The following is a 51,747-nucleotide window of genomic DNA, read 5'->3' on the forward strand; positions in this document are numbered from 1 at the left end:
CCTTTTATAAAGAAATAACGGGGAGTTTCATATGCAGGAGACTTTATAAAAAATGAACTATTCACTCCTTCTACTCGCACTTCATAATCAGGATACCACAATTTATTGATATCAGGTTTAGCATCTTCACCATATTTCAAAAAATAACGGGGCGTTATTTTATTGCCTGAAACGGTATTTATCGTATCTGCCAAACCTCCCTCTACCATTAACATAACATCTTTACAACGAGTTATACCTAAACCAAATAGTGGCTGATTATACTTTACAGTAGCAATATCTTTTAGACGATGATAAAGATGCGGTGTTGTATCTATGAAATGTCCCATAGTATCACACAAACTATATCCATATAGTTTATCTTGCATTTTATGTTCGTAAAAACGATAAATATAAATATCGCTCATAGTAACAAAATTATCATCATAATAAAACAAGGATACTATAAAAGGGATTTTACATTTTAAAATATTCCCTTCAAAAATGCCATCATATCCATATCTTTTTAAATAGCGTGTCTTTCCATCATATATATAAACTTTCTGACGAGAAGGATCTGTAGAAATTTCTGAAAGATAAATATACTCTGACGGCCCCTGTCCTACTGAACCTATACGGTTAAGAAAATCACCCTTTTTATTGACGACGACCGCTTTCTCATAATCCGAAATGATTATTTTCTCCGCTTTTTCATCATAATAGCAAGTTTGAAAATTATTCCTTAAATAATTGTTCTGAAGCTTTAACGGTATATACTCGATACTTTCTATAAATGTACTCAAACTGACATTCTCATCTACATCCTGTAATGCTGTAGACAAATCGACTGTTACAGGGTAAGTTACCACCTTATCGAGTGGAGTGGACGGTGACTCTTTTTTGGAAGAAGCAGTATGACCGCTACAACACTGAAAGAATAAACAGATTGGCAATAATAATAGTGTTTTCATATTTGATTATTTTTATTTTGCATTATCCCTCACCTTCATCAACATCAAAACCGGATCATCTTCATCATTCAGGTTCTTCACCAAAGCCTTCAACTTTTCCTGCGCAGCCTTATCCAAAACATCCTTACGGGAAGCAAAATGCTTGTCCGTCAACAATGTCTTCATCGCATAGGCATCTACATAAGCCACCCAATAATTGCCCAAGGAACTGACACTTCCGATATAGGCATCAAAACCTCCATCTATATCATTCCGGAAACCGATATTTACATGTAATTCATTCTCTTTTATTTCAGGAGTATCATCCCTGTATTTTACCGAAAAACTGCGATTCTTATATTTGTCATGGCAGATGATATATTTCTCTCTTTTCCATTCTCCTTTTATAAAGAAATAACGGGGAGTTTCATATGCAGGAGAGTTTATAAAAAATGAACTATTCATTCCTTCTACTCGCACCTTATTATCCGGATGCCACAATTTATTGATATCAGGCATGGTTCCTTCACCATATTTCAAAAAATAACGGGGCGTTATTTTATTGCCTGAAACGGTATTTATCGTATCTGCCAAACCTCCCTCTACCATTAGCATAACATCTTTACAACGAGTTATGTTGTCGGCTATTGGCTGAATATAATTGACAGCAGCAATATCTTTTAGGCGATGATAAAGGTGTGGTGTTGTATCGATTAAATGCCCCAAAGTATCACACAAACTGTATCCATACAATTTATCCTGCATCTTACGTTGGTAATATTCATAAAAATAAGTATTGCTCTTGGTAATAAAGTTATCATCATAATAGAACAAGAAGTGAATAAAAGGAACTTCGCTTTTAAAAACAATCCTTTCAAAAACGCCATCATATCCATATCTTTTTAAACTGCGTGTCCTTCCATCATATATATAGACTTTCTGACGAGAAGGATCCGTAGAAATTGCTGCAAGATAAATATACTCTGACGGCCCTTGTCCTACTGAACCTATACGGTTAAGAAAATCACCCTTTTTATTGACGACGACCGCTTTCTCATAATCCGAAATGATTATTTTCTCCGCTTTTTCATCATAATAGCAAGCCTGAAAATTATTTCTTAAATAATTATCCTTAAGCTTTAATGGTATATACTCGATACTTTCTACAAATGTACTCAAACTGACCTTCTCATCCACGTCCTGTAATGCTGTAGGCAAATCGACTGTTACAGGGTAAGTTACCACCTTATCGAGTGGACCGAGAGCAGATTCATCCTTAGAAGAATCTGAAGATGAACGGCTGTTGCAGCTCAATACGCTGACAAACAACAAAAAAAAGATTGTGAATATTCTCATAACCGAATGCCTTTCTATTTTTTAGTTTAACAAATAAGACCTTCCATGTATCAGTTCAAAAACAATAGACACCCGAAATATACTCTTTTTTCGTAACAATACGAATAAAACGTACCATTTTTTTTCAAAAAACACTCGTGCTTTCGTACAAACCCCTCTTTTCTATCGTATATTTGCATACGAGCAAATTTAGTTTCAACAATTGTTGTTTTCAATTTATACAATTATGTTTTTTCATTTCAATAATTGTATATTTTACTTTCTACAATATGGAACATAAATTTGCACGGTTGCTTTTTGGGAAAAGAACAGTATGAATTAAAAAAAGAATAGTATGAGTTTGAAATTCGGTTGGTACAAAACTCCGGTCCCTTCAGGCCGGGAAGACAAGGAGATACCGCACGCACGCGTTATCCCGCAGGGAACAATCCACACAAATCAGTTATGCAAGATTATTTCGGAGGCCAGTTCGCTCTCGTCGGCCGATGTAAAAGGGGTGTTGGAAGCATTGAACTACTGGATGGGCTTCTACCTGTCGGAAGGAAACAGCATCGAACTGGATGGGCTGGGACATTTTTCACCTACACTGAAAAGCCGGACGACAACGGATGATAACGGAAAACAAAAAGTAACCGTACAGGCTGATAGCGTAGGTTTCAGGTGTGCCGTTTCACTGAAAGAGCAAATCCGGAACACTGATTTGGAAAAGGTTACGCAGAATAAAGAAAAACCGCTATCGCCGGAGGAACGTAAAAAGAATATCCTGAACTTCATCGACAAAAACGTCAGTATCAACAGTACGAAATGCATGGAGATAAACCGCTGTAACCGGCATGTCGCCCTGCAAGACCTGAACGAACTGGAGAATGAGGGCAAAGTGCTGAAAACGGGTAGCGGGAAGCTGATTATTTTCATCAAACCTTACGAACAGGCGTAAATTTCCATCGGCTCACATTCATTTCAAACCAGAAGTATCAGGGATGAAATGAACAGTTGTTCCCATATTTGCGTTATATTTGCAGACCGTAATTGAACCGTAATTTTTTTATAATGAATAAAGCATTACACAGATTTGGTGAATATGTCCTGCTGATGGGAAAATGTATCTCGGTGCCGAACCGATGGAGCATGTTCTTTAAGCAACTGATAAAAGAAATATATAAACTGGGAGTGGATTCACTTTGGATTGTGATTATCATCTCCGTTTTTATCGGAACGGTTATCGCCATCCAGATTTCGTTGAACATCAGTTCGCCGTTGATTCCCAAATTTACAATCGGATATACGACACGTGAAATTATCCTACTGGAATTTTCCTCCTCCATCATGTGTTTGATTTTGGCGGGTAAGGTCGGAAGTAATATCGCTTCGGAAATCGGGACGATGCGCGTGACCGAACAGATAGATGCCATGGAAATCATGGGGGTAAACTCGGCCAATTTCCTGATTTTGCCCAAAATGGTCGGGTTAATGATTTTCATTCCGGTACTTGTGATTTTCAGTATGTTTACCGGGATATTAGGAGGTATTGCCGCCAGTTATTCCACAAGCACGGGGATGACGCCGTCGTCGTTCGAATATGGGTTACAGTTCTATTTCAACGAGTTTTATATCTGGTACTCCATCATCAAATCCGTTGTTTACGCGTTTATCATCTCATCCATAGCCGCCTATTTCGGTTACAATGTAAAAGGAGGCGCGCTGGAAGTGGGTAAAGCGAGCACGAATGCTGTCGTAATGAGCAGTATCATGATTTTGCTCGCGGACGTAATCTTAACTCATTTAATGCTTACTTAAAAAGATGGTTGAAGTCAAACATATTATCAAATCTTTCGAAGGCAGGGTTGTGCTGAATGACATCAGTGCCGTATTCGAATCGGGGAAAACGAACCTGATAATCGGGCGAAGCGGCTCCGGTAAAACCGTTTTGATTAAAAATATCATCGGCTTGATACGACCGGATTCGGGAGAAATCCTATACGACGGGCGCGACCTTATTTCGATGGACAAGCATGATTTGAATATGCTTCGCCGGGAAATGGGTATGTTGTTCCAGGGTTCCGCCCTGTTCGACAGCATGACGGTCCTGGAAAATGTGATGTTCCCGCTGGATATGTTTTCCAACGACACCTTCAAAGACCGTCAGAAACGGGCACAGTTCTGTCTGGACCGTGTAAATCTGTCGGAAGCCGGGCATCTGTTTCCGTCCGAAATAAGCGGAGGTATGATGAAGCGTGCTGCGATTGCCCGCGCGATTGCCTTAAACCCGAAATACCTGTTTTGTGACGAGCCGAATTCCGGCCTGGACCCAAAGACATCGTTGATTATCGATGATTTGATTCACGACATCACCACGGAATACAACATGACCACCATAATCAACACCCACGACATGAATTCCGTGATGAACATCGGTGAAAATATTATTTTCATCAAAGAGGGGGTAAAGGAATGGCAGGGAACAAAAGAGGAAGTTATCACTTCCAGCAACAAAGCGCTCAACGACTTTATTTTTGCATCCGACCTGTTCCGTAAAGTAAAGGAGGTGGAAGAAATTGAGTTGAAAACTGAGCATAAGATACTTTAATCAACTTTAATATCGTATTTATGAAACGTCTACCATGGATTCTACTTTGCTTGCTTATAGTCGGTATTTTACCTGTTGTCGCACAAAAGTTTGATGTGTCAGTAAAAAAAATATGGGACAACGGTTCCCATTGCGCATTTACTTCTTTAATCAAATATGACGGCAAGTTTTATTGTTCCTTCAGGGAAGGAGAAACACACATCTTCGATAAACAAGGGAAGGCAGAAGGAAAGGTCAGGATTTTGGTTTCCGATGACGGTGAAGAATGGACACCGGTAGCATTCATACATAAAGCCGGATATGACTTGCGCGACCCTAAGCTATCCGTTATGCCTGGCGGACGAATGATGGTTATCATAGGCGGTTCCATTTATAAAGACAAGAAACTGGTTGGCCGTGTTCCAATGGTCTCTTTCAGTAAAGATGGAAAATCTTTCACCGAGCCCGTTCCGATTAAGATAGAAGAGAAAGCCAAAAATGGAAACGATTGGCTTTGGAGAGTAACTTGGGAGGGCCCGACCGGTTACGGGGTAAACTATTCATTAGACAAAAACGACGAAGAAGCCCGGATTAGTTTGTTAAAAACGACTGACGGACTAAACTACCAACTGGTCGCCAACCTGGATGTGCCTAATTATCCGAACGAAACAACCGTCCGTATTTTACCGGACAAGAGAATGCTGATGATGGTACGATGTGAAAAAGGAGACCGGAACGGATATTGGGGAGTCAGTATGCCCCCTTATAAAGAATGGAACTGGAAAAAGATGGAGATACGCCTGGGAGGGCCGGATTTTATTTCTTTAGGAAAGGGGGTACTGATTGCAGGTTCACGCTCCCACTACATCCCTTCTTCTCCTAAAACAGCTTTGTTTACAGGTAACGAAGAAGGTAAATTCCAAGAAGTTTTCGTTTTGCCTTCCGGGGGAGACACCAGTTATCCCGGATTACTGGTAGAGGGGGAAGAAGTATGGGTCAGTTACTATTCTTCCCACGAGACTCCAAATGCCTCTATTTATTTTGCCAAGCTGCCTTTATCACTATTTATGAAGAAATAAAAAGCCCGTTGTCCGGGGAAATAAAAAAAGCAGTTAAGGGCGGACCTTAACTGCTTTTTTATTTTACCGGCTTACATATCTGCAAACCGGTTGTACTTTTAGTAACCGAAAATATCCTCCTGGGTCAGTTTCGTAATCGGGCCGAATTTTTCCAGTCCTTTCAGGTCGAGGTCTTTCTCATCACCCAAGACGCAATACGTATATTTACGCCCTTTCACCCATTTTTCCTGGAATGCTTTGATTTCAGCCAAAGTCATCGCCGGCGTTTTCTCGAAAAGCTCTTTACGGCTATCCGTATTCAATCCCAAATCCTGTGCGTCCAAGTAAGACCATAACACACCGTCCTTCGTGATACGTTCCGTCCGCAAACGAGTTATCAAAGCATCTTTAGCCAAAGCGAAAGCTTTTTCAGATTCCGGCATATTGTTGATGATTTCGTCGAAAGCATTCAAAGCATCAATCATCTTATCGTTTTGAGTCGCGATAAACGTACGGTAGACATACGGATATTTCAGCTTGGAAGGTGTAATCAGATACGCTCCGGCAGAATAAGCCAGACCACGTGATTCACGCATTTCCTGGAAGACAATCGCATTCATGCCACCCCCAAAATATTCGTTATACATATTCAACGTAGGCTCGATTGCCGGGTCGAACTTTTCACCCCGGTTGGATACGGCAGAAAAATAAATTTGCTTGGCATCATATTGGGCAAACAGCACTTTATTTTCGGTAGTCTCCAGTTGATTGAAATCGGCAGGAGCCGGAACAGGATTCAATTTATCCGGAACGTTATGATATTTCTTGAGAATATCCAACAAAGCTTTCGACTCTTCGGGACCATAATACAAAATCTTATGTTCGTATGAATTGATTTTGTGGATACGGTCTACCAATTCTTCCGGATTCATACCCTGCAATTCGGCTGTCGTCAATACATTGGTTGCAGCCGATTTCGGTCCCCAGATAGCATATTGTATCAATCTGCTGAAATTTTGTCCCTGGTTCAGTTTCGCATCAACACGTCTTTTCAGGATATCGCCTGCCAGATTTGCATACGCATCTTTGTTGACTTGTGCATCCGCCAGCAATTCTTCGAAGAGCGCCATCGCCTGCGGCATATTTTCGCTCAAACCGCTCAAGGTCACATAAGTACGTTCGGAACCCGGATAAACGCTGAAATCACAAGCCAACTTATAAAATTCTTCATTGATTTCCTGCAAGCTCTTCTTGGAGGTTCCGAGGTATTTCATATATTCGAATGCAGTCCCCATAGCACGGTCATTGTTGTTACCCATATCGAATACATACATCAGGTTGAAAATATCATTCGTCTCATTCTTCTTGTAAAGAACATCGATACCGGACTGCGCTTCCAATTTCTGCATATCCTTGTTAAAATCGAGGAATACAGGCTCGATAGGAGCTACTTGGGAAGCCTGTATTTCTTTCAGGAACAGGCTCGAGCTGTCGCGGTTCATCACAATCGGAGTGATTGCAGGCTTTTCAATTTTCTTTTCGTCCGGGTCTTTTCCTTCTCTCTTATAGATGAGTGCATAATTATCACCAAAATACTTATTGGCAAAATCGACAATCTGTTGTTTGGTAATCTTGCTCATCCGGTCCAGGGAAGCCACTTCGTCTTTCCAATCCACACCATCGATAAAAGAAGAAACAAACATATCCGCACGGCTGCTATTATTGTCCAAACGATACATTTGCGACAATTTATAATTATTGATGGCAGCTTCCAGCAGACCTTCATCGAATTCCCCTTTTTTCAATTTTTCTATTTCAGCGAGGAACAAATCTTTCACATCATCCAAAGTCTGTCCCTGCTTAGGACGTCCACCCATCACAAAAGCATTGTAATCCGACATGCCATAAGTTCCGGCATAACAGCTCAATACTTTCTGTTGTTGCACCAAATCCACATCCAGCAAACCGGCTTTTCCGTTATTGACAATTTCGCCTGTCAGGTTCAATAAATCCTGTTCGGGAGAGGCAGCTCCCGGGAAACGCCAACCAATTGTCACATTTTCGGCATCCAGACCTAAAACTTCCTTCACAACAGGAGCTTTTATCGGCGACTCATGCGTAACCGGCATCTTCGGAAGATTGGGGTTCGGTTTTAAATGTCCGAAATATTTGTTGATTGTGGCAATCATCTGGTCCGGGTCAAAATCACCGGAGAGACAAATCGCAATGTTGTTCGGCACATACCAAGTCTGATGATAATTCTTGATATTTGTGATGGAAGGATTTTTCAGATTATCCTGTGTTCCAAGAACCGTCTGCGTACCATAAGGATGGTCCGGGAAAAGAGCACTCAAGACAGCTTCGTAAACCTTGCGTCCATCGCTGGTCAGTGACATATTCTTCTCTTCGTACACCGTTTCAAGCTCGGTATGGAAACCGCGGATGACGCTGTTTTCGAAACGGTCGGCCTGTATTTTAGCCCAGTTATCCACCTGGTTGGAAGGTATATCCTCCACAAAGACAGTCTGGTCGAAACCGGTATAAGCATTTGTTCCGGTAGCCCCGATAGCAGCCATCAATTTATCGTATTCATTAGGAATAGACAGTTTGGAAGCCTCGTAGGAAACACTGTCTATCTGATGATAAATAGCTTTCCGCTGCGCTTCGTCCGTTGTTTTACGATAAACTTCGAACAGTTGTTCTATCTGGTCGAGCATCGGTTTTTCCAGCTCGTAATTCTGAGTGCCGAACTGCTTGGTTCCCTTGAACATCAAGTGTTCGAAATAGTGAGCCAAACCGGTTGTTTCGGCCGGGTCGTTTTTACCGCCCACACGGACTGCAATATAAGTCTGAATACGTGGAGTTTCCTTATTCACAGTCATATAGACCTTCAATCCGTTATCCAGAGTATAGATACGGGATTTCATTGGATCGTTAGGGACCGACTCGTATTTAAACGGGGAAGTCTCCGTACAAGCAACAGCCAACAAAAAAATAACGGCTAACTGAAGAAACTGAATCGTTTTACGCATAAAAGTTATATTTATTGATTACAAGTTTCAAATATAGAGATTTTAAGTCTAATTGCATTCTCCAAGTTAAAATTTCATTGAAAATAAAAAGGGTACCACCATTTCAGTAGCACCCTTTATTCGCAAAGTTTATAAAAAATCAAATATTAAACGCTTTCTTTACCTTATCAACATAATCCAGCTTTTCCCAGGTGAAGAGTTCGACTTCACAGATAGTAGGTTTCTGATTATAGCGGGAAGTGAAAGTTTTCGTCACCATTTCCGGCTTCCGGCCCATGTGTCCGTAGGAAGCCGTTTCCAGATAGATAGGATTACGCAATTTCAGGCGCTCTTCGATGGCTTTCGGACGCATATCGAACAAATCCCAAATCTTTGCGGCAATTTCGCCATCGGTCATTTTCACATTGGAACGTCCGAAAGTATTTACGAAAATATTCATCGGTTTTGCCACCCCGATTGCATAAGACACCTGTACCAACATTTCGTCGGCAACTCCGGCTGCAACCAGGTTCTTGGCGATATGCCGGGCGGCATAAGCTGCGGAACGGTCTACTTTGGAAGGGTCTTTTCCGGAGAAAGCTCCACCACCGTGAGCACCTTTACCACCATAAGTATCGACAATAATCTTACGGCCGGTCAGACCCGTATCACCGTGAGGACCTCCAATCACGAATTTACCGGTCGGATTTACATGATAAATGATGTCGTCGTTGAATAATGCCTGTACATAAGCCGGATACTGGGCTTTCACACGCGGTATCAGGATACTTTTCACATCTTCGGCAATTTTGCTCTGCATGGCGGTATCGGCTTCCTCCTGGGTGATACCCTTCGGAGCGATAAATTCGTCATGCTGTGTAGAAACGACGATTGTATCGATACGCAACGGTTTGCCGTTATCATCATATTCAATCGTAACCTGGCTCTTGGCATCCGGACGGAGGTAAGGCATCAGGTCGTTTTCATTCTTACGTATTTCAGCCAGTTCCCACAAGAGGCTGTGTGAAAGGTCCAGAGCCAAAGGCATATAGTTTTCTGTTTCGTTCGTTGCATAACCGAACATCATTCCCTGGTCGCCAGCTCCCTGATTGTAAGGGTCTTCGCGTTCCACACCACGGTTGATGTCGCCGCTCTGTTCATGGATAGCGGAAAAGACACCACATGATTTCGCTTCAAACTGGTACTCGCTTTTCGTGTACCCGATTTTTTCGATTACAGCGCGTGCAACTTCCTGCACATCTACATACGCACTTGATTTAACTTCTCCAGCCAAGACAACCTGTCCGGTTGTAACAAGGGTTTCGCAAGCAACTTTCGAGTTCTTGTCGTAAGCAAGGAACTCATCCAGCAAAGCATCCGAGATTTGGTCGGCTACTTTATCGGGGTGCCCTTCGGACACCGATTCGGAGGTGAATAAATAACTCATCGTTTTTTAAAAATTGAAAATCGAATATTGCCGACAGACAATACACAATTGACGGTTAATAAATTAAAAATGGATTGACGAGGGGAATTTGCTTGCCGAACGGCATAAAAAAGAGAGGCTTGTTTTTAGCATTTTTTCCTGTGGTTGCAAGCAATACAAATCTATCCACATCAATTCGTGCACAAAGATAGAAAGAATTGATAATTCGCAAATACTAATTGCGAATTATTTTTTCCTTTTTGTGTTGCGCAGGGCCTTTTTATATTTATACTCCGCTTTCATCTTGGCGGAACCGGACTTATGCGTGCCGCGCAGGAAATCGGCATATTTGATTTTCTTTTCATCCGCACCTTCCTCTTTGGCTTTCTTCTTGAAAACCATCCCGCCTCCGGTTATTATCTTTTCTATATCGTTCATACTATTTTCTTTTTACAATTTACAAATCTCGCCCAACGGCTCCATGACGAACTTTCGTTGGTGCATCAGCGGATGCGGCAGAGTCAGCTCCGGAGTCTGCATCACCACATCGTCATACATCAGGATATCGATGTCGATAATACGGTCGTGATACGCGCCGTTACTTTTCTCCGTGCGCCCCATCTCCTTTTCTATCTGTTGGGTAGCATGAAGCAGTTCCAACGGGGGAAAAGAGGTTTGTAGTTTAACAGCAGCATTCAGGAAATTGTTTTCCGATTCAAAGCCCCAAGGCTCCGTTTCATAGAAACCGGAAAGGGCGAGAACATCTCCCACCCTTTCGGCCAACAACGCTGCGGCTGTCACCATATTCTGTCGTTTATTGCCCATATTCGTACCTAAGCCCAGGTATGCGATAGCCATACTATTTCCTCTTTTACCTTAGATGATGAGCATGGCATCACCATAGGCTCCGAAACGATATTTTTCTTTCAGGGCAACTTCGTAAGCATCCATAATCAAGTCGTAACCACCGAATGAAGCAGTCATCATCAACAAAGTGGAAAGCGGCAGATGGAAGTTGGTAATCATACTGGTAGCAACACTGAAATCGTAAGGCGGGAAAATGAACTTATTGGTCCAACCTTCAAACTCTTTCAAATGTCCGTCCGTACTTACAGCCGTTTCGATAGCCCGCATCACAGAAGTTCCGACCGCACAAATCTGACGGTTGTTATCTTTTGCCGTATTGACAATATCTACCACACCGGCATTGACAACCATCTGTTCGGAATCCATTTTATGCTTCGTCAGGTCTTCCACATCGATTTCGCGGAAATTGCCCAAACCGGAATGAACAGTCAGGAATGCAAACTGACAATCCTTGATTTCCAGACGCTTCATCAACTCCCGACTAAAATGAAGGCCGGCAGCGGGCGCCACTACAGCCCCTTCTTCCGTTGCGAATATATTCTGATAACGAAGTTCATCTTCCGGTTCCACAGGACGGTCGATATATTTGGGAAGCGGAGTCTCGCCCAGGGCATACAGTGCTTTCTTAAATTCATCGTGATTACCATCATACAGGAAACGAAGTGTACGGCCACGCGAAGTCGTATTATCGATAACTTCGGCAACCATCGAGTCGTCCTCTCCGAAATACAATTTATTGCCTATACGGATTTTACGGGCCGGGTCGACCAGTACGTCCCACAAACGCAAATCTTCGTTGAGTTCGCGCAACAGAAAAACCTCTATGCGTGCACCTGTTTTTTCCTTATTTCCGTACAGACGGGCAGGAAACACTTTGGTATTATTGAAGATAAATACATCTTTCTCACCAAAATACTGTAAAAGGTCCTTAAACGTTTTATGTTCCATTTCACCGGTTTTACGGTTAATAACCATCAAACGGGATTCATCCCTGTTTTTTGTCGGATGGAGAGCTATCAACTCTTGCGGTAAATTAAATTTGAATTTCGAAAGCTTCATAATGCAAATTCTATTTTATTTCTATTTTTATCTTTTATCATTCAGTCTTTACAACTTCCGCATTTTCATCCAGAAATGCGTCTATATCATCCGGTGACATGCACTTATCCAATGTGACGTTGCCGATACGGGTACGTTCCAAGGCTATCAGGTGAGCACCGGAATGCAAAGCTACCCCTATATCGCGTGCCAAGGCACGAATATAAGTTCCTTTACTGCACACCACCCGTATTTTGATAACCGGCAGGTTGCATTCGAGCAATTCCATCTCATCGATAACCAAGGTTTTCGACTTCAGTTCAACTTCTTCACCCTTGCGAGCCAGCTCATAAGCACGTTTGCCGTCCACCTTGCAAGCGGAAAACACCGGCGGTATCTGTTGTATCGTCCCCACAAACGACTGCAAGACTTTCTCTACCTCCTCACGGGTAATATGTTCGGTCGGATAAACCCCGTCCACCTCTTTTTCCAAATCAAAAGAAGGAGTTGTTTCCCCCAGTTTCAGGGTAGCAACATACTCTTTTGTCTGGTACTGAAATTCATCTATTCTTTTCGTCGCCTTACCGGTACAAACAATCATGACACCTGTGGCCAACGGGTCGAGTGTTCCGGCATGTCCGACTTTTATCTTTTTCACTTTCAGTTTGCGCGTCAACTTATAACGAAACTTGTTTACAAGGTCAAAAGACGTCCACTTCAAGGGTTTATTAAAAAAAAGTACTTCTCCTGCTATAAAATCCATTCCTGTTACAATTAGGATAAATGCTTTCGCTTTTAATTAAGTAAGGTACAAGCGATTGTTACGGCTCCGACAATCGCACAATAAATCGCGAAATAAATCAACTTCCCATTTTTCACGACATTAATCATCCATTTACATGCGATACAGCCGGAAACAAACGCAGCCAGAAAACCGACAGCCAGCGAAAGTGCAGGAATATCACCCCCGATATTCTCCCCCTTAAAAACTTTCAATATATCCAACAAGGCTTCTCCCAAAATAGGAGGTATCACCATCAGGAAAGAGAACTGGGCCAGTTTGGCTTTATTATCACCTAACAATAGACCCGTAGCGATTGTTGTCCCCGAACGGGATAAGCCCGGCATCACGGCACACGCCTGTGCCAGGCCGATAATAAAAGCATCCTTTAGCGAGATATTTTCTTTCCGGCGGGGCTTCGCGTAGTACGAGAAACCGAGCAAAGCCGCTGTAAGCAACAACATGCACCCCACAATCAACAATCCCGAACCAAAAATATCTTCGACGTAATCCTTAAAAAATACGCCCACGACACCAATCGGTATCATCGATACCAGGATATTCGCCACATAGCGCGTTTCCGCGTTCATCCGGAACTTGAACAGGCCGCGGAAAATCCATTCTATTTCTTTCCACAAGACGACCAGCGTACTCAATACGGTCGCCACGTGGACAACGATTGTGAACGCCAGATTTTCTTCCCCCTCAATACCGAATAAAGCAGACCCGATTGCCAGATGTCCGCTACTGCTGACCGGCAGATATTCCGTTAGTCCTTGTACAATGCCAAGCACCAAGGATTCAAACCAATTCATTCTGCCAGTTCTCTGCTTTTACTGTTTTTCAAAATACCGAAAATCATCAGGATAAAGCCGACCACTGTCACTACCGGAGCAACAACGATGCGACGAGTACTGAATATTTCAGGATTGAAACCCGTCGGTTCCTGCGAACCGCCACCACTCATCAATACAAAACCTATTGCTATCACTGCTATCGATGCAATAATCAGAATAAAATTCTCTTTTCCAAATGCGAAATCTTTCTTAGCCATACTTTTATATATAATATAATTTATCAACACCCATGCGCAAATACTTGTTTACAGCCAACACCGTAGCCGCCACCGACAACAAGATACCCATTATCAAAACGCCGGCATACACAACCAGCAATGCATTCAAGTCCAGAAGCTGAATAAAGCCCGACAACTCGTTCTGCAAATAATATAACGCACCGGTAAGCAATAATATTGCCAAGATAGATGCAAAAATACCACTTACCACATTATAACGTACAAAAGGCCGCCGGATAAAAGCAGGCGTAGCCCCCACCAGCTTCATGGTGTGTATCAAGAAACGCTTGGAATAAATCAGCAAACGTATCGTATTACTTATCAATACAAACGAAATTGCCATCAACACAACGGCCAGCGTAAGCAATATCAGGCTGACGCGCCTCATATTATCATTCACCATCTGCATCATATCCTTCCGGTAGAGAAGGTCGGATACGGAGGTATAGTTTTTTATCTTTTTCTCTATCAATTGCAGGCTGTCGGGATTGGCATAATCCGAATACAGCTTCACCTCGATAGAAGCCTGCAAGGGATTGAAGCCCAAGAATGTTTCGGGATTTTCGCCCAATTCCTCTTCCAGTTCCTTCGCCGCCTGTTCCTTTGAGATATATTCGGTAGATTTGATAAAGGGCAACGCGTTCAACGACTTCTGCATCGTCTTGATATCCGCCTCTTTTTGATTATCTTTCAACACAATGGAAAAGGAGATGTTCTCTTTCACATAAACGGAAAGCTTATTTCCCAGCAATCCCATCAAAAAAATCAGCCCCAACAGAAATAGTACCAGCGCGATACTAACAATGGAGGTCAAGCGGGAATGAAAGAAAGAAACAGAACTAACCTTTTTATTTTCAGCCATTAGACGTTACCTTATCGTTGTTGAATAAAGTGAGGAGATGCGTCCGGACAACACATCTCCTAATTTTTCTGCAAAAGAACGAATAATTTATGGAATAGCAGTTACTTTACAATTCTTTAACTACATTTACAAAAACACAATTCCCTTACAGACAGCCGGAAGCTACTCCAAAGGTTCCCCGAAAAGGGTAGCGGAAGAGGCCCGGTTGATACGCACCTTGATGAACTGCCCCACATGATAATTCCTTTTGTCGAAAATAACGACCTTATTCTGGCTGGTACGCCCGAATAATTGCTCGCGCGAACGCTTGGAGAAGCCTTCAATCAAGACTTCAAACACCTTCCCGATATCCCGTCGGTTGCTGGCCTCCGAAAGCTGGTTCTGCAAATCAATCATACCTTGCAGACGGCGTACCTTCTCCTCTTCGGAAACCGTGTCGGGAAGATGTTTTGCAGCATACGTGCCCGGACGTTCGGAATATTTGAAAAGAAAAGCACTGTCGTAGCCCACTTCGCGCATCAAGGAGAGCGTTTCCTGATAGTCCTCTTCCGTCTCGGAATGGAAACCGCAGAAAAGGTCGGTCGAGATGGCACAATCAGGAATAATCCGGCGAATGGCGGCAATCCGGTCCAGATACCATTCGCGGGTATATTTGCGGTTCATCACTTTCAGGATACGGGAACTGCCCGACTGAGCCGGAAGATGGATGTACTTGCAGATATTATCGTGGGCGGCAATCACGCGCAAGGTATCATCACTCATATCTTTCGGATGGGAAGTTGTGAAACGGACACACATTTCCGGGACTTCCCGCGCCACACGTTCCAGCAACACCGGGAAGGTGATTGCCTCTCCCTCCTTCTCAAAAAGGTAAGAGTTGACATTCTGCCCCAACAGCGTCACTTCTTTAAAACCTTTTTCGCGCATATCACGTATTTCGTTCAAAATACTTTCGATGTCGCGACTCCGTTCGCGTCCCCTCGTATAAGGCACGATACAATAGGTACAGAAGTTATTACACCCGCGCATGATGGAAACAAAGCCGGAAATATTCACCCCCGCCAATTTCAGAGGAATGACGTCTTTATACGTTTCCTGCGTGGAAAGCTCCACATTGATTGCCTTCTCCCCATGCTCGACCGCTCCTACCAGATTCGGCAAATCCATGTAAGAGTCCGGCCCGACCACCAAATCGGCATGATGCACTTGGATAAGTTCCTCTTTTACCCGCTCGGCCATACAGCCCAACACACCGACAATCAGCGACTTCTTTTTCCGTTTCAACGACTGGAAATACTGAAGACGCCCGTAGATTTTCTGTTCGGCATTGTCGCGCACCGAACAAGTATTGACGAAGATGGCATCCGCCTCTTCAATCTTTTCCGTCAGGGTGTACCCGTCCATCTGCATGATGGAGGCTACGACTTCGCTGTCGGCCACGTTCATCTGACATCCATACGTTTCGATGAACAATTTCTTTTCACCCACTAAGGATGAGGATTTTAAGTCCTCTCCGTTGTTTTGCTTACTCATCATGTAATATTAATAAAAGTTAAATAACAGCTTTTTTGAAAAATAAAAGCAGAAACACTTGCACAGTTCAAATCCCGGCTTTATATTTGCATTCGAAAAACGTAAATTTTTTCATAGTTAAGGTTTTGGTTAAATCGAATAAGGGTGGCTGCGAAGTTACCCTTATTTACTTTTATACCGTTTGTATTTTTTCTTTCTCCCATTGCTTCCCAATTTTTCATCCGAAAATAAATCCCCGTTCTTATACTATCAGTTTTATAAAAATCTCGCAAAGATAACTTCAAACTTCCACTTCTCAAAATGCCACCTTGCAAAAAGGATGGAGGATTATTCGATACAACTTAAAATCAAACACCCCCGGTTCTCGCAAAGGAAAACCGAGGGTGCCAAATTTACAAATTAAATCAGCCTATTTCACTTCTTCACCTTTCTCGTTGAAAACGACACTACTTTCAGTTCCTTCTTTTGAAGTAATAACTAATTTATAGGTTTTCGCTCCATCTTTCTCTGCAACAGAAGCTTCTTTTATAGTCTGATCAGGATAAGCTTTTTCCACACCAGTCTTTACAACTTCGGGAATTTCAGAGATCTCAATCTTCGTATACTTATCCTGGGTTGCTTGTGAGCAACATGTTTTCACTGAATCTTCACTCGTTTCTAATGCACTTGCACTAACGCAACCTACACCCAACATCACTGCCATTACTACTAATACCTTTTTCATGACTTTCAAATTTTTAATTAAACAATCTTTTTGTATAGCTATACCATCATAAGTATTACAACACACGTACCAAAAGCACACGATTCCGCCCAACATTCTATATATTAACAAATTAGCAATACTAAGCAAGAAATCGAATTGTAGAATTGAGGAAACAGATTGTAGATTATTGATGAAATATTCCACGAATATGAATACTACTCCTTTTTTATGAAAGAGAAGAAAGAGCCATCCACCCGGAATACGATCTGAACATTCCCGGCAAATTTCCAGTGCCACAGGCATGGCACTGGAGTGTCAAGCTGATGGCACTGGAATGCCACACGAGTGGCACTACGATGCCAAGCGGATGACATTGTAAGTTAACAATTTTAGTTGACCACTATCAGTCTTATATATAAGGCAGGTTGACTGGGTTAAAACTAAATAATAATAATGGTTGACTTTTTTCTTGCTTATCCCTGAATGAGGTTCCTCCGAGCAATCAGACTGTGTCAGGGTAAAAGAAAGTGGGCAAGATAACTTTTCATTTATTTTAGACAAACATTTTTTTCTTCAAAAATTTATTCGTTATTTCGAAGAGCAAAACAAATAGAATTATGGGAAACGAGAACATCGGCGATTGGCTACAAATCCTCTTTCTGGCAGTTATGGGAATTGGCAGCCTATTAAGTGTGAAAAAGAAAAAGAAACGTCCGCGCAAAATCCCGAACCAACCGGACTGGGACATCATCGTAGAGGAGACAGAGCCGGTAATCACCCCTCCCGTCCCATCGGTTCCACCCGTCAAGACTCGTACCCCAATCCAGGTAACCGAACGGAAACAATACAAGCCGCCAATGCCCGCAAAGGCAGAAACGACCTCTTTTGCGGAAGAAGAGAACGGTGCGGCTGCCATCGAACTGAAAAACGCAGCGGACCTCAGGAAAGCAGTTATTTATGCTGAAATACTGAACCGTAAGTATTAATCTATCTTCTTTTTTAATACCTTTGCCCCCGTTAAGCTGAATGACAGGCAATAAACTTAATATAACAACAAATAATATCATGGCATTAAAATTTATCACAGCTGAAGAAGCTGCCTCATTCGTACATCATAATGACAATGTGGGTTTTAGCGGATTTACGCCTGCCGGATGCCCCAAAGTAGTATCCGGAGCCATCGCAAAAAAAGCAATGGAAGAGCACGCGAAAGGCAATCCTTTCCAAATCGGTATGTTTACCGGAGCCTCTACCGGCGACAAGCTGGACGGTGAACTGGCCCGCGCAAACGCTATCAAATTCCGTACCCCGTATCAGTCGAACAAGGATTTACGCGCTTTGCTGAACGCTCACGGCGCCCAGTATTTCGACATGCACCTTTCCGAATTGGCTCAGGACTTACGTTATGGTTTCTTAGGCAAGGTTGATGTTGCCATAGTAGAAGCCGCCGACGTAACGGAAGACGGCGAAATCGTTCCGACCAGCGGGGTAGGTATCCTGCCGACTATCTGCCGCATGGCCGACCGTATCATCGTGGAACTGAACTGCCGCCACCCGAAAGAAATCCGTGGCATGCACGATATTTACGAACCCGCCGACCCTCCTTATCGCCGCGAAATTCCTATCTATACACCGTCAGACCGTATCGGAAGCAACTGTGTAAAGGTTGACCCGGCTAAAATTGTCGGTATCGTCAAAACCGACGAGCCGAACGAAGGGGGTAAATTTGCTCCGCTGGATGATGTAACAATGGCTATCGGCCACAATGTAGCAAACTTCCTGGTGAGTGAAATCAAAGCCGGTCGTCTGCCGAAAGAATTTGTTCCGTTGCAAAGCGGTGTGGGCAATGTAGCCAATGCCGTACTGGGTTGTATGGGCGAAAACAAAGATATTCCGGCATTCAATGTCTACACGGAAGTTATTCAGGATGCGGTTATTGCATTGATGAAACAAGGGCGTGTTAAATTTGCCAGCGGTTGCTCCCTGTCTGTAAGTAATGAAGTAATTCGTGAAATCTATGCAAACCTGGATTTCTTTAAAGATAAAATTCTGCTTCGTCCGCAGGAAATTTCCAACAATCCGGAAGTGGCCCGCCGCCTGGGGTTGATTGCCATCAATACGGCCTTGGAAGCTGACATCTTCGGAAACATCAACTCTACCCATGTGTCGGGTACACGTATGATGAACGGTATCGGAGGTTCGGGTGATTTTACCCGTTCGGCTATGTTGTCCATCTTCACCACTCCTTCTACAGCGAAGGAAGGCAAGATTAGCGCATTCGTTCCGATGGTTTCCCACTTGGACCACAGCGAACATTCCGTAAAGATTATCATCACCGAATATGGCGTTGCCGACTTGCGCGGAAAATCACCTATCGAACGTGCACATTGTATTATCGACAATTGCGTTCATCCGGACTACAAACCGTTGCTGGAAGAATATCTGGCAATGGGCGTCAAAGGACATACGCCGCAAAACCTGAAATGTTGTTTCGCATTCCACGAAGAGCTGGCCGCCAGCGGGGATATGCACAATGTTGATTGGAGCAAGTATAATAAATAATAGGGGGTAACTACCCGAAAAAACGGGTCCTGAGCCATATTTTTTCGCTCAGGACCCGTTTGCTTTTTATTGCAGGGTGGTTAATACCAAGAGGGGATTGTCATCTTCTTTCATTGTTTCGACGATTGTTTTCAGCTCTCCGGAAAGTTTATTGTCTTCAAGCTGTTCCTTCAACTCTTTCGTCGTGTACAAGTCCATGATAACATTGTCCTTATTCGTTCCGAAATCCATGACAAACTCCTGATTATTCCTATCAGCCAGACGAGTTCTCAAAATCGTTCCGTTTTCCTTATTTATCAAATAGCGGAAAGGGGGGAAAGGAATATCACTTATCAGAATACTTGCATACTTATCGGTTTCAAATTGCAGATAGGGAACTGTTTTTACTGCATCTTCCGACAATTCCGCATTCAAAGGTTGCTGAACATAGCGGGGCTCCAATTCGCATGTTTGAGTGTTCAAGGCAAATATAGTATCCGAAGTTGCAGAACATAAAACAATCCTGTCTTTACTACGTTCCACACGGGCAAACAAACCTATATTTACCATCAAATTATGGCTATCTACTTTCCGTTCCGGGAGCAAATCCTTCAATTTTTTCCCGTTCTTCAGAGAACTGAGAAATATGCGCGGGCCAACAGTCGGTTCATTCGTACAACAGACAGCCAGACTATCATTCACAACAGCAAAACGGTCACAGTATTGCTCGTTTCGGAGGCTACGTTTATATTTCCCGTCGTAGTCGTAGACCATTATCCGTTTTTATGCAAAATCCAGTAGGAAAACCTCCTGGCTTGTTTCCAGCACATCAAAAAAGCTACCGGATGCAAATTCAGCTGGTCCACCACCTCTACGCCCTATAGTGTTTAAGAATTTTCCCGATGAAGAGAAATGGAAAACGGCTTCCCCGAATGAAAGGAAAATATCGTTATCCGTCAGATGTATGCCGCCAAAAGAACGCTTTGCAGGAAGCAGAGAGGCTTCCGTTGTCTCCAACTGCAAATATCTCACTGTGCCTATATCTTGCAGAAAGAGTTTGTCGGGAGAATCATAATTCTCCTTTTTATCTATCCGGATAGGATAAGAGATTTGCACAACCTGAACTTCCTCTTTTTCAGAAGCTACTTCCACGTCTTCATTTACATTCTTTTTGTTCTGACATTGCGTAAACAAAAAAGCGACGGATAAAAGAAATAATAAAGGATAAACCGAATGTTTTTCCATAATCCATTCATATTAAATTATTTAATCCAAACCACAAAAAAAGGACAAAAGTAATTTACCATTCGTCAGGACCGTGGTCATGCCCGCGAGCTCTGACAGGCCGCTCACTATAAGGAGCCTCTTTGCCTGCGTGTATGGCATACAACTGCCGGGCAGAAGCCATCATAGCTTCGGTTTGTTCCCGATAAGGACGGTTGGTGACATCGATACAACCGCAGTTATAATTTTCCCCATCCATACGTCCCAATATATCCTGGTCGTTCCACGTAAAATAAGCAGTCCCTATCAATGCAGGATGGGAATAACCATTCTCCACATAATAACGATAAGCCACACCCCGTTCGCGCTGGGAATCAACTTGCCAGAGAGATTGGCCTTGCCCCCTGTCGACCGAACCGAAATGAAATTCCCCGATAATCATCGGCAAACCAGATTCTTTAAAAACTCTATCCATCATAGCCTTATCCGGGGCAAGTGCATAACAATTGAAACTAATTACATCGAATACTTGGCTGCAAATAGATAATAATTCACCTTTCACGGCATGAATATCGCCAAAACGGTATCCCAAATTCAAATGGTTCGGGTCCAATTTCAGTTGCATCTCTTTCACGGCCTCAATATAGCGGCGAAACGAATCATAGACAAAGTCTTTACGGACTTCCGGCGTATCACCATTTGCTGTCAGATACTGCTGCAATGCCGTCTTTATCGCCCGGTCGCGTCCATCAAGAATCAACTGGCATACACGCTGTTCCTGTCCAACCCACACCGGTTCATTTCCGACAAAGTAGCCTATCAACCAAGGATTATCACGGTTAGGTTCGACAGAACGACGCAAAGATTGTTCCAGTTCCTGCATGAAGTTGGCTTCATACACATCGCCAAGTCCCATCAAATCAGCAGCTATCCCGGCAGGATGCATCGTACATGTAAAAGCCTTGCGATTCATTTGCTCCAAACGTCTGTCCGACCAGTTTCCTATAGTATTTACGCCCCATTTATCCATCCGTTTAAAAGTCATTTCAGCCGCCGCCTTAAAAGAATCTTCTCCGTAACGACGTTCCAAATTCCATTGGTCGTAGTTTGCAACCATCCCATCACGCGAATCAGTATGCCTGATGAATTTTTCCGGCGGCAATTGTTTCAACATTCCGTCACGCCGTTCGACATTACGAACGCTCCCCCCTCCTGAATTATATACACAATCCACTCCGACCGACAAAAAGAGATAGCCTTCCGGGTCAACAAACCACCAACGCCCATCGATACATTCCGTACGGAAAAAGCCGGTAGCCTTGACCTGATGCGCCTTATAACCTCCGTATTTGGAATAGCCGTAAAGTTCTTCTTCCGATACCTTTTCCTGTTCTTCAGCCTGCCAAGCGGCTTGTAAATCTTTCAAAGTATGGACCTTCCCGTCGTAATCAACAAGATTAGACTGCCCGAACTCATCCAATGCCGGTTTGTCACCCAAATACGCATCCCCCGGGTCCTCAACCGCGAGTTCTATATTCCGTATTTCTATCGATTGATTTCCTATGGGAGCACGCATCCTTGCCCCAATGGAGTCTACACCGGTCATAGGCCCTGTATTTCCCCCGATATTTATCCATCCTGTGTAACGAGGCTGATTGTAAGTCGCCGCCATATCAACGGCCGAAGCGGGAGGTTGGCTAAAGAAACGGACAGGAATGGCCAATCGGTTCCATTGCCCCGGGACATAAGAATGTATACGTACTTCATCATACCCGTGCGATGTATTAAAACCTAAAAAGAAACGTTGTGAAGTAGAAACCTTCATTTCCACCACGACATAATTATAACCTTCCCAATCCTCCGGCATAGAAGGGTTCAAATCACAAATTGCAATCTTACCACCCGACATTTCGCGCGAAGAATCGAAATGAATTACTTTCGTATCTGTAGTACATGCAACAACAGATACACCAATCGATAACGACAAGAATAAGTTAAATAAGGAAGATTTCATAATGTATAATTTTAACTGGGTTGTTTACCGATATAAGCCAATATTCCGCCATCCACATAGAGAATATGCCCGTTCACAAAGTTGGAAGCGTCGGAGGCAAGAAAGACGACAGGTCCCATCAAATCCTCCGGAACTCCCCAACGGGCAGCCGGTGTTTTCGAGATAATAAACGAGTCGAACGGATGGCGGGAACCATTTGCCTGCGGTTCACGCAAAGGAGCGGTCTGCGGGGTGGCTATATAGCCCGGCCCGATGCCATTGCACTGGATATTATATTCGCCGTATTCGGAAGCGATATTCCGGGTAAGCATCTTCAAACCACCTTTAGCAGCGGCATAAGCGGAAACTGTTTCGCGTCCCAGTTCACTCATCATGGAGCATATATTGATAATCTTTCCATGTCCTTTCTTTATCATGGAGGGAATAACGGCTTTCGATACGATGAAGGGAGCATTCAGGTCAATATCCACCACCTGACGAAAATCTTCCACGCTCATCTCAATCATCGGGATACGCTTGATAATACCGGCATTGTTCACTAATATATCGATGATACCCAATTCTTTTTCAATATCGGCAATCATCGCCTTCACCTTATCTTCACGGGTCACATCGCAGATATATCCTTTTGCCTGAATACCCAAAGCGGCATAGTCCGCCAATGCTTTTTCAAGATGCTCCTTACTCCGGCAATTAAAAGCTATTCTTGCCCCCGCTTCCGCAAGTGCCTGAGCCATAGCGAAGCCGATACCATAAGCCGCACCTGTCACCAATGCAACTTTTCCTTCCAACGAGAAATTAATCATAACCGTATCTTATTTCAAATCTGTAATCAAAGAGAAATCCTGGTCGCCATAGTCCAGATTTTCACCCCCCATTCCCCAGATAAAGGTGTAATTATGAGTGGCAGCCGCACTATGGATAGACCATTCGGGAGATAAAACAGCCTGCTCACTCTTCATCCAGATATGACGTGTTTCATCCACCTCACCCATAAAATGACAAATAGCCTGCTCTTCAGGAATATCAAAATAGAAATAAGCTTCCATACGACGGCTATGAACATGTGCCGGCATTGTGTTCCAAACGCTACCAGTCCGCAATTCCGTCATTCCCATCTGCAACTGACAGGTAGGCAACACCTGATTGACTATCATTTTATTGATATTCCGTTCGTTGGATGTTTCCAGAGACCCCATGGCGGCCACTACGGCATCCGATTTCGTAATTTTCTTATCCGGATAGTTACGATGAGCAGTGGTGGAATTGAAATAGAATTTGGCTGGCGTTTCGGCTACCGGGCTGATGAATGACACCTCCCTGTCGCCGGAACCCAAATAAAGGGCCTCTTTATAGTTCAATTCGTACACAACATCATCGACTTTCACGACACCCGGACCTCCTACATTGAAAATTCCAATTTCACGGCGAGCCAGGAAATTAGGAGCTTTCAACGGGTCTATCGCCTCCAAAGTCAACTGTTCACCGCAGGGCATAGCACCCCCTACTATCATACGGTCGTACATGGAATAAACCATGTTGACCTCATTCCGTGCAAACAGCTTTTCAATCAGAAAATCGCGCCGGAGACGCTTCGTATCATAGTGCTTTGCATCTTCAGGATGCGCGGCGTAACGCAATTCATAATTTGTCTTCATACGTATTTATTTATCATTTAATCTTTTCAGCCTCATCAATGCTTCCACATAATAATAGTCAGCATAACTAAGGGGGACATCCACCTCACTGTTTCCCGGCAGATGACCGGTAGAATGCATCAATGCAAAATTACAGTTCGTACCCTGTTGCGCCAAATATTCAGGGGAGGAGAGCGAACGCAGTTGACGGATAGCGAAATTCCGGTATTCTTCCGCTTTTTCCCCTTTATCCAGCTGGCTCAACTCCAACAAAGCCGATGCCATGATAGCTCCGGCGGAAGCATCACGCGGTGTATTGGGAATATCGGGTGCATTGAAATCCCAATAGGGTATTTTATCGGCAGGCATATTCGGATGATGAATGAGAAAATCGGCAATGTGCCGGGCCTGTGCCAGATATTCAGGCTTACCAGTTTCGCGTGCCATCATGGTATATCCATAAAGGCCCCATGCCTGCCCACGTGCCCAAGCGGACTCGTCGGAATACCCCTGATGCGTCATTTTCACATGCGCCTGTCCCGTAATCGTATCATACGAAACGACATGATAGGAGCTATAATCGTCGCGGAAATGGTTTTTCATCGTAGTGTTGGCATGTGTGACGGCAATATCGCGGAAACGATTGTCCCCTGTAGCTTTCGAGGCCCAAGTCAGCAGTTCCAGGTTCATCATATTATCGATAATCACCGGATACTGCCACTTTCCTCCGTTTGTATTGTCCCAGGAACGGATAGCCTGTATCAGCGGATTAAAACGGGTGGAAAGTGAAGAGGCTCCTGTTGTCAAAACTTCCTTATAAGCCGGATTTTGCGTAATGCGATACCCGTTACCGTAACTACAATTCAGCATAAAACCAACATCATGGTTGTTGGTCACATACTGTACTTTCTCCAAACGCGCGGTAAACAATTCAGCATATTTCTTCAATTCCGGAGTCGGATTATTCTCATACAAGTACCAAAGTTCGCCGGGGAAGAAGCCGCTGCACCACCAATAGCAATTACTGGTTTCCAGCTTGCCGTCTTTGATTGTTTTCGGCAAACGTCCCTCCTGCTGCTCCAGTTCTTCCGCCATCGACAAAGCCTGCCGGGTCGAAGCCTCCAAGCCCCGGGCAATCATCTTCTCCAAAGGCTCTTCTTTCGGTTGCAGTTGACAAGCGGCCAGTAATGTTACCGCTAACATGGATATGTTTAAAAGTTTATTCATATAAATAAAAGGATTAACTTGTTTCGAAGCAAATATACAGGTTTATATGGAAGGAATGACATATTTCGATAGAAAACAAGTAAATAAATTGCTCACGGGAATCGCGTAACGGATTTGAAACACAAATGTAACAGTTGATTCAATCACTTGTAACGATATTGTAATATTTGCTGCGTTCCTTTGCATCGGATAAAAAAGGTAAATAAAGTGAGAAAGTTATTCGAAAAGATTGTAGAGGGGGGATTACTTATCAGCGGAAGTATCAGCAGTCTTACAATCCTGTTGATTGTTATTTTCCTCTTCAAAGAGGCCGGAGGTCTTTTTAATACACCGGTCGTAGAAGAAGGATATGTATTGGCTGTAAACAAAAGCAATAATATCGAGCACCTGTCTGCTGAAAAGATTATGGATATTTTCGACGGGAAAATAACAAATTGGGAAGACATCAACGGCAAGAACGAGGACATCTTTGTCTTTCGTTTTTCAGACCTGACCAATTATTACCCGGAAGAACAGCTGGGAGATGAATTCCAATATGTTCCGGAAAAAATCAGCGAACTGGTATCCCAAGAGCCGGGTATCATCGCTTTCTTCCCCAAACAATACCTATTAGCCGACAATTTCCAGGGGCGTGTTCTCCCGGAAGAGAAGATTTCGATGGGAGAATTTTTCGGTGGAACGAAATGGTATCCGACCGCCACACCCGCCCCTATATTCGGATTAATACCATTGTTGCTCGGAACTTTGCTTGTCAGTATCGGAGCCATCGTCCTCTCATTACCTTTTGGCCTGGCAGTTGCCATCTACATGGCAGAAATAGCAAATAAACGGACACGGGAGCTGCTGAAGCCGATTATCGAATTGCTGGCCGGCATCCCTTCAGTCGTGTACGGCTTCTTCGGCTTGGTCGTGATTGTTCCGCTTATCCAGAAAACATTGCATCTGCCGGTCGGTGAAACGGCTTTTGCCGGTAGCCTGGTACTGGCTATCATGGCGCTTCCCACCATCATTACGGTTGCCGAAGATGCCATGCGCACAACACCCCGCGCCATGAAAGAAGCCAGTCTCGCCTTAGGCGCTACACAGTGGCAGACTATCTATAAGGTGGTTATTCCATATTCCATCTCCGGTATCACTTCGGCCGTCGTATTGGGTATCGGCCGGGCAATAGGCGAAACGATGGCCGTATTGATGGTGACAGGTAATGCGGCAGTCATCCCGACTTCCTTTTTCGAACCCGTACGAACCATCCCTGCCACTATCGCAGCCGAATTGGGAGAAGCGCCTGCGGGAGGTGCTCATTATGAGGCGCTCTTCCTGTTGGGAGCCGTTCTCTTCCTTATTACACTGATACTAAGCATTTCCGTAGAATACATTTCATCTAAAAGAAAAATCTAAGAGATATGACACCTGTTCAAAAAGTAGGAAATATAGATGCAAACAAACGTATGTCGCAAAAAGTGGCATTCGGTTTCTTTACCTTTTTCAGCTACCTGGTTGTAGCCATCCTGTTCGTAATACTCGGCTTCATCATTCTCAAAGGAGGAAGTGTCATCAGTTGGGATTTCCTGACGAAAGCACCTGAAGAAGGAATGACAGCCGGTGGTATTTTCCCTGCTATCGTCGGAACATTTTATCTGATTTTGGGCAGTAGCATTATCAGTTTCCCGATAGGTATCATGAGTGGTATTTACATGAACGAATATGCGACGAACGGAAAAATAGTCCGTTTCATCCGGGTAATGACAAACAACTTGAGTGGTGTTCCGTCCGTAGTCTTCGGTCTGTTCGGAATGTCCCTGTTTGTAAACGCGCTGGGATGGGGTGACTCTATCATAGCCGGATCATTCACGCTGGCCCTGATGTCTCTTCCTCTGATTATCCGTACAACGGAAGAAGCGTTGAAAAGTATAGACGACTCTTTCCGCCACGGCAGTCTTGCGCTGGGAGCAACCAAGTTGCAGACTATCCGCCGTGTTGTGCTCCCGATGGCATTTCCCAATATTATTACAGGATTAATTCTGTCCATCGGACGTGTATCCGGCGAAACAGCTCCTATCCTGTTCACTGTAGCAGCCTACTTCTTACCGCAATTGCCCGGAAGTATTTTCGACCAATGTATGGCACTGCCCTACCACCTGTATGTTATTTCCACCAGCGGAACCGATATCGAGGCATCCCGCGGAATGGCTTACGGTACGGCATTGGTATTGATTGCAATCGTGCTACTAGTCAACCTACTCGCAAATGCACTGCGCAGCTATTTTGCAAAGAAAGTAAAGATGGGGTGAAAGACAGTAGTTAGTAGGAAGTAGTTGGTAGTTAGTAGAAATACCCCGGCTACAAACCACTTCCTATCAACTACTAACTACCAACTACTAACTACCAACTACTAACTACCAACTACAATATAAAAAAATGATAAAAATCAATGCTCAAAACGTAGACTTCTACTATGGTGATTTTCACGCACTGAAAAATATCTCCATGCAGATTGAAGCGAATACTTCGGTAGCCTTCATCGGGCCGTCCGGATGTGGTAAATCAACTTTTCTTCGTCTGTTCAACCGAATGAACGACCTGATACCCGACACCCGCCTCGAAGGTAAAATCCTGATAGACGAACGGGACATTTACGATAAAGGAGAGAAAGTGGATACGTTGCGGAAAAATGTCGGCATGGTATTCCAGAAACCCAACCCGTTTCCCAAAACCATCTTTGAAAACGTGGCATACGGTTTGCGGGTAAATGGCATAAAAGACACGAGTTATATTGAAGAGACCGTCGTTAAAACCTTGAAACAGGTAGTGCTCTGGGATGAGGTAAAAGACAAACTGAAAGACTCGGCATTCGCCCTTTCCGGCGGACAACAGCAACGTCTGTGCATTGCCCGCGCTCTAGCCATCTCCCCTTCCATCCTGCTGATGGACGAACCGACCTCGGCACTCGACCCAATCTCTACCAGCAAAATAGAAGACTTGATACATGAATTAAAAAAGGAATACACCATTGTCATCGTCACCCACAACATGCAACAAGCAGCCCGTGTCAGCGACAAGACCGGATACTTCTATCTGGGAGAACTTATCGAGTACGGAGAAACCCGGAAGATTTTCACGAACCCGGAAAAAGAGTCGACGCAGAATTACATTACAGGAAGATTTGGATAAATAATAACATCAAGAAATATGAAAGTCATCGAACAAGAAATAACCCTGCTGAAAAACAGTATCAGCGAAATGTGGAACCTTGTCCACCAACAATTATACAATGCCGGCGAAGCCATGTTGACCGGCGACAAAGAACTGGCCTACAAAGTCATCAGCCGCGAACGTCGTGTGAACGCTTTCGAACTGAAGATAGACAGCGATTGCGAAGACATCATCGCCCTTTACGCCCCGGTAGCCATCGACCTGCGTTTCGTACTGGCCATGTATAAAATCAATACGAACCTGGAACGCCTCGGCGACTTCGCGGAAAGTATCGCCCGTTTTGCCGGAAACTTACCCGAAGGTGAACCTCTCGACCCGGAATTGGTTAAAGCCACCCGTGTGGAAGAGATGTTGAAGGAACTGCTCGACATGATTTCGCTTACCCAGGAAGCTTTCGAAAAGGAAAGTTCGGAAATCGCTTCCCGTATCTTCCTGAAAGATAATCTAATCGACGAAATCAACCATAATTCGACCCCCATCATCGCCCAATACATCGAAGCACATCCGAGCAGTGCCTTGGCGGGATTATACATGGCGGGAGTCATTCGCAAAATGGAGCGTTTCGGCGACCATTGCACCAATATCGCGGAGGAATTGATTTTCTATCTAGATGCGAAAGTAATGAAACATATGGGAAAAACAGAAAAATAAATATCTTTGCACCCTCAAACATAAATATTAGCAAAGATAATAAATGAAACGACTTGCGGCCGTCGGGCTATCCGCCTTTCTTTTGTCCGGTTCCGCCCTGCCTCTTGCAGCGCAATCATTCGTTCCTCAGCGGGATTCGTCTGATATTTCTTTATTCGAATATGCGACGAAAATACCGAAACGGAACAAAGTGTTTAATCTGAATCTGGAGATGCAGACGACGTTCAACACCTTTTTCACCGGAAAGAAACTGGATGAAGCCGCTTTCCGTTTCAACCAAATCAAGCTGGAAGCTACCGGTGAAGTGACAGACCGTCTTTTCTATTGGTATCGCCAAAATCTGAACCAGGGAAACCGGGCGATGGATTTTGAAAATCTGCCGGAGTCTATCGAATATGCTTTTATCGGTTACCGGTTGACTGACCGGCTGACTGTCACTGCCGGCAAACAAGACGTTGCCTGGGGTGGTTTCGAATACGACCTCAATCCGCTGGAGATATATGAATACAGCGATATGAACGAGTATATGAACTGCTATTTCACCGGTCTGACGCTGGGTTACGAGCTTACCCCTTCACAGGAATTTCGCATACAGGTGACGAACAATCGTATCGGCAGTATGGAAGAGACGTATGGCCTACTACCCGAAGGGATAGGGAAATCGAAAGCCCCGCTGTTCTACACACTCAACTGGAACAGCAGTTATCTGGATGAACTTTTAAACCTCCGTTATTCTGTTACCGCAGGCGAACAGGCTAAGGATAGATGGAGTTATATGGCTTGGGCCGGACATCATATATCGGCCGGTCCTATCGATGGTTATTTCGATGTCATGTACACCCGGGGCGCACTCGACCCGCTGGGTATCCTCACCGAACTTCAAACGGCGGAAAACGAGGAGCAGGAACTTTTGTGCGCCACAAACACGGAATATCTTTCCTTCGTTGCCGAACTGAACTATCGTTTCCACCCGAAATGGAACTTTTTTCTCAAAGGTTCTTACGAAACGGCATCTATTTACAAAGCAACCGAACACTGGGATTCCGGCAAATACCGTACTGCTTGGGGTTATCAAGCCGGCATCGAATTTTATCCGATGGCCGATGAGAACTTGCACCTCTTCCTCTTAGGCATGGGACGCAGTTACCACCTGACAGAAAAGGCCCGGTCAATGGGGACAAGCATTGATAATACGGCAAGGGTATCGGTTGGGTTTATTTATTCATTGCCTTTATACTGAAATGCAGGAGAATATGATGGAGTATTCCGGTAAGCACCATTGTGTTTCATAGTACTATTAAAATAAAAATTCAATCGAATGTAGGGTACAATTTCTCTATTTGAGATTTATTCATTGCCATAGTTGTGATGCAGTTTATTGTTCCTTGTATTTCTCCCAATAAGGGAATAACCTTTCTTTTATCAGACTAACCGTTGTTTCAAAATTCGGTTCCGTCTTCCCGATTTTCTTTATGAAACCTTTCCATAACATTTGAAACCGGGGATTTTTGGGAAAATCATCACTAAACAAGGGATGGTTCTCTTCATATACGGTTCCTCTGTTCTTCAAGGTGGCGCGGATTGCTTTCTCCAGCATGTCGCTATCCCGTGTATTATTATATAGTAAGGTATAGAGGTCATAAAAATCCTTCATGCGGCTGTTGTTTTCCGACAATTCAATCATCGCCTGAAATTTCTCTGCCACTACCGTTTCCAGTGAGTAAGCCATGATACTGACGGCGGGCAGTCCGTCCAGCAACAGCGGATATTCCAGTTCCTGCGGTTCGGGAGTGATAACGTCACCAAAGCCGATGTCCATAGCTATTTTCTGACGGACGGTATCCAACTGCGCCGTTACATGCAACCGTATGCCTTTATATACACGGTTTTCATTGATTTCTTCCGTTTCGATGCTATCCGTATCAAAGACGGTTCCGTCTTCCTTGCAGGATATGCCGCATATTTCGGAAAAAGCCTCTCCAATAATCTTTTTGTCGTTGTTGATACTACTCCCGAGAAAATCTATATCCAGTGTAGGTCGTGCCTTCAACTGTTCATGGGCATAGAGCAATGCGCCTCCTTTCAGGTAAAAGCGGTTCTTGTACTTGCTCTGTGCAAGACGGTATAGAAGGCGTTCCTGCACATAGCGTATCAGTAACGGTTGGTAAGGCAGTCCTTCCGCTTTCGACAGATTCAAGAGCTTCGCCTTTACGGACTTGCCATAGTCTTTCGATTCTTTTGTCATAGTTGGATTTCCAGATATTTGTTGAGTATTCCGGCTATCCGCATGGACTTGGCATAAGCGGCCAGCCGGGTTATATTACGTTCCTTGCGTGACAGGTAGTTTTTCAATATCTCGGAACTCACGTCAATTCCGATTTTGTTCCGATAACGGATGGCGTCACAAATCGATTTCTCCATGTCGTAAATAGGTATTTCAAAACCGTCTATCTGTCGGCGGACAATGCCTACACCATAGATGGAACGGTCCCAATAATTGAGTATGATGGGTGGGTAATCGGGCAATGTTATCTTTTGTTTTCTCGGTATGGCGACATAGAAACCTTGTGGTATCTGTGTGGTAAGTTCATAATACGCCCATGCGGAATAAAGACACAACACCCCGTCGGGTACTATCTTTTCAAGGTCAATCATGGTTCCTGCCATTGCGTCTTCCATGCAGTACACTCCCGATTTAAGACGGATTATCTCACCCGATTTCACTGCTTCCAGCAGCCGGTAATACAGGTAACGGTTGCCGATAATCTCCTTACGGGTGATATATCCTCCATGTCGCTCTATCAGAAGTCTCAATTTATCATCCATATTATTCTTGTTTTATATGTACAAATATACGGCATTTATTTCCAAGTGCCGTAGTTTTGTACATGTTTTCTTTTGAGAAGCAGACAGGATGGTAAGAAACGAAAATTACGATAGAAAATCCCCATAGAATTTCGCATACTACATAAAAACGAAGCTCCGGCGGCCTAAACCGTCGGAGCTTGTTTTGTATCTGCTTTCTTTCTTCACAGAAATACCGGCAGAAGAACTTTTTTCAATTTTATTACTTTAGTATTAATACTACCACTTGTTCTCCCTCGCGGGGTACTTAGTCTTGTCTTCCACTAATTAGCTAAACCAGTCAGTCAACGAGACCGCGTGATATTATTTAGAATTATTTTTTTATTCAAATATTCTCTTTCTTATTCAACAATCGCTTTTACAGCTTCTTCGCCTTCAACAGCTACTACTACAACACCTGCAGGTACTGCAATCGTTTCGTTGTCGGAAGCAAGGATTGCGTTAGCTTTCACCTGACCAAGCATGTTGCTGATAACAACCTTCTTGCCGGCTGCACCGCTGATAGTTACCTTACCTTCGCTTGCGATTACGCTTACTTCGGATACGGATACATTGTCATTGTCGGTCGGAGCCAGTTTAGTGTCGTTGATTGCGAACAACTGAGCTTGTGCTCTGTTACCCAATACGAGGATACCGTTCAGGTAGCTTAAGTAGTTCTTGTCTTTTTTCACATCACCGGCAGGAGCCACTTCAATTCTGTAGTAACCTTCGTTGTCTTTATCGATAGCAAATGCCCAAGTAGCATCGGTGATACCATTTTCTTTAGCAACATCCAATGTGTCAGCCTTAGTCGGTATTCTTTCGATAGCCAAAGAGTCGCCTGATGCGTTGTCAACGCGTTTTGCATATACGAAACCAACACGTGTCAAACCATCCTGAGAATAGATTTCTTTATCCTTGCTGGCATTCTTAACAGAGTCTGCATAGCTTACCATATAAGCTTTTCTGTCGAATGAACCAACCTTTTCAGTATCGACTGCTTTCGTGATGTAGTAAGCATAACGGAAGTTGTCTTTTCTGTCTACATAAGCAGTATCCAGACCCAGAACGAAGTCGTTGTCTGTTGCGGCTGCTTTCAGTTCCAGACCTGTACGTTTGATAGCAGCGAACGGTTTAACGGCTGTTATCATAGAAGCGTCGTCACCCATCAAAGAGATAGTTACGTTCTTCGGAGCGTCTGTTACATTCAGGTAAGTTTCTGTTGTAGCTGCTGCCAGGTCGAATGCCCAGTTAGTGATATCAAACGGAGTTACTACTACGGCATTACCGTTCTGGTCTACACCTACTTTCAAGGCACCACAGCGAAAATCTTCTGCACCCATCAATAAGAGTTCATACTGACCGGCTTTGTCGCTTGTACGACGGAATACCAACCCGGCTTTAGCTGCTTCTGAAGAAATTGCCTTTTCAGCATCTTTCGTCAACATAATCTGCAAACTAGGTTCTTCAAGAGTGAAGAACAAGGTATCGTTACCGAAGTAAACTTCACCATTGTATGCGTTAGCTGTCAAGCTGTTGTCTGCCAGTTCCTGAGCAACCATATCTTTCAATTTGAATACCAATGCTTTTTCAGCATCATCCGTCATTACTACAGAAGAGTCTGCCTTCATCGTCAGATAGAATGTAGTAGTCGGATTAGCGAAGTTTGTAGCAGTCAGTTTGTATGTCTGATGGTCGATAGCTTCTTTTGTCAGGTTCTTGTAACCATCAGGTGTACCTTCAACTTCTACAAGCTGAATAGTGTCGCCATCTGCTTCATAGATACCTTCTTCTGCGTCTATTACATAGAATTTTTGAGCTTCAATCAACGGATTTTCGAAGTCACGGTTTACAATTGTGTATTCACTAGCTTCATCATCAGCTTCTGAAACAAACCACTGAGTAGAAGGAACGTTTACATATACATTAGCAGACATAATATCTTCACAATCAGAAGTAGAAGTCATTACGATATACGGTTTAGCTTCATCTTTCTTAGACATTGACTTCACATAATAAGCAGTGCCTTTTTCGAGTTGAGCAGTTTCACGTACAACCTGGTTGAATGTGATAACTGTGTTCTTCAACAGTTCTGCATAAAGAGCATCACTTTCTGCTGCTACAGATACTTCACGATGGTTGTTAGCCAATGTACGAAGTACTACAGAAGCTTCTTCAACATTAGAACCATCTGCATTTGAAACCCAAGTATTGATTAAGATTTCGTCTGCACCTACCTTCTGAGGATTAGCAACCAATTGGAATGCGAACAAGTTGATGGACATGCCGTCAGCAATAGCACCACCTTCTTCCAAAGTTTTAGTAGGATCTAATCTCTTCAAAGTATCAGCCTTGAAGCCGAAATACTTTTCGTTCTTAGCGATATATTCTGCGGTATCCACATACAAGAAAGCTTGCTTACCCTCAATCAGGGAGTCTTTAATTGCAAGGGCGTAATAGCCTTCGGCATCAGCACCTGAGTCAACAATATCTTTAGATGCAGTAGTTACCTTTAGAGTTGATGCAGTAGTTGCCAAAGTATTTAATGCACCAGCTTCAGTTGTTGCATATTGTACATAAACAGCACCAGCAGATTTCAACGCTGCTAAACGAACAGCATCCGCAGGATCAGTTGTGAAATCAGGTACAGCACTTGTAGATGTCTGGTTAGGATTAGCCACAAATTTCGTTACAGCTTTTTCGATTGCAGAATAAGAAACAGAAAGAGAGTCTTTCAGACCTCTCCAAGTGGTATCTGCACCGTTTAAAGCGGTTTTAAAGTTTTTATAGTCAGTACTAGTCTCATCCAACTTTGCACTTGCACTCGTTCCCACCTCTTTTAAAGAATCAATAGCATTTTTGAAAGCAGCACCAGCTGTACTTACTGTAGCTGTAAGTTTATTCAAGGCGCCGTTATCACTTCCTCCAGCTGTACCTAATGCTTTCAACGCTGCAGTAATAGCCGTTGCATTGCCAGCTTTCTCGAACAGTTTTCCATTAAACTCATTTGCCTTACCCCATTTAATAGCCTCATCCACTTCAGCCTTAAACGCAGTCCAAGCTGCATCTATAGCTGTATTTGCTTCTGTTGTAGCTTCTTTTGCTGCAGCCAAAGCATCATCATAATCTTCCGTATCATATACAGCAGCAGAATACATGCTTGCCAATTTTACAGCAACCAGCTTGTTATCCGTAAACGGATTACCGATTGTACTACCCAAAGTATCAGGAGTAAACTTCAATTGGAAAGCTTCAACATCGTCATCAACTTTGTTCAGGTCGTCTATACCTAAAGCTAATCCATCGACAGCTTTAGTAAGTACAATTTTCACTTCCTCGAATCCAGTCTCTATCGGCAGTGTCGCGTTGGCAATGGCACCTTCAGCCTCAACCTTCTTAATCTTAATGTCTACTGGATCAGTTTGTGTACACAAAAACAATCCCGTAGATTTACCATCTTTGTAAGAATAAGATTGAAGATTAATACCATCAGCTTCTACCATCAATTTGCCATCTTCAAACGCCACCTGTGAAGCTAGAAAAGCAAAAGAACTTACTCCACCAGCTTTCACATAAGCCGGTTTGGAATAATAAAAAGTTTTGTTTGCAGGCGATTCATTCGATAAACTTAATGTTTTGCCAGCCTTGTTGACAAACTTCAAAATAGCAGTTTTTGCCCCGGTTGACTCATCTGTCGATTCTTTAGCTTCCAAACGCCAAAGAGAGGCATTGTAATCAACCAAAGATGCAGTTTTCACATCCGGAGCCTCAATCAAAGCCAAACTATCTTTGGCAGTGCCTTCTTCAATAACTAAAACTTTATCACCCACTTTCAACTGATAATAAACCGATGTCTCGGTTACCACCTTGTTTGCCATGGCTGAAAAGCTACTACCCACCAGCAGGACGCTGGCTAAAAGTGTAGAAAACTTCTTGTTCATACTTTAAACATTTAAAATTAATAATACTATAAATATTGAAATATCTTTCTTATGTACGCGTACGTTAAATACTGTATAATGACGAAAATAAACGTACGTTTAATTTCGCCATTTTTTCGGGCTGTTTTGGGGGTTTGTATACGAAAGGAGCATTTTCGTACAAAATATGCTATCTGATTGATAAGAAAGGATATAGAAAAGGTAAAAATCTTTTGGAAAAGAATTGCAGGTTCAAAACTTATGCGTATTTTTGTGACGAGAAAAAACGTACGTTTATTTTAGTCATTTCACATTTCTTTCCTATCTCATTTATATACAATAGTTTACATATATAAAACAACCCGTTTTTTACCCTAAAAAATGCCCTTTTTCGTCTTTCCGACATTTTGATATTAAGTGCCTTATTCATAGTAGATTACAGGACTGTTCCGAAGTAATACAAGAAGCATATTTTGACCGATTTTCAACGGTTCTACCCAAATGCCCCTTTTTCCGTATTAAAAAAACACAAAAAAAGGATGTCCCAATCGAGACATCCTCCTCTATTTTTGTATGTTGCTTCTTTTTTAAAATTGCAAAACTAACAAATCACCTTCCTTCATATCTACTGTCAACATGCTATCCACAACAGGCAAGGAGATGGACTTATTATTCAGTTTGAGCCTTAAATCGGCTGAATTTGCAGGAAGCTTGATATGAAAAGTTCCGGGAACAAGTGCCTTCAGACTGCTACCGGTCAGCCTGCCTTCGGACCATTTGGCGGAAACTTCGCCACCACCACGCACTTTCAACCCTTTATAACTGCCGTTTTTCCAAGCAGAAGGCAATGCCGGTAAAAATTCCACAAAGCCATCCTGACTCTGAATCAACATCTCTGCAATACCAGCCGTTCCACCAAAGTTCCCGTCAATCTGGAAAGGCGGATGCGCGCAAAACAGGTTGGGATAAGTGCCGCCACCATTCGTCATATTCGTAGAACGGTCCACACAAGGACGCAACAAATCGCCCAACAACTTATAAGCATGGTCGCCATCACGCAAACGGGCCCAGAAGTTTATCTTCCAAGCCATCGACCAGCCTGTACTCATATCACCGCGGGCTTCGAGCGACCGACGGGCGGCTGCAGCCAATTCCGGCGTCTGAGCCATCGAGATTTCATTGCCCGGATAAAGCCCGTAAAGATGAGAAACATGGCGATGGTGAGGTTCGACTTCCTCATAGGGTTCGAGCCATTCCAGGATACGACCGTCGGCACCGATAGTAGTCGGCATCAGGCCGGCACGTTTCGCAGCCAGCTCTTGGGCAAACTCGGAGTCTACACCTAAAATACCGGCAGCCTCGATGGTATTCGTGAAAAGCTCGCGCAATATCTGGTTATCCATGGTCGAACCGGCACAAATACTGACCACCTTCCCATTCGGCAACTTATACGCGTTTTCCGGTGAAGTGGTAGGAGCTGTCACCCAATATCCGTTACGCGGGTCCTTCACCAACATATCCACAAAGAAAAGGGAAGCCCCTTTCAGAACCGGATAAACCTCCTTCAGATATTCTTTATCCAACGTGTACAGATAATGCATATACAAATGTTCGCACATCCAGGCTGCGGAAGTATTGGTTGCACCCCACGAAGGATGCTCGCCGGGAGCCGTAAACTCCCAGACATTCCCCAGGATATGCATCACCCATCCGCGCGCATTATAAAACGCTTTCGCCGTACGTTCGCCACTTGCCACCTGCTGTTTCGTCCATTCCACCAGAGGAAGGTGCAGTTCCGACAAGTTGCCGACTTCGGCAGGCCAAAGGTTCATTTGCAAGTTTATATTCAGATGATAATCGCCATTCCAGGGAGTATTGATAGTATTACACCAAAGCCCCTGCAAATTGGGAGGCAGCAGGCCGACACGCGTTGAAGAAATCAGCAGATAGCGGCCGAACTGGAAATACAAGGCAGCCAGTCCCGGGTCGTTCTTATCCTGATGGAAAGCTTCCAAACGCTGGTCGATAGGAAGTTTATCGCGGTCGGACCGTCCCAAATCCAGTTCCACCCGGCCAAACAGGGAGCGGTAGGCGGCAATATGTTCCTTCTTCAAGGTGGCATAATCTTTTTTCTCTGCTTTAGCCAGCAGACGGGTAATATGTCCGTCCAAATCCTTATCAAAATAATCGGTCGCCATACTCACCAGCAAAACAGCTTCGGAAGCATTGTGTACAGACAAAGAACCGGCTGCAGGCACAACCGAGCCTCCTTTGGGAAGCAACACACGGACACGGGCGGCAAAACGAGTTCCTTTCAATGTGGCGGTATCGACTCCGTCGGGAAGCTGGCCCTGCATAATCAAGTCCGTACCGTCCACCGTCACGTCCGCATGCTCCGGACGGTTCATCCCGATAGAGAAATTCAACGCTTTGTCCACATCCGCCGTCAGATGGACAACCCCTATATCATCGGAAAAAGAAGCAAAGGACTCGCGTCCGAAAGCCGTCTTGCCTTTACGGAAGAATGTAGAGGCAATCGCCTCGTCCAAGTTGAGCGAACGAGTATAGGAACCGACTGTATCAGCTGCCGCGGGATAATCGTATTGAAGTTCGAGATTACCCAACAACTGGTAACTGCCATAAGGGACATTCGCCCCCTGTCCTTGTCCGCTTCCGGCCCCCTTACAAACGAAAGTGCGGTACATCAAGTCCTGCGCTTCATCGTTCTTCCCTTCGAAAAGTAATTTACGGATAGCCGGCAAGGCATAAAGCGCCTGCGGATTGTCTGTGTCCTGCTTACTGCCGGACCACATGGAGATTTCGTTCAGCAGGATTGTTTCCTTCTCCACGCCTCCATCCGGCATAAGCCCCAAACGCCCATTCCCCAGCGGGAAAGTCTCTTCCCAAATACGAGCCGGAGCATCAAAATGATACGAAAGAGCTTTTCCGGACTCCACACCCGGCATGTCGCAAGCTGCCAATGGAAAAAGGCAGCACAGAAGTATTGCTGATTTCAGTTTCATGATAGTAGTATGTTTTATATTTTTCTTCATTATATGTATTCTACTAAAAGCTTTGCATGTCGCACAACCGTTTATAATAACCATTCAAGGCAAGCAACTCGTCGTGCCGGCCACGTTCTACAATCTCTCCTTCATGCATCACGCAGATTTCATCCGCGTTACGGATAGTCGACAGGCGGTGTGCGATTACGATTGTAGTACGGTTGCGCATCAAATTTTCCAACGCTTCCTGCACCAGACGTTCCGACTCGGTGTCGAGTGCCGAAGTGGCCTCATCCAATATCAGGATAGAGGGGTTCTTCAGAATGGCACGAGCAATACTGATACGTTGCCGCTGCCCGCCGGAAAGTTTTCCGCCCCGGTCGCCGATATTCGTATCGTACCCATCTTCGCTCGTCCGGATAAATTCGTGGGCATTGGCGATACGGGCAGCTTCTTCCACCTGCTCGCTGGTGGCACTGTCCACTCCGAAAGAGATGTTATGAAAGAAGGTATCGTTGAAAAGAATAGCCTCCTGATTTACATTTCCCATCAGACTCCGCAAATCGTAAAGGGTCGTGTCGCGAATATCCGTACCGTCAATCGTGATACTACCCTTGTCGACATCATAAAAACGGGGAAGCAGGTCGACCAATGTGCTTTTGCCTGAACCGGACTGCCCGACGAGAGCTATAGTCTTTCCTTTCGGAATAGTCAGGTTGATGCCTTTCAACACCCATTCGTTCTGGTATTTGAACCAGACATCGTTGTAGCGGATACTATCATGCAAAGCAATCGGCTTCGGATCGTCAGGGTCGTTGATATCGCTTTCGGCTTTCAGGATTTTGTCTACCCTGTCCATCGATGCCAACCCCTTCTGGATGGCATAAGAAGCTTTACTCAAATCTTTTGCCGGATTGATGATACTATAAAATATCACCAGATAATAAATAAAGGTAGAAGCATCAATCGGGCTGCTATTACCCAGGATAAGCGTTCCTCCATACCAAAGGACAATTGCGATTGTCGTCGTTCCCAGAAATTCACTCATCGGGTGTGCCAACTGCTGCCGGCGATAGATACGTTTCGTCAGGTTACGGAAATTTTCATTACTCCTTTCAAAACGTGTCTGTATCTTCTCCTCTGCGTTGAAGGCTTTGATGATACGCAGCCCGCTGAGCGTCTCTTCAATCTGGCTCATCAGGTATCCCCATTGCTGCTGTCCTTCCAGCGAACTCCGCTTCAACTTTTTACCAACCTTCCCCATCACATAGCCGGCAACGGGCAGGAGGATGAAAACGAACAGCGTAAGTTGCCAGCTTATCGCAATCATCCCGATAAGATAAATCATTATCAGGATGGGATTCTTAAACAACATGTCCAGCGAACTCATGATGGAGGATTCGATTTCGTTCACATCACCGGATACACGGGCGATAATATCCCCCTTCCTCTCTTCCGAAAAGAAACTGAGGGGCAGTTCCGTTATTTTACGGTTAATCTGGTTCCGGATGTCCCGCACTACCCCTGTGCGGATAGGTATCATGGTAAAGAATGCCATATACATCGCACCGACTTTCAAGAAGGTGGAAAACACGAGAAACAGGCCGAGGACAATCAGGGTAAACGAGCCGCCTTTTGTCTCTATCAGGTCGGAGACAAACCAGAAAAAGTTATTCTTTATCAATTCGGGAGTTGCTTTCCAGGCTTCGAAGGAGAGGGGATTGAACGTCCAGTCTATATAAGTATACGTTTCGTTAGTAATCCTAAACAATATATTCAGGATAGGAATAATCAAGGCGAAAGAAAACAAATTCAGAATAGCGGACAAGATATTAAAGATTACATTTAATATCATAAACTTCTTATAGGGAGGCACAAAACGCCTGAGTATTCGCAGAAAATCTTTCATATTTGAACGGTAGATTGAATTTTTGGGCTGCAAGTTACTCAATATCCCGCTGATTGAAGGTATCTTGTACGAAATTTGTCACATAAAAACCATCAGACACGGCAAAAAACAGGTAAGCCGGCATACCTCCCCCCTTCCTGCCGATTGACAAAATGTTCATCATTTTTGTGTTTTGCAATCCGTTTGATATGTTAAAAAGGGTTACATGTGCGGGTAATTTATTTTACCCGCCCTACTAATCCAATTTAGTCGCCTTACCGGTGACATTTTGATAATCGGGAAAACTGTATCCCTTCATACCTGTTTTTATCGTAAAAATTAGTATCTTTGTAATGATTATAGTATGGTTTCTTGCAAAAACCGGAACTAAGGGAAGCCGATTAAGGATTACAGGATTATCAAACTAAAAGAAAAAGGGGAAGAATGAAGAAACGTCCGGGATTACGTAAACGCCTTGCGCTGGAATTATTCCGGAGCATCCGGAAAAAACGAGCTAAAATTCATGAATTGCGCACGCTTTTCTGGGAGTGCACGCTCCGATGCAATCAGGACTGCCGCCACTGTGGGAGCAATTGCCACCAATCGGCCCGACAACCGGATATGCCGGCCGAAGATTTCCTGAAAGTAATAGATGAGATAACGCCGCATGTGGACCCTCATCAGGTGGTGATAACGTTTACAGGCGGAGAAGTATTACTTCGTGACGATATTGAGGAATGTGGCTCAGAACTACGTCGCCGCGGTTTCCCGTGGGGGATTGTCACGAACGGGTTACTGCTCACCCACGAACGGCTGGACTCGCTTTTGGCCTCCGGAATGCAGTCCGTAACTATCAATCTGGATGGTTTTGAAGAAGCGCACAACTGGTTGCACCGCCATCCGGAAAGTTTCGAACAGGCGGTAAACGCCATTTGCCTGCTGGCTGAAGAAAAAAAGATTAAATGGGAGGTCGTCACCTGCGTCAACCAACGGAACTTCAAAGACTTGATGCTCTTTAAAGAGTTTCTGGTAGAAATGGGGGTTAACAACTGGCGGCTTTCCAGTCTCCTCCCGGTTGGAAATGTAGCAAACAATCCGGAACTGCTTTTGGATGACGAACAATTCACTTGGTTGCTTCGTTTCATCCGCCACTACCGCAGGGAGGGGAAGATACATATCGACTTTGCCTGCGATGGTTTCTTGGGGAACTATGAGGGGGAAGTCCGCGACCAGATTTTCCAATGTAGCGCAGGTATCAGTACCGCTTCCATACTGGCGGACGGTTCCATATCCGGCTGTCCGAACACTCAGGCTAAATTCCGCCAGGGGAATATTTACAAAGATAATTTCATGGATGTCTGGAATAACGGTTTCAAGGAATATCGAAACCGTGAATGGGCGCGTAAAGGTGCATGTTCCGATTGCGACATGTTCCGCTATTGTGAAGGGAACGGGATGCACTTGCACGGTGACGACGGAAAGTTGCCGGCTTGCCATTATAAGCGGATACAATAAATACGGGTCATTACCCGCTTCCTATCCCCCGGCAGCGAAAAAAAACGGCTCGGCAGTCATATTATTTCGCTGCCAAGCAAATATTATTATCTTTGCAAAAGTAATTTTAAAGTTCAAATCATACATGAAAAACACTCTTATCCTATGCGCCCTGCTGACACTCGGACCTGTCTGCATGGCACAACAAACAGAGAAGTATCCTTTGGGAGATTATCAGGAATTGACCGACACTAAACCTCATGACAGTGAGGAAGTTTGGAATAAACTAAAAATACCGACTCAACTGAGTTGGGGAAGTATCGACGTACGTTACAACAAGTTGAGTATACCGGAGGTGGCTAAAACATCCCGTTGGAAAGCAAAAGCCTGGAAAGGCGAACGTGTAAACGCGCAAGCTGTCTTGTGGACAAAAGAGGATTTGGAGGATGCTACTGTTACCGTAAGCGACCTGAAAAACGGTTCTTCCGTCATTCCATCTTCTGCTATTACGACGAATTTTGTCCGTTATGTGATGACAGACGAATTGAGCAAAGACCGCACAACCGGTTGCGGAAATCGTGAGAATAAAGCGGAATGGGACTCTTCCCTGGTTGCCGACGTGCTGGATATTGTCAAAATACGCGACATTCAGGCTCGTACCACACAGCCGGTTTGGATGAATGTTTGGGTTCCGTCGGATGCCCGTCCCGGAAAATACAAAGGGACCTTGACTTTTTCCGCCAAGAATATCCAACCGATGAACCTGCAAGTCGAAATAGAGGTATTGAACCATACTTTGCCGGAACCGAAGGATTGGAAATTCAATCTGGATTTATGGCAAAACCCGTATTCGGTAGCCCGTTATTATCAGGTTCCGCTATGGAGCAAAGAACATTTCGACGCCATGCTTCCGATTATGAAGATGCTGGCTAATGCCGGACAGAAATCGATTACAACCAGTATTATGCATAAACCGTGGGCCGGACAGACAGAGGACCATTTCGACAGCATGATTTTCCGCATGAAAAAAGTGGACGGTACATGGGTATATGATTATACCATCTTCGACAAATGGGTGGAATTCATGATGAACGAAGTGGGTATCAAGGATTTGATTAGTTGTTACACCATGATACCGTGGGCTTTGACCTTCGATTATTACGACCAGGCTACCAACCGGGTACAATTTGTCAATACCAAACCGGGTGAAGCTGCCTATGCCGATTATTGGGGTTCTTTCCTGAAAGATTTCTCCCGCCACCTGCGCGAAAAAGGTTGGTTCAACATCACGGCTATTTCAATGGACGAACGTCCGATGGAAGCGATGCGCGAGGCTATCAAAGTCATCAAGCAAGCTGACCCGGAATTTAAGATTACGCTTGCCGGGAATTATCATCCGGAAATCCAGGCTGATTTGTATTATCTCTGTATTCCTTACGGCCACACATTCCCGGAAGACGTAAAAGCCGCCCGCGAAAAGAACGGTCAAATCAGTACGTATTATACTTGCTGTGCCGAGGCTTTCCCGAATACATTTACATTCTCGGCTCCTGCCGAAGCTACTTGGACTGCTTTGCATGCTATAGCAGGCAATTACGACGGTTATCTGCGTTGGGCTGTCAACAGCTGGGTAGCCGACCCGCTTCGTGACTCCCGCTTCCGCACTTGGGCTGCCGGCGATACGTACAGTATTTACCCGGGACCGCGTAGCAGTATCCGTTTCGAACGTTTAGTGGAAGGTATCCAGGATTGTGAAAAAATCCGCATCCTCCGCGAAGAGCTGTCAGCTAAGGGTGCCACCTCCAAACTGGAAAAGCTGAACAAAGCAGTAGCTAAATTCACCCCGGAAGGCCTCTCTGCAACACAACAGTCGGCAACTGAGATGGTGAATGAGATGAATAAGGTGCTGGATTCGTTGTAAGACTTACCACATACAAAGAAGCCATTGAAAAGGTTCGATACTTTTTCAATGGCTTCTTTGTTTTATTATGCGCCACTTTCCATCCCACCACTTTCCATCTCCCGATAAATTTAATCCGATTATGACAATTATCATCTTATAATAATTATCTTTGCATAAAACGTGTACTAGTATGACTATCCTGAACAATCCATTCGTTACCAGTGGGTATATTTCTCCGGAGTATTTCTGCGACCGGGAAAAAGAAACAGAAACTTTACTCCGCTGGCTGGTAAATGAAAATAATGTAGCTATCATATCTACCCGCCGTATGGGGAAAACCGGATTGATAGAACATTGCTTCCGTCAACCGGCTGTGAAAGAGCAATATTACACTTTCCTGATTGATATCTATGCCAGCAAGACGCTTCGGGATTTCGTGTTCCAATTGGGGAAAAGCATTTTAAACACACTGAAACCCAAAGGCCGAAAAGCTTGGGAACTATTCCTGAACACATTGGTTTCCGTTCGTGCCGGTTTCTCGCTGGATTTATCGGGATTGCCTTCCTGGAATATCGAATTGGGAGACATCAAATCGCCGGCAGTCACGCTGGATGAAATATTTCATTATCTGGAACAGGCAGACAAACCTTGTATCGTGGCTATCGACGAATTCCAACAGATAGCCTCTTACCCGGAGAAAAATATGGAGGCGACTCTGCGTACGCATATCCAACATTGCCGGAATACCCGTTTTATCTTTGCAGGTTCACAACGTCACTTAATGGGAGAAATGTTTATCAGTCCGGCGCGCCCCTTCTATCAGAGTGTTTCCATCATGCACCTGAAAGCAATCGAGGAGGAAGCTTACACAGAATTTGCGTCTTCACACTTTCTATCTTTTGGCAAGAAGATTGAAACAGAAGTGATTCATTCCCTATACGAACGTTTTGAAGGTATCACCTGGTATATCCAGAAGCTTCTGAACGTTTTGTTTGCCATGACTCCAAAAGGGGAAACTTGTAATACGTCTATGGTAAATACCGCACTCGAATTTGTGGTAGACTCTTACTCTTTTACCTATTCCGAGTTGCTTTACCAGCTTCCCGAAAAACAAAAAGAATTGTTGGTAGCCATCTGTAAAGAGGGTCATGCCACTGCTCTAACTTCAGGAAAGTTTATCCACCGCTATAGCCTCCCTTCCGCCAGTTCCGTCCAATCGGCCTTGAAAGGGTTGCTGGAAAAAGATTTCATAACACGGGAAGGGAATACGTTTCAAGTGTACGACAGATTTTTTGCGGAGTGGCTGAGGAGGAGCTTTTAATTATAGAGAGAATCGTTCTTCAAATTTTGCATCAAAGGGATGCTAAGTTCTATTATCTTCATAAAAAAAGAGATGCAAATAACATCTCTTTTTTGTTTTCCTTATTTCTCGCGGATAAATATATTTATCGGAGTTCCTGTAAAATCCCAGTTTTCCCGGATTTTATTTTCCAGAAAGCGTTTATACGGGTCCTTAATCCATTGCGGCAGGTTACAGAAGAAAACGAACGATGGAACCTGGCCGGCGGGAAGCTGGGTGATGTATTTAATCTTGATATATTTACCTTTCCATGCAGGGGGCGGATAGTTCTCGATAATCGGCAGCATGATTTCGTTTAGCTTGGCTGTCGGAACACGGCGTTGACGGTTTTCATAAACATTCTTAGCCGTTTCCAGTACCTTCAGGATACGCTGCTTTGTCAGTGCAGAGATAAACAGAATAGGGAAATCGGTAAACGGAGCCAAACGTTCGCGGATGGCATTCGTATAGGAGTCTATCACTTTCTGGCTCTTATCTTCCACCAAATCCCACTTGTTTACACAGACTACAAGGCCTTTCTTGTTTTTCTGAACCAATGAAAAGATATTCAAATCCTGACTCTCGATACCACGGGTTGCATCCAGCATCAACACACAAACATCCGAATTTTCGATTGCACGGATGGAGCGGATAACGGAATAATATTCCAGGTCTTCGTTCACCTTTCCTTTTTTACGAATACCTGCGGTATCCACCAGATAGAAATTGAGGCCGAATTTGTTGTATTTCGTGTAAATGGAGTCACGCGTCGTACCGGCAATATCGGTTACGATATGACGGTCTTCGCCGATAAAGGCGTTGATTAAAGAAGACTTTCCTGCATTCGGCCGACCGATAACTGCTATACGAGGCAGCTCTTCCTCCAAAACTTCCGGTTTGTCTTCCGGTAATGTTGCGACAATCTTATCCAATAAATCGCCGGAACAAGAGCCGTTGATGGCAGAGATACAGAAGGGGTCGCCGAGGCCAAAAGAATAAAATTCGGCAGCGGCAGGATGCAGTTCGAAATTGTCTGCTTTGTTTGCAACTACAATAACAGGTTTCTTCGTACGACGCAAAATAGCCGCTACTTCGTTATCCAAGTCGGTGATGCCGTTCAACACATCCACGACAAAAAGGATTACATCGGCCTCTTCAAGCGCAATCTGTACCTGTTTATTTATCTCTTCTTCGAAAACATCTTCCGAATTAATCACCCATCCGCCGGTATCAATCAGCGAAAACTCTTTACCTGTCCACTCTACTTTCCCGTACTGACGGTCGCGGGTAGTACCCGCTTCCTCGTTCACAATCGCCTGGCGCGTTTGCGTAAGGCGATTAAACAGGGTGGACTTTCCTACGTTGGGTCTTCCAACTATTGCAACAATATTTCCCATAAATTACACTTTCTGTATGCTGTTATTAATCCAGCCGGTATCCAAAATACTTCAACATATTATCCCGGTTACGCCAGTCTTTTTCTACCTTGACAAACATTTCCAGGAAGACTTTCTTGTCGAAAAAACGTTCGATATCCTTACGAGCCATTGCACCTACCTTTTTGAGTGCCTGGCCACGATGCCCGATAATGATTCCCTTTTGAGAATCGCGTTCCACTATGATGAGCGCTTTGATGTGAATCAGCTCGGCTTCTTCCTTAAACAGCTCTACAACGACTTCTACCGCATACGGTATTTCTTTCTGATAATACAGAAGTATCTTCTCACGAATAATCTCTGTCACAAAGAAACGGGCCGGTTTATCGGTAAGCGCATCTTTTTCGAAATAAGGGGGAGATTCCGGCATCAGCTCTTCCACCCTATGTTTCACATAATCTATATTAAAGTTCGAAAGCGCGGAGATAGGAATAATCTCGGCTTTCGGAAGAAGTTCTTTCCATCCTGCCACCAACTTTTCCAGTTCAGGCTGGGTAGTGGTATCAATCTTATTGATAAGCAGCAGAACAGGACAGTCCACTTTCTGAACTTTCTGAAGAAACTCTTCATTCTTATCGATTGTCTCTACGACATCGGTTACATACAGCAACACGTCGGCATCGCCCAGCGCGGACTGTGAGAAATTAAGCATGGATTCCTGCAACTTATAATTAGGATGCAGTACCCCCGGCGTGTCAGAATATACAATCTGCATATCGTCGGTATTCACAATCCCCATGATACGGTGCCGCGTAGTTTGTGCTTTCGATGTGATGATAGAGATACGCTCTCCCACCAAACGATTCATCAACGTGGACTTTCCGACATTCGGATTACCAACAATATTAACAAAGCCGGACTTATGCTTGTTCTCCATCGTAACCCCATTTAAGATAAATTGCACCCCAGGTAAAACCGGCTCCGAAAGCGGCCAGTATCAGGTTGTCACCTTTCTTCAACTGTTTTTCCCACTCCCAAAGGCAGATAGGAATTGTTCCGGCACTGGTATTACCATATTTCTGAATATTAATCATCACTTTATTCATATCTACCCCCAAACGCTTGGCGGTTGCATCGATAATACGCAAATTGGCCTGGTGAGGTACAATCCATGTAATATCGTCGTGTGTCAAATGATTACGTTCCGCTATTTCGGCTGCCACATCGGCCATGTATGAAACGGCATATTTAAAAACGTATTTACCATCCTGGAAAACAAAATGTTCACGATTGTCCACTGTTTCGTGGCTCGGAGGATAGGCAGAACCGCCAGACTTCATTATCAGATGGGAATAACCGACACCGTCCGTACGCAGGATTGTATCTATCACACCAACCTCTTCCGTAGTCGGTTCCAACAGTACAGCCCCACAAGCATCGCCAAACAAGGGGCAAGTGGAACGGTCCTGATAATCCGTAATAGAAGTCATTTTATCACCGGCTACCACTACAACTTTCGTATACAGTCCGGAACGGATATAGTTCGCTCCCGTTTCCAAGGCATACAAGAAGCCAGCACATGCACCCTGCAAATCAAACGTCATTGCATTTTTGCACCCGGTATGATAAGCAATGATAGAGGATGTGGTCGGGAAATGATGGTCGGATGTTGTCGTTGCCGTCAAAATCACTTCAATTTCTTCCGGGTTAACGTTCGTTTTCGCGAGCAATTGCTTCACGGCACGTATTCCCATATAAGAAGTGCCTATACCTTCTCCTTTCAAAATTCTGCGTTCTTTAATGCCCACGCGTGTCATAATCCATTCGTCCGTGGTATCGACCATTTTCGAAATGTCTTCGTTCGTCAATACGTCTTCAGGAACATATCCGCCAACGCCTGTTATTACCGCATTAATTTTATCCATATCTTATAAAAATAAAAGGACTACTTATCCTAATTAAAAAAAAGCCCTAAAAATACTTTTAGGGCTATTTCTTTTGTTTACCAAACCATTTCAGAGTTGATAAACTTATACAGCTGCTTCTTTTTCGATAGCCAATTTACCTCTATAATAGCCGCATTCGCCGCATACAGTATGATAAATGTGCCATGCGCCGCAGTTCGGGCAGATAGCCATTGTTGGAGCTACAGCCTTGTCATGAGTTCTTCTCTTGGCTGTTCTTGTCTTACCTTGTCTTCTTTTAGGATGTGCCATGTTTTAATTTATTTAATTGTTATCATTCTCGATTAAACCTTTCAGACCATCCCAGCGCGGATCAGTTGCCGTATTGACGTCTTCATCGATGGAAATGTCATCATCCACATCTTCTTCATATTCGTCATCAGCATCGTCCGTACTTCTGGCAGTGTGTTTCTTCAGTTTCGACGACATTGCCTTATTGCATTTTCCCGGAGCATGTATATGCTTCATAGGTATCGCCAATGCAATAAATTCATACAGGAACCACGCTAAATTAATAGCACCTTCATCTTCCGGTATTACTACAACTTCGTCACTCTCTTCGGCATACTCCTTGCCGAATTTCACTACCAGCCGATTGTGTGTGTCGATTGGAATTTCCATATCGTCCAGACATCTGTCACATGGAACCATAACAACACCTTCAATCTGAAAGTTCATTTCAAACATCATGGAAGACCTTTTTACCGTGAGGTGTACCTTCACTTTGCCCTTCTGGACTTGGTCTCCATCTATGTCCACAAAAAACTTATTCTCCAGTAAATACTCGAATTCGTGTACCCCTGGAGCGAGATTTTTCAAATCTACGTTATATAATTTAAATTTTCCCAAAGCCTTTTAGTGTAAAAACCTTGCAAAGGTACGAAAAAACTAAACACAAATGCAACACCTTTGCAGTTATTTTTTCTTACGCAGGAATTCACGATTTACATTTGCGAAGCTCTATGCGGAAAGTAGTACCTTTTCCAACCTCCGAACTCTTTACAAATATTTTCCCGCCATGATAAGATTCAATGATACGCTTCACTAAAGAAAGCCCTAATCCCCATCCCCGTTTCTTTGTTGTATATCCCGGGGTAAAAACTGTTTTAAACTTCGATTTAGGAATACCTTTCCCGGTATCGGAAATGTCAATCCGAACGTTTTTCTCCCGTTCTTCTACCTGAAAAGTTATTTCACCCTGCCCTTCCATCGCATCGACGGCATTTTTCGTCAGATTTTCGATAACCCAAGCAAACAGAGAATCATTCATCAGGACTAATATAGGAGTCTCCGAAAGATGGGTATAAATCCTTACTTTAGAAGAAATACGGGTTCCCATATAACTTAAAGCTGAACGAATCGAATTATTGATATCAACCGGAACCGGATCCGGGTTAGAACCAATTTTAGAGAAACGCTCCGCAATCGTTTCCAGACGCTTTACATCTTTCTCCATTTCATTCAACAAGGATGGGTCGGTATCTTTTGTTTTAAGATATTCCACCCAAGCGATAAGAGATGATATGGGAGTCCCCAACTGATGGGCTGTTTCTTTCGACAAACCGACCCATACTTTGTTCTGTTCCGCTTTCTTCGTACTGGCCAAAGCCAGGAAAGCAATCAAGATAAAAACAAAGACAATGGAAAGCTGCGCATAAGGATAAACCAAAAGCCGTTTCAATATGGTAGAATCGTCATAATAGACATACTGATATGTTCCATCCCCAATATCTATCACAATCGTATTCTTGCTCTTCAACTCTTCTACTTTCGCCTTTTTAAAGGCCTCTACATCCTTTTCCGGATATTCGATGTTTTTCTCATCCAATATGCTATCTTTATCATTACACAGCACTACCGGTATCGATGTATTTCCCTGAATAATTTTCAGGACAAGCGACATATCCAACGCAGCATCCTCACTCGCGATAAGACGAGTAGCATCCGCCCATACTTCAATTTTCTGCCGTTCTTCCTGAGCTAAGTTCTTTATCAGCGAATCCGAAACTACTACCGAAGCAATAGCAATCAGAATGGCCGTAAAAATGAACACATATTTTAATAGTTGACGAGAGTCATATATACTTTTCATAATGGAAAATTCAGTCAATATATAATGAACGTAGAAGAAGGAAGAATATTATAAGTAACGGGAAGGGATAATGACAACCGAACCTAAAATATGAATCAACGTTCTTTTTTCGAATCGACAAGGGATAAAGAGGAAGAGTCCCTTAGAATCAGAAAAGGAGTCAGCTCTTCGACTAACTCCTCTCTTTCTTGTCTTCGCTTTCGCTTT

The 51,747-nt window shown here is 44.0% G+C and carries 45 protein-coding genes; 14 read left to right on the top strand and 31 right to left on the bottom strand.

Annotation, left to right across the window (positions count from 1 at the left end):
• Both DW103_RS14605 and DW103_RS14610 read right to left on the bottom strand, forming a co-directional pair.
• Window positions 1-950: 6-bladed beta-propeller (locus tag DW103_RS14605; protein WP_147381220.1), on the bottom strand; the 950-nt coding region annotated here is incomplete at its 3' end.
• 12 nt (window positions 951-962) lie between these two features.
• Entirely contained in the window at window positions 963-2,285 is a 1,323-nt protein-coding gene (locus DW103_RS14610; RefSeq protein ID WP_122277425.1) for a 6-bladed beta-propeller, read from the bottom strand.
• Between the two features lie 334 nt (window positions 2,286-2,619).
• Here DW103_RS14610 and DW103_RS14615 point away from each other — a divergent pair, with 334 nt between their 5' ends.
• The 4 genes from DW103_RS14615 to DW103_RS14630 all read left to right on the top strand — a co-directional run bounded on the left by DW103_RS14615 (window position 2,620) and on the right by DW103_RS14630 (window position 5,930).
• Window positions 2,620-3,222, top strand: a complete 603-nt coding sequence (locus tag DW103_RS14615) for an HU family DNA-binding protein (RefSeq protein ID WP_122277427.1) — start codon at window positions 2,620-2,622, stop codon at window positions 3,220-3,222.
• 113 nt (window positions 3,223-3,335) lie between these two features.
• Entirely contained in the window at window positions 3,336-4,082 is a 747-nt protein-coding gene (locus DW103_RS14620) for an ABC transporter permease (RefSeq protein ID WP_122277429.1), read from the top strand.
• 4 nt (window positions 4,083-4,086) lie between these two features.
• Entirely contained in the window at window positions 4,087-4,872 is a 786-nt protein-coding gene (locus DW103_RS14625) for an ABC transporter ATP-binding protein (protein ID WP_122277431.1), read from the top strand.
• A 20-nt stretch (window positions 4,873-4,892) separates the two neighbouring features.
• A complete protein-coding gene (locus DW103_RS14630) occupies window positions 4,893-5,930 on the top strand; it encodes a sialidase family protein (RefSeq protein WP_147381221.1) in 1,038 nt (345 codons plus the stop codon).
• 98 nt (window positions 5,931-6,028) lie between these two features.
• Here DW103_RS14630 and DW103_RS14635 read toward each other — a convergent pair whose 3' ends face one another.
• From DW103_RS14635 to DW103_RS14690, 11 genes are all read right to left on the bottom strand, one after another.
• Entirely contained in the window at window positions 6,029-8,941 is a 2,913-nt protein-coding gene (locus tag DW103_RS14635; protein ID WP_122277437.1) for a pitrilysin family protein, read from the bottom strand.
• 139 nt (window positions 8,942-9,080) lie between these two features.
• A complete protein-coding gene (metK, locus tag DW103_RS14640) occupies window positions 9,081-10,367 on the bottom strand; it encodes a methionine adenosyltransferase (RefSeq protein WP_122277439.1) in 1,287 nt (428 codons plus the stop codon).
• A gap of 225 nt (window positions 10,368-10,592) precedes the next feature.
• A complete protein-coding gene (locus tag DW103_RS14645; RefSeq protein ID WP_122277441.1) occupies window positions 10,593-10,784 on the bottom strand; it encodes a hypothetical protein in 192 nt (63 codons plus the stop codon).
• A 12-nt stretch (window positions 10,785-10,796) separates the two neighbouring features.
• On the bottom strand, window positions 10,797-11,204 hold the full coding sequence (gene folK, locus DW103_RS14650) for a 2-amino-4-hydroxy-6-hydroxymethyldihydropteridine diphosphokinase (protein ID WP_122277443.1): 408 nt from the start codon (window positions 11,202-11,204) through the stop codon (window positions 10,797-10,799).
• An 18-nt stretch (window positions 11,205-11,222) separates the two neighbouring features.
• Complete coding sequence (gene queA / locus DW103_RS14655; RefSeq protein ID WP_122277445.1) at window positions 11,223-12,272, bottom strand: tRNA preQ1(34) S-adenosylmethionine ribosyltransferase-isomerase QueA; 1,050 nt, start codon at window positions 12,270-12,272, stop codon at window positions 11,223-11,225.
• 37 nt (window positions 12,273-12,309) lie between these two features.
• Complete coding sequence (gene truB, locus DW103_RS14660) at window positions 12,310-13,014, bottom strand: tRNA pseudouridine(55) synthase TruB (protein ID WP_122277447.1); 705 nt, start codon at window positions 13,012-13,014, stop codon at window positions 12,310-12,312.
• A gap of 32 nt (window positions 13,015-13,046) precedes the next feature.
• A complete protein-coding gene (locus tag DW103_RS14665; protein ID WP_122277449.1) occupies window positions 13,047-13,847 on the bottom strand; it encodes an undecaprenyl-diphosphate phosphatase in 801 nt (266 codons plus the stop codon).
• Window positions 13,844-14,086, bottom strand: a complete 243-nt coding sequence (locus tag DW103_RS14670) for a DUF3098 domain-containing protein (RefSeq protein ID WP_122277507.1) — start codon at window positions 14,084-14,086, stop codon at window positions 13,844-13,846. The genes DW103_RS14665 and DW103_RS14670 overlap by 4 nt, the downstream gene beginning before the upstream one ends.
• A gap of 4 nt (window positions 14,087-14,090) precedes the next feature.
• The gene (locus DW103_RS14675) at window positions 14,091-14,969 is read right to left on the bottom strand and encodes an ABC transporter permease (protein WP_122277451.1); all 879 of its coding nucleotides are present in this window, start codon (window positions 14,967-14,969) and stop codon (window positions 14,091-14,093) included.
• A gap of 162 nt (window positions 14,970-15,131) precedes the next feature.
• Window positions 15,132-16,502, bottom strand: a complete 1,371-nt coding sequence (gene miaB / locus DW103_RS14680; RefSeq protein WP_122277509.1) for a tRNA (N6-isopentenyl adenosine(37)-C2)-methylthiotransferase MiaB — start codon at window positions 16,500-16,502, stop codon at window positions 15,132-15,134.
• Window positions 16,503-16,911: 409 nt separating this feature from the next.
• Window positions 16,912-17,226, bottom strand: coding sequence for a hypothetical protein (locus tag DW103_RS14690; protein ID WP_122277511.1), 315 nt, complete (start codon window positions 17,224-17,226; stop codon window positions 16,912-16,914).
• 599 nt (window positions 17,227-17,825) lie between these two features.
• On the opposite strand from DW103_RS14690, the gene DW103_RS14695 reads away from it, so the two are divergent.
• Together DW103_RS14695 and DW103_RS14700 are read left to right on the top strand one after the other, a co-directional pair.
• The gene (locus DW103_RS14695; RefSeq protein WP_122277455.1) at window positions 17,826-18,194 is read left to right on the top strand and encodes a hypothetical protein; all 369 of its coding nucleotides are present in this window, start codon (window positions 17,826-17,828) and stop codon (window positions 18,192-18,194) included.
• Between the two features lie 79 nt (window positions 18,195-18,273).
• Window positions 18,274-19,770 carry an acetyl-CoA hydrolase/transferase family protein gene (locus DW103_RS14700; protein WP_122277514.1) on the top strand — a complete coding sequence of 499 codons (1,497 nt, stop codon included), beginning with the start codon at window positions 18,274-18,276 and terminating at the stop codon, window positions 19,768-19,770.
• 66 nt (window positions 19,771-19,836) lie between these two features.
• On the opposite strand, the gene DW103_RS14705 is transcribed toward DW103_RS14700, so the two are convergent.
• Genes DW103_RS14705 through DW103_RS14730 form a run of 6 tightly spaced genes read right to left on the bottom strand, consistent with a single transcriptional unit; the run spans window position 19,837 to window position 25,851 of the window.
• The gene (locus DW103_RS14705) at window positions 19,837-20,523 is read right to left on the bottom strand and encodes a hypothetical protein (protein ID WP_122277457.1); all 687 of its coding nucleotides are present in this window, start codon (window positions 20,521-20,523) and stop codon (window positions 19,837-19,839) included.
• Between the two features lie 9 nt (window positions 20,524-20,532).
• Window positions 20,533-20,994, bottom strand: coding sequence for a 6-bladed beta-propeller (locus tag DW103_RS14710; RefSeq protein WP_122277459.1), 462 nt, complete (start codon window positions 20,992-20,994; stop codon window positions 20,533-20,535).
• A gap of 55 nt (window positions 20,995-21,049) precedes the next feature.
• On the bottom strand, window positions 21,050-22,987 hold the full coding sequence (locus DW103_RS14715) for a M48 family metallopeptidase (RefSeq protein WP_122277461.1): 1,938 nt from the start codon (window positions 22,985-22,987) through the stop codon (window positions 21,050-21,052).
• 11 nt (window positions 22,988-22,998) lie between these two features.
• Window positions 22,999-23,793: a gluconate 5-dehydrogenase gene (locus tag DW103_RS14720; protein ID WP_122277463.1), complete on the bottom strand. Its 795-nt coding sequence runs from the start codon at window positions 23,791-23,793 to the stop codon at window positions 22,999-23,001.
• Window positions 23,794-23,802: 9 nt separating this feature from the next.
• Window positions 23,803-24,645, bottom strand: a complete 843-nt coding sequence (kduI, locus tag DW103_RS14725) for a 5-dehydro-4-deoxy-D-glucuronate isomerase (protein WP_122277465.1) — start codon at window positions 24,643-24,645, stop codon at window positions 23,803-23,805.
• Window positions 24,646-24,651: 6 nt separating this feature from the next.
• Window positions 24,652-25,851, bottom strand: coding sequence for a glycoside hydrolase family 88 protein (locus tag DW103_RS14730; protein WP_122277467.1), 1,200 nt, complete (start codon window positions 25,849-25,851; stop codon window positions 24,652-24,654).
• Between the two features lie 207 nt (window positions 25,852-26,058).
• Between DW103_RS14730 and pstC the strand changes: the two genes are divergently transcribed.
• The 5 genes from pstC (at window position 26,059) to DW103_RS14755 (ending at window position 30,955) form a co-directional block, all read left to right on the top strand.
• Window positions 26,059-27,249 (top strand): phosphate ABC transporter permease subunit PstC, encoded by a 1,191-nt coding sequence (gene pstC / locus DW103_RS14735; RefSeq protein ID WP_122277469.1) that lies wholly within the window; start codon window positions 26,059-26,061, stop codon window positions 27,247-27,249.
• Between the two features lie 5 nt (window positions 27,250-27,254).
• The gene (gene pstA, locus DW103_RS14740; RefSeq protein ID WP_122277471.1) at window positions 27,255-28,142 is read left to right on the top strand and encodes a phosphate ABC transporter permease PstA; all 888 of its coding nucleotides are present in this window, start codon (window positions 27,255-27,257) and stop codon (window positions 28,140-28,142) included.
• Between the two features lie 127 nt (window positions 28,143-28,269).
• Window positions 28,270-29,022, top strand: coding sequence for a phosphate ABC transporter ATP-binding protein PstB (gene pstB / locus DW103_RS14745; RefSeq protein ID WP_122277473.1), 753 nt, complete (start codon window positions 28,270-28,272; stop codon window positions 29,020-29,022).
• 18 nt (window positions 29,023-29,040) lie between these two features.
• Window positions 29,041-29,715 carry a phosphate signaling complex protein PhoU gene (gene phoU, locus DW103_RS14750; protein ID WP_122277476.1) on the top strand — a complete coding sequence of 225 codons (675 nt, stop codon included), beginning with the start codon at window positions 29,041-29,043 and terminating at the stop codon, window positions 29,713-29,715.
• Window positions 29,716-29,758: 43 nt separating this feature from the next.
• Window positions 29,759-30,955 (top strand): porin, encoded by a 1,197-nt coding sequence (locus DW103_RS14755; RefSeq protein ID WP_122277478.1) that lies wholly within the window; start codon window positions 29,759-29,761, stop codon window positions 30,953-30,955.
• Window positions 30,956-31,090: 135 nt separating this feature from the next.
• On the opposite strand, the gene DW103_RS14760 is transcribed toward DW103_RS14755, so the two are convergent.
• The 6 genes from DW103_RS14760 to DW103_RS18605 all read right to left on the bottom strand — a co-directional run bounded on the left by DW103_RS14760 (window position 31,091) and on the right by DW103_RS18605 (window position 41,556).
• A complete protein-coding gene (locus DW103_RS14760; RefSeq protein WP_122277480.1) occupies window positions 31,091-31,960 on the bottom strand; it encodes a nucleotidyl transferase AbiEii/AbiGii toxin family protein in 870 nt (289 codons plus the stop codon).
• On the bottom strand, window positions 31,957-32,541 hold the full coding sequence (locus DW103_RS14765; protein ID WP_122277482.1) for a type IV toxin-antitoxin system AbiEi family antitoxin domain-containing protein: 585 nt from the start codon (window positions 32,539-32,541) through the stop codon (window positions 31,957-31,959). The genes DW103_RS14760 and DW103_RS14765 overlap by 4 nt, the downstream gene beginning before the upstream one ends.
• Before the next feature lie 380 nt (window positions 32,542-32,921).
• Window positions 32,922-36,500: a DUF6383 domain-containing protein gene (locus DW103_RS14770; protein WP_122277484.1), complete on the bottom strand. Its 3,579-nt coding sequence runs from the start codon at window positions 36,498-36,500 to the stop codon at window positions 32,922-32,924.
• 566 nt (window positions 36,501-37,066) lie between these two features.
• A complete protein-coding gene (locus tag DW103_RS14780) occupies window positions 37,067-39,502 on the bottom strand; it encodes a glycoside hydrolase N-terminal domain-containing protein (RefSeq protein ID WP_122277516.1) in 2,436 nt (811 codons plus the stop codon).
• A 43-nt stretch (window positions 39,503-39,545) separates the two neighbouring features.
• Complete coding sequence (locus tag DW103_RS14785; RefSeq protein WP_122277488.1) at window positions 39,546-41,393, bottom strand: ABC transporter ATP-binding protein; 1,848 nt, start codon at window positions 41,391-41,393, stop codon at window positions 39,546-39,548.
• Between the two features lie 34 nt (window positions 41,394-41,427).
• Entirely contained in the window at window positions 41,428-41,556 is a 129-nt protein-coding gene (locus DW103_RS18605) for a hypothetical protein (RefSeq protein ID WP_255418470.1), read from the bottom strand.
• A gap of 260 nt (window positions 41,557-41,816) precedes the next feature.
• Between DW103_RS18605 and DW103_RS14790 the strand changes: the two genes are divergently transcribed.
• The 3 genes from DW103_RS14790 to DW103_RS14800 all read left to right on the top strand — a co-directional run bounded on the left by DW103_RS14790 (window position 41,817) and on the right by DW103_RS14800 (window position 46,090).
• A complete protein-coding gene (locus DW103_RS14790) occupies window positions 41,817-42,887 on the top strand; it encodes a TIGR04133 family radical SAM/SPASM protein (protein WP_122277491.1) in 1,071 nt (356 codons plus the stop codon).
• Window positions 42,888-43,011: 124 nt separating this feature from the next.
• On the top strand, window positions 43,012-44,787 hold the full coding sequence (locus DW103_RS14795; protein WP_122277493.1) for a DUF4091 domain-containing protein: 1,776 nt from the start codon (window positions 43,012-43,014) through the stop codon (window positions 44,785-44,787).
• Between the two features lie 172 nt (window positions 44,788-44,959).
• Entirely contained in the window at window positions 44,960-46,090 is a 1,131-nt protein-coding gene (locus DW103_RS14800) for an ATP-binding protein (RefSeq protein ID WP_122277495.1), read from the top strand.
• A gap of 101 nt (window positions 46,091-46,191) precedes the next feature.
• On the opposite strand, the gene der is transcribed toward DW103_RS14800, so the two are convergent.
• The 6 genes from der to DW103_RS14830 all read right to left on the bottom strand — a co-directional run bounded on the left by der (window position 46,192) and on the right by DW103_RS14830 (window position 51,540).
• Window positions 46,192-47,505 (bottom strand): ribosome biogenesis GTPase Der, encoded by a 1,314-nt coding sequence (der, locus tag DW103_RS14805; protein ID WP_122277497.1) that lies wholly within the window; start codon window positions 47,503-47,505, stop codon window positions 46,192-46,194.
• Between the two features lie 25 nt (window positions 47,506-47,530).
• Complete coding sequence (era, locus tag DW103_RS14810) at window positions 47,531-48,421, bottom strand: GTPase Era (RefSeq protein WP_122277499.1); 891 nt, start codon at window positions 48,419-48,421, stop codon at window positions 47,531-47,533.
• The gene (locus DW103_RS14815) at window positions 48,405-49,409 is read right to left on the bottom strand and encodes a beta-ketoacyl-ACP synthase III (RefSeq protein WP_122277501.1); all 1,005 of its coding nucleotides are present in this window, start codon (window positions 49,407-49,409) and stop codon (window positions 48,405-48,407) included. Before DW103_RS14815 ends, era begins: the two co-directional genes overlap by 17 nt.
• A gap of 105 nt (window positions 49,410-49,514) precedes the next feature.
• Window positions 49,515-49,700: a 50S ribosomal protein L32 gene (gene rpmF / locus DW103_RS14820; RefSeq protein ID WP_005634607.1), complete on the bottom strand. Its 186-nt coding sequence runs from the start codon at window positions 49,698-49,700 to the stop codon at window positions 49,515-49,517.
• A 12-nt stretch (window positions 49,701-49,712) separates the two neighbouring features.
• Window positions 49,713-50,297, bottom strand: a complete 585-nt coding sequence (locus DW103_RS14825) for a DUF177 domain-containing protein (RefSeq protein WP_122277503.1) — start codon at window positions 50,295-50,297, stop codon at window positions 49,713-49,715.
• Window positions 50,298-50,385: 88 nt separating this feature from the next.
• Entirely contained in the window at window positions 50,386-51,540 is a 1,155-nt protein-coding gene (locus DW103_RS14830; RefSeq protein ID WP_122277505.1) for a HAMP domain-containing sensor histidine kinase, read from the bottom strand.
• Window positions 51,541-51,747: the final 207 nt, after the last annotated feature.

It is taken from the genome of Parabacteroides sp. AM08-6 (assembly GCF_003473295.1).
Taxonomy (GTDB): domain Bacteria; phylum Bacteroidota; class Bacteroidia; order Bacteroidales; family Tannerellaceae; genus Parabacteroides.

Coding starts and splice junctions, on each gene's coding strand:
- DW103_RS14815 (WP_122277501.1), bottom strand. CDS start 49,409: ATGGATAAAATTAATGCGGTAATAACAGGCGTTGGCGGATATGTTCCT.
- kduI (WP_122277465.1), bottom strand. CDS start 24,645: ATGAAGACAAATTATGAATTGCGTTACGCCGCGCATCCTGAAGATGCA.
- DW103_RS14710 (WP_122277459.1), bottom strand. CDS start 20,994: ATGGAAAAACATTCGGTTTATCCTTTATTATTTCTTTTATCCGTCGCT.
- pstB (WP_122277473.1), top strand. CDS start 28,270: ATGATAAAAATCAATGCTCAAAACGTAGACTTCTACTATGGTGATTTT.
- DW103_RS14800 (WP_122277495.1), top strand. CDS start 44,960: ATGACTATCCTGAACAATCCATTCGTTACCAGTGGGTATATTTCTCCG.
- der (WP_122277497.1), bottom strand. CDS start 47,505: ATGGGAAATATTGTTGCAATAGTTGGAAGACCCAACGTAGGAAAGTCC.
- DW103_RS14770 (WP_122277484.1), bottom strand. CDS start 36,500: ATGAACAAGAAGTTTTCTACACTTTTAGCCAGCGTCCTGCTGGTGGGT.
- metK (WP_122277439.1), bottom strand. CDS start 10,367: ATGAGTTATTTATTCACCTCCGAATCGGTGTCCGAAGGGCACCCCGAT.
- DW103_RS14765 (WP_122277482.1), bottom strand. CDS start 32,541: ATGGATGATAAATTGAGACTTCTGATAGAGCGACATGGAGGATATATC.
- DW103_RS14790 (WP_122277491.1), top strand. CDS start 41,817: ATGAAGAAACGTCCGGGATTACGTAAACGCCTTGCGCTGGAATTATTC.
- pstA (WP_122277471.1), top strand. CDS start 27,255: ATGACACCTGTTCAAAAAGTAGGAAATATAGATGCAAACAAACGTATG.
- DW103_RS14615 (WP_122277427.1), top strand. CDS start 2,620: ATGAGTTTGAAATTCGGTTGGTACAAAACTCCGGTCCCTTCAGGCCGG.
- DW103_RS14720 (WP_122277463.1), bottom strand. CDS start 23,793: ATGATTAATTTCTCGTTGGAAGGAAAAGTTGCATTGGTGACAGGTGCG.
- DW103_RS18605 (WP_255418470.1), bottom strand. CDS start 41,556: ATGATGAACATTTTGTCAATCGGCAGGAAGGGGGGAGGTATGCCGGCT.
- DW103_RS14675 (WP_122277451.1), bottom strand. CDS start 14,969: ATGGCTGAAAATAAAAAGGTTAGTTCTGTTTCTTTCTTTCATTCCCGC.
- DW103_RS14830 (WP_122277505.1), bottom strand. CDS start 51,540: ATGAAAAGTATATATGACTCTCGTCAACTATTAAAATATGTGTTCATT.
- DW103_RS14630 (WP_147381221.1), top strand. CDS start 4,893: ATGAAACGTCTACCATGGATTCTACTTTGCTTGCTTATAGTCGGTATT.
- DW103_RS14700 (WP_122277514.1), top strand. CDS start 18,274: ATGGCATTAAAATTTATCACAGCTGAAGAAGCTGCCTCATTCGTACAT.
- DW103_RS14730 (WP_122277467.1), bottom strand. CDS start 25,851: ATGAATAAACTTTTAAACATATCCATGTTAGCGGTAACATTACTGGCC.
- queA (WP_122277445.1), bottom strand. CDS start 12,272: ATGAAGCTTTCGAAATTCAAATTTAATTTACCGCAAGAGTTGATAGCT.
- DW103_RS14665 (WP_122277449.1), bottom strand. CDS start 13,847: ATGAATTGGTTTGAATCCTTGGTGCTTGGCATTGTACAAGGACTAACG.
- DW103_RS14795 (WP_122277493.1), top strand. CDS start 43,012: ATGAAAAACACTCTTATCCTATGCGCCCTGCTGACACTCGGACCTGTC.
- DW103_RS14610 (WP_122277425.1), bottom strand. CDS start 2,285: ATGAGAATATTCACAATCTTTTTTTTGTTGTTTGTCAGCGTATTGAGC.
- truB (WP_122277447.1), bottom strand. CDS start 13,014: ATGGATTTTATAGCAGGAGAAGTACTTTTTTTTAATAAACCCTTGAAG.
- miaB (WP_122277509.1), bottom strand. CDS start 16,502: ATGAGTAAGCAAAACAACGGAGAGGACTTAAAATCCTCATCCTTAGTG.
- DW103_RS14645 (WP_122277441.1), bottom strand. CDS start 10,784: ATGAACGATATAGAAAAGATAATAACCGGAGGCGGGATGGTTTTCAAG.
- rpmF (WP_005634607.1), bottom strand. CDS start 49,700: ATGGCACATCCTAAAAGAAGACAAGGTAAGACAAGAACAGCCAAGAGA.
- DW103_RS14695 (WP_122277455.1), top strand. CDS start 17,826: ATGGGAAACGAGAACATCGGCGATTGGCTACAAATCCTCTTTCTGGCA.
- DW103_RS14635 (WP_122277437.1), bottom strand. CDS start 8,941: ATGCGTAAAACGATTCAGTTTCTTCAGTTAGCCGTTATTTTTTTGTTG.
- DW103_RS14785 (WP_122277488.1), bottom strand. CDS start 41,393: ATGAAAGATTTTCTGCGAATACTCAGGCGTTTTGTGCCTCCCTATAAG.
- DW103_RS14715 (WP_122277461.1), bottom strand. CDS start 22,987: ATGAAATCTTCCTTATTTAACTTATTCTTGTCGTTATCGATTGGTGTA.
- DW103_RS14670 (WP_122277507.1), bottom strand. CDS start 14,086: ATGGCTAAGAAAGATTTCGCATTTGGAAAAGAGAATTTTATTCTGATT.
- DW103_RS14705 (WP_122277457.1), bottom strand. CDS start 20,523: ATGGTCTACGACTACGACGGGAAATATAAACGTAGCCTCCGAAACGAG.
- DW103_RS14755 (WP_122277478.1), top strand. CDS start 29,759: ATGAAACGACTTGCGGCCGTCGGGCTATCCGCCTTTCTTTTGTCCGGT.
- DW103_RS14760 (WP_122277480.1), bottom strand. CDS start 31,960: ATGACAAAAGAATCGAAAGACTATGGCAAGTCCGTAAAGGCGAAGCTC.
- DW103_RS14780 (WP_122277516.1), bottom strand. CDS start 39,502: ATGAAACTGAAATCAGCAATACTTCTGTGCTGCCTTTTTCCATTGGCA.
- DW103_RS14690 (WP_122277511.1), bottom strand. CDS start 17,226: ATGAAAAAGGTATTAGTAGTAATGGCAGTGATGTTGGGTGTAGGTTGC.
- DW103_RS14625 (WP_122277431.1), top strand. CDS start 4,087: ATGGTTGAAGTCAAACATATTATCAAATCTTTCGAAGGCAGGGTTGTG.
- era (WP_122277499.1), bottom strand. CDS start 48,421: ATGGAGAACAAGCATAAGTCCGGCTTTGTTAATATTGTTGGTAATCCG.
- folK (WP_122277443.1), bottom strand. CDS start 11,204: ATGGCTATCGCATACCTGGGCTTAGGTACGAATATGGGCAATAAACGA.
- DW103_RS14620 (WP_122277429.1), top strand. CDS start 3,336: ATGAATAAAGCATTACACAGATTTGGTGAATATGTCCTGCTGATGGGA.
- phoU (WP_122277476.1), top strand. CDS start 29,041: ATGAAAGTCATCGAACAAGAAATAACCCTGCTGAAAAACAGTATCAGC.